This window comes from Dorea sp. MB18-49 (assembly GCF_023669465.1).
Lineage (GTDB): Bacteria > Bacillota > Clostridia > Lachnospirales > Lachnospiraceae > Dorea_A > Dorea_A longicatena.
Genome location: NZ_JAMOYX010000013.1, coordinates 1 through 56,872 on the forward strand (window position 1 = coordinate 1; position 56,872 = coordinate 56,872).

58 protein-coding genes, 2 tRNA genes, 1 rRNA gene and 4 pseudogenes are annotated in these 56,872 nt (G+C 39.5%); 16 read left to right on the plus strand and 49 right to left on the minus strand.

Features of this window, described 5'->3' with window-relative positions:
• Window positions 1–106: 106 nt before the first annotated feature.
• Window positions 107–667 (minus strand): nucleoside-diphosphate sugar epimerase/dehydratase, encoded by a 561-nt coding sequence (locus tag NCY30_RS05720; protein ID WP_250818541.1) that lies wholly within the window; start codon window positions 665–667, stop codon window positions 107–109.
• Between the two features lie 244 nt (window positions 668–911).
• On the opposite strand from NCY30_RS05720, the gene NCY30_RS05725 reads away from it, so the two are divergent.
• Window positions 912–1,145 (plus strand): hypothetical protein, encoded by a 234-nt coding sequence (locus NCY30_RS05725; RefSeq protein ID WP_250818542.1) that lies wholly within the window; start codon window positions 912–914, stop codon window positions 1,143–1,145.
• 76 nt (window positions 1,146–1,221) lie between these two features.
• Here the strand turns inward: NCY30_RS05725 and NCY30_RS05730 are convergent, their stop codons facing one another.
• Window positions 1,222–2,574 carry a sensor histidine kinase gene (locus NCY30_RS05730; RefSeq protein ID WP_250818543.1) on the minus strand — a complete coding sequence of 451 codons (1,353 nt, stop codon included), beginning with the start codon at window positions 2,572–2,574 and terminating at the stop codon, window positions 1,222–1,224.
• Window positions 2,571–3,245, minus strand: coding sequence for a response regulator transcription factor (locus tag NCY30_RS05735; protein ID WP_107001140.1), 675 nt, complete (start codon window positions 3,243–3,245; stop codon window positions 2,571–2,573). The genes NCY30_RS05730 and NCY30_RS05735 overlap by 4 nt, the downstream gene beginning before the upstream one ends.
• 157 nt (window positions 3,246–3,402) lie before the next feature.
• On the opposite strand from NCY30_RS05735, the gene NCY30_RS05740 reads away from it, so the two are divergent.
• Window positions 3,403–3,888 carry an entericidin EcnA/B family protein gene (locus tag NCY30_RS05740; RefSeq protein ID WP_250818544.1) on the plus strand — a complete coding sequence of 162 codons (486 nt, stop codon included), beginning with the start codon at window positions 3,403–3,405 and terminating at the stop codon, window positions 3,886–3,888.
• A 143-nt stretch (window positions 3,889–4,031) separates the two neighbouring features.
• Here NCY30_RS05740 and NCY30_RS05745 read toward each other — a convergent pair whose 3' ends face one another.
• The 17 genes and pseudogenes from NCY30_RS05745 to NCY30_RS05825 form a co-directional block, all read right to left on the minus strand.
• Window positions 4,032–4,715 (minus strand): DUF5714 domain-containing protein, encoded by a 684-nt coding sequence (locus NCY30_RS05745; RefSeq protein ID WP_055057108.1) that lies wholly within the window; start codon window positions 4,713–4,715, stop codon window positions 4,032–4,034.
• Between the two features lie 3 nt (window positions 4,716–4,718).
• Window positions 4,719–4,988, minus strand: coding sequence for an ArsR/SmtB family transcription factor (locus tag NCY30_RS05750; RefSeq protein ID WP_055182615.1), 270 nt, complete (start codon window positions 4,986–4,988; stop codon window positions 4,719–4,721).
• A gap of 163 nt (window positions 4,989–5,151) precedes the next feature.
• Entirely contained in the window at window positions 5,152–5,250 is a 99-nt protein-coding gene (locus NCY30_RS15325; RefSeq protein ID WP_306799764.1) for a helix-turn-helix domain-containing protein, read from the minus strand.
• A gap of 29 nt (window positions 5,251–5,279) precedes the next feature.
• Window positions 5,280–6,788 carry a hypothetical protein gene (locus NCY30_RS05760; protein WP_250818545.1) on the minus strand — a complete coding sequence of 503 codons (1,509 nt, stop codon included), beginning with the start codon at window positions 6,786–6,788 and terminating at the stop codon, window positions 5,280–5,282.
• 206 nt (window positions 6,789–6,994) lie between these two features.
• Window positions 6,995–8,248 (minus strand): ATP-binding protein, encoded by a 1,254-nt coding sequence (locus tag NCY30_RS05765; RefSeq protein ID WP_055057105.1) that lies wholly within the window; start codon window positions 8,246–8,248, stop codon window positions 6,995–6,997.
• 329 nt (window positions 8,249–8,577) lie between these two features.
• Window positions 8,578–9,207, minus strand: a complete 630-nt coding sequence (locus NCY30_RS05770) for a YczE/YyaS/YitT family protein (RefSeq protein WP_005608570.1) — start codon at window positions 9,205–9,207, stop codon at window positions 8,578–8,580.
• A 28-nt stretch (window positions 9,208–9,235) separates the two neighbouring features.
• Window positions 9,236–9,319: pseudogene (locus NCY30_RS15330) on the minus strand (GNAT family N-acetyltransferase); the annotation flags it as partial.
• A gap of 165 nt (window positions 9,320–9,484) precedes the next feature.
• Complete coding sequence (locus NCY30_RS05775; RefSeq protein WP_250818546.1) at window positions 9,485–10,825, minus strand: MATE family efflux transporter; 1,341 nt, start codon at window positions 10,823–10,825, stop codon at window positions 9,485–9,487.
• Between the two features lie 426 nt (window positions 10,826–11,251).
• Window positions 11,252–11,563: a DUF4230 domain-containing protein gene (locus NCY30_RS05785; protein ID WP_250818547.1), complete on the minus strand. Its 312-nt coding sequence runs from the start codon at window positions 11,561–11,563 to the stop codon at window positions 11,252–11,254.
• A 6-nt stretch (window positions 11,564–11,569) separates the two neighbouring features.
• Window positions 11,570–11,824, minus strand: coding sequence for a hypothetical protein (locus NCY30_RS05790; protein WP_250818548.1), 255 nt, complete (start codon window positions 11,822–11,824; stop codon window positions 11,570–11,572).
• An 81-nt stretch (window positions 11,825–11,905) separates the two neighbouring features.
• A complete protein-coding gene (locus NCY30_RS05795; RefSeq protein WP_055182195.1) occupies window positions 11,906–12,517 on the minus strand; it encodes an SAM-dependent methyltransferase in 612 nt (203 codons plus the stop codon).
• A 42-nt stretch (window positions 12,518–12,559) separates the two neighbouring features.
• On the minus strand, window positions 12,560–13,021 hold the full coding sequence (locus tag NCY30_RS05800; protein ID WP_006427164.1) for a YaiI/YqxD family protein: 462 nt from the start codon (window positions 13,019–13,021) through the stop codon (window positions 12,560–12,562).
• A 122-nt stretch (window positions 13,022–13,143) separates the two neighbouring features.
• A complete protein-coding gene (locus tag NCY30_RS05805) occupies window positions 13,144–14,016 on the minus strand; it encodes a YitT family protein (RefSeq protein WP_173787437.1) in 873 nt (290 codons plus the stop codon).
• 71 nt (window positions 14,017–14,087) lie between these two features.
• Window positions 14,088–14,285 (minus strand): hypothetical protein, encoded by a 198-nt coding sequence (locus tag NCY30_RS05810; protein ID WP_006427161.1) that lies wholly within the window; start codon window positions 14,283–14,285, stop codon window positions 14,088–14,090.
• A pseudogene (locus NCY30_RS05815) lies at window positions 14,272–14,478 on the minus strand (GNAT family N-acetyltransferase); the annotation flags it as partial. The gene NCY30_RS05810 and the pseudogene NCY30_RS05815, both read right to left, overlap by 14 nt.
• Window positions 14,471–14,674, minus strand: a complete 204-nt coding sequence (locus NCY30_RS05820) for a hypothetical protein (protein ID WP_006427157.1) — start codon at window positions 14,672–14,674, stop codon at window positions 14,471–14,473. The pseudogene NCY30_RS05815 and the gene NCY30_RS05820, both read right to left, overlap by 8 nt.
• Window positions 14,675–14,885: 211 nt before the next feature.
• The gene (locus NCY30_RS05825) at window positions 14,886–15,884 is read right to left on the minus strand and encodes a hypothetical protein (protein ID WP_250818549.1); all 999 of its coding nucleotides are present in this window, start codon (window positions 15,882–15,884) and stop codon (window positions 14,886–14,888) included.
• Between the two features lie 227 nt (window positions 15,885–16,111).
• Here NCY30_RS05825 and NCY30_RS15335 point away from each other — a divergent pair.
• Both NCY30_RS15335 and NCY30_RS05835 read left to right on the plus strand, forming a co-directional pair.
• Window positions 16,112–16,210, plus strand: a pseudogene (locus NCY30_RS15335) (glucosamine-6-phosphate deaminase); the annotation flags it as partial.
• A gap of 247 nt (window positions 16,211–16,457) precedes the next feature.
• The gene (locus NCY30_RS05835) at window positions 16,458–16,685 is read left to right on the plus strand and encodes an ImmA/IrrE family metallo-endopeptidase (RefSeq protein WP_242853941.1); all 228 of its coding nucleotides are present in this window, start codon (window positions 16,458–16,460) and stop codon (window positions 16,683–16,685) included.
• Window positions 16,686–16,862: 177 nt separating this feature from the next.
• Here the strand turns inward: NCY30_RS05835 and NCY30_RS05840 are convergent, their stop codons facing one another.
• From NCY30_RS05840 to NCY30_RS05935, 20 genes and pseudogenes are all read right to left on the minus strand, one after another.
• Entirely contained in the window at window positions 16,863–17,435 is a 573-nt protein-coding gene (locus NCY30_RS05840) for a CDP-alcohol phosphatidyltransferase family protein (protein WP_006427153.1), read from the minus strand.
• Window positions 17,425–18,489: an FUSC family protein gene (locus NCY30_RS05845; RefSeq protein WP_005360242.1), complete on the minus strand. Its 1,065-nt coding sequence runs from the start codon at window positions 18,487–18,489 to the stop codon at window positions 17,425–17,427. Before NCY30_RS05845 ends, NCY30_RS05840 begins: the two co-directional genes overlap by 11 nt.
• A gap of 31 nt (window positions 18,490–18,520) precedes the next feature.
• On the minus strand, window positions 18,521–19,564 hold the full coding sequence (locus NCY30_RS05850) for a HAMP domain-containing sensor histidine kinase (protein ID WP_055215087.1): 1,044 nt from the start codon (window positions 19,562–19,564) through the stop codon (window positions 18,521–18,523).
• On the minus strand, window positions 19,564–20,274 hold the full coding sequence (locus NCY30_RS05855) for a response regulator transcription factor (protein WP_250818550.1): 711 nt from the start codon (window positions 20,272–20,274) through the stop codon (window positions 19,564–19,566). The genes NCY30_RS05850 and NCY30_RS05855 overlap by 1 nt, the downstream gene beginning before the upstream one ends.
• Complete coding sequence (locus tag NCY30_RS05860; protein ID WP_173793220.1) at window positions 20,253–21,686, minus strand: phospholipase D family protein; 1,434 nt, start codon at window positions 21,684–21,686, stop codon at window positions 20,253–20,255. The genes NCY30_RS05855 and NCY30_RS05860 overlap by 22 nt, the downstream gene beginning before the upstream one ends.
• Window positions 21,687–21,928: 242 nt before the next feature.
• Window positions 21,929–23,488 (minus strand): cardiolipin synthase, encoded by a 1,560-nt coding sequence (gene cls, locus NCY30_RS05865; RefSeq protein WP_055166960.1) that lies wholly within the window; start codon window positions 23,486–23,488, stop codon window positions 21,929–21,931.
• 35 nt (window positions 23,489–23,523) lie between these two features.
• Window positions 23,524–24,204: a GTP pyrophosphokinase gene (locus NCY30_RS05870; protein ID WP_005360232.1), complete on the minus strand. Its 681-nt coding sequence runs from the start codon at window positions 24,202–24,204 to the stop codon at window positions 23,524–23,526.
• Between the two features lie 38 nt (window positions 24,205–24,242).
• A complete protein-coding gene (gene bsh / locus NCY30_RS05875) occupies window positions 24,243–25,220 on the minus strand; it encodes a choloylglycine hydrolase (protein ID WP_005347230.1) in 978 nt (325 codons plus the stop codon).
• Window positions 25,221–25,354: 134 nt separating this feature from the next.
• Window positions 25,355–25,759: a hypothetical protein gene (locus tag NCY30_RS05880; RefSeq protein WP_139009185.1), complete on the minus strand. Its 405-nt coding sequence runs from the start codon at window positions 25,757–25,759 to the stop codon at window positions 25,355–25,357.
• 7 nt (window positions 25,760–25,766) lie between these two features.
• Window positions 25,767–26,063, minus strand: coding sequence for a hypothetical protein (locus NCY30_RS05885; protein WP_005334864.1), 297 nt, complete (start codon window positions 26,061–26,063; stop codon window positions 25,767–25,769).
• Window positions 26,064–26,072: 9 nt separating this feature from the next.
• A complete protein-coding gene (locus tag NCY30_RS05890; protein WP_055215080.1) occupies window positions 26,073–27,071 on the minus strand; it encodes a DUF6017 domain-containing protein in 999 nt (332 codons plus the stop codon).
• Between the two features lie 78 nt (window positions 27,072–27,149).
• The gene (locus NCY30_RS05895) at window positions 27,150–28,055 is read right to left on the minus strand and encodes a ParB/RepB/Spo0J family partition protein (protein ID WP_250818551.1); all 906 of its coding nucleotides are present in this window, start codon (window positions 28,053–28,055) and stop codon (window positions 27,150–27,152) included.
• Entirely contained in the window at window positions 28,045–28,830 is a 786-nt protein-coding gene (locus NCY30_RS05900) for a ParA family protein (protein WP_173784859.1), read from the minus strand. Before NCY30_RS05900 ends, NCY30_RS05895 begins: the two co-directional genes overlap by 11 nt.
• A gap of 14 nt (window positions 28,831–28,844) precedes the next feature.
• Window positions 28,845–29,810: a ParB/RepB/Spo0J family partition protein gene (locus NCY30_RS05905; protein ID WP_006427144.1), complete on the minus strand. Its 966-nt coding sequence runs from the start codon at window positions 29,808–29,810 to the stop codon at window positions 28,845–28,847.
• A gap of 326 nt (window positions 29,811–30,136) precedes the next feature.
• Window positions 30,137–30,210 (minus strand) — tRNA-Arg (locus NCY30_RS05910).
• 437 nt (window positions 30,211–30,647) lie between these two features.
• Window positions 30,648–31,523: a DUF3881 family protein gene (locus NCY30_RS05915; protein WP_161170415.1), complete on the minus strand. Its 876-nt coding sequence runs from the start codon at window positions 31,521–31,523 to the stop codon at window positions 30,648–30,650.
• Window positions 31,524–31,543: 20 nt separating this feature from the next.
• Window positions 31,544–32,833 (minus strand): serine--tRNA ligase, encoded by a 1,290-nt coding sequence (gene serS, locus NCY30_RS05920; RefSeq protein WP_006427141.1) that lies wholly within the window; start codon window positions 32,831–32,833, stop codon window positions 31,544–31,546.
• 236 nt (window positions 32,834–33,069) lie between these two features.
• Window positions 33,070–33,588, minus strand: a pseudogene (locus tag NCY30_RS05925) (DUF4446 family protein); the annotation flags it as partial.
• A 6-nt stretch (window positions 33,589–33,594) separates the two neighbouring features.
• Window positions 33,595–34,509: a ParB/RepB/Spo0J family partition protein gene (locus NCY30_RS05930; RefSeq protein WP_006427139.1), complete on the minus strand. Its 915-nt coding sequence runs from the start codon at window positions 34,507–34,509 to the stop codon at window positions 33,595–33,597.
• A 28-nt stretch (window positions 34,510–34,537) separates the two neighbouring features.
• On the minus strand, window positions 34,538–35,299 hold the full coding sequence (locus tag NCY30_RS05935; RefSeq protein WP_006427138.1) for a ParA family protein: 762 nt from the start codon (window positions 35,297–35,299) through the stop codon (window positions 34,538–34,540).
• 347 nt (window positions 35,300–35,646) lie between these two features.
• Here NCY30_RS05935 and NCY30_RS05940 point away from each other — a divergent pair, with 347 nt between their 5' ends.
• Window positions 35,647–36,519, plus strand: a complete 873-nt coding sequence (locus tag NCY30_RS05940) for an alpha/beta fold hydrolase (RefSeq protein WP_055182186.1) — start codon at window positions 35,647–35,649, stop codon at window positions 36,517–36,519.
• A 488-nt stretch (window positions 36,520–37,007) separates the two neighbouring features.
• Here the strand turns inward: NCY30_RS05940 and rsmG are convergent, their stop codons facing one another.
• The 8 genes from rsmG to rpmH form a co-directional block, all read right to left on the minus strand.
• Window positions 37,008–37,721 (minus strand): 16S rRNA (guanine(527)-N(7))-methyltransferase RsmG, encoded by a 714-nt coding sequence (rsmG, locus tag NCY30_RS05945; RefSeq protein ID WP_022416194.1) that lies wholly within the window; start codon window positions 37,719–37,721, stop codon window positions 37,008–37,010.
• 240 nt (window positions 37,722–37,961) lie between these two features.
• Entirely contained in the window at window positions 37,962–39,872 is a 1,911-nt protein-coding gene (mnmG, locus tag NCY30_RS05950) for a tRNA uridine-5-carboxymethylaminomethyl(34) synthesis enzyme MnmG (protein WP_250818552.1), read from the minus strand.
• Window positions 39,838–41,220 carry a tRNA uridine-5-carboxymethylaminomethyl(34) synthesis GTPase MnmE gene (gene mnmE, locus NCY30_RS05955; protein ID WP_022416192.1) on the minus strand — a complete coding sequence of 461 codons (1,383 nt, stop codon included), beginning with the start codon at window positions 41,218–41,220 and terminating at the stop codon, window positions 39,838–39,840. Before mnmE ends, mnmG begins: the two co-directional genes overlap by 35 nt.
• 66 nt (window positions 41,221–41,286) lie before the next feature.
• Window positions 41,287–42,123 (minus strand): RNA-binding cell elongation regulator Jag/EloR, encoded by an 837-nt coding sequence (jag, locus tag NCY30_RS05960; RefSeq protein ID WP_022416191.1) that lies wholly within the window; start codon window positions 42,121–42,123, stop codon window positions 41,287–41,289.
• An 11-nt stretch (window positions 42,124–42,134) separates the two neighbouring features.
• Entirely contained in the window at window positions 42,135–43,211 is a 1,077-nt protein-coding gene (yidC, locus tag NCY30_RS05965) for a YidC/Oxa1 family membrane protein insertase (RefSeq protein WP_243857029.1), read from the minus strand.
• Window positions 43,212–43,243: 32 nt separating this feature from the next.
• A complete protein-coding gene (gene yidD, locus NCY30_RS05970) occupies window positions 43,244–43,456 on the minus strand; it encodes a membrane protein insertion efficiency factor YidD (protein ID WP_250818553.1) in 213 nt (70 codons plus the stop codon).
• Window positions 43,457–43,462: 6 nt separating this feature from the next.
• Window positions 43,463–43,804 carry a ribonuclease P protein component gene (rnpA, locus tag NCY30_RS05975; RefSeq protein WP_006427129.1) on the minus strand — a complete coding sequence of 114 codons (342 nt, stop codon included), beginning with the start codon at window positions 43,802–43,804 and terminating at the stop codon, window positions 43,463–43,465.
• A gap of 53 nt (window positions 43,805–43,857) precedes the next feature.
• The gene (gene rpmH, locus NCY30_RS05980) at window positions 43,858–43,992 is read right to left on the minus strand and encodes a 50S ribosomal protein L34 (RefSeq protein WP_021859823.1); all 135 of its coding nucleotides are present in this window, start codon (window positions 43,990–43,992) and stop codon (window positions 43,858–43,860) included.
• A 396-nt stretch (window positions 43,993–44,388) separates the two neighbouring features.
• Between rpmH and dnaA the strand changes: the two genes are divergently transcribed.
• The 6 genes from dnaA to gyrA all read left to right on the plus strand — a co-directional run bounded on the left by dnaA (window position 44,389) and on the right by gyrA (window position 53,244).
• The gene (gene dnaA / locus NCY30_RS05985; protein ID WP_055304320.1) at window positions 44,389–45,774 is read left to right on the plus strand and encodes a chromosomal replication initiator protein DnaA; all 1,386 of its coding nucleotides are present in this window, start codon (window positions 44,389–44,391) and stop codon (window positions 45,772–45,774) included.
• 304 nt (window positions 45,775–46,078) lie between these two features.
• Window positions 46,079–47,188, plus strand: a complete 1,110-nt coding sequence (dnaN, locus tag NCY30_RS05990; RefSeq protein WP_055194955.1) for a DNA polymerase III subunit beta — start codon at window positions 46,079–46,081, stop codon at window positions 47,186–47,188.
• A 254-nt stretch (window positions 47,189–47,442) separates the two neighbouring features.
• On the plus strand, window positions 47,443–47,652 hold the full coding sequence (locus NCY30_RS05995; protein WP_022416187.1) for an RNA-binding S4 domain-containing protein: 210 nt from the start codon (window positions 47,443–47,445) through the stop codon (window positions 47,650–47,652).
• Complete coding sequence (gene recF / locus NCY30_RS06000) at window positions 47,642–48,733, plus strand: DNA replication/repair protein RecF (RefSeq protein WP_022416186.1); 1,092 nt, start codon at window positions 47,642–47,644, stop codon at window positions 48,731–48,733. The genes NCY30_RS05995 and recF overlap by 11 nt, the downstream gene beginning before the upstream one ends.
• Before the next feature lie 11 nt (window positions 48,734–48,744).
• A complete protein-coding gene (gene gyrB, locus NCY30_RS06005; protein WP_055215063.1) occupies window positions 48,745–50,676 on the plus strand; it encodes a DNA topoisomerase (ATP-hydrolyzing) subunit B in 1,932 nt (643 codons plus the stop codon).
• A 54-nt stretch (window positions 50,677–50,730) separates the two neighbouring features.
• Window positions 50,731–53,244 carry a DNA gyrase subunit A gene (gene gyrA, locus NCY30_RS06010; protein ID WP_006427120.1) on the plus strand — a complete coding sequence of 838 codons (2,514 nt, stop codon included), beginning with the start codon at window positions 50,731–50,733 and terminating at the stop codon, window positions 53,242–53,244.
• Window positions 53,245–53,303: 59 nt separating this feature from the next.
• Here gyrA and NCY30_RS06015 read toward each other — a convergent pair whose 3' ends face one another.
• Window positions 53,304–53,765 (minus strand): C-GCAxxG-C-C family (seleno)protein, encoded by a 462-nt coding sequence (locus NCY30_RS06015; RefSeq protein ID WP_022416185.1) that lies wholly within the window; start codon window positions 53,763–53,765, stop codon window positions 53,304–53,306.
• Between the two features lie 124 nt (window positions 53,766–53,889).
• Between NCY30_RS06015 and NCY30_RS06020 the strand changes: the two genes are divergently transcribed.
• From NCY30_RS06020 to NCY30_RS06040, 5 genes are all read left to right on the plus strand, one after another.
• Window positions 53,890–54,732 carry a fumarate hydratase gene (locus NCY30_RS06020; protein WP_022416184.1) on the plus strand — a complete coding sequence of 281 codons (843 nt, stop codon included), beginning with the start codon at window positions 53,890–53,892 and terminating at the stop codon, window positions 54,730–54,732.
• A gap of 5 nt (window positions 54,733–54,737) precedes the next feature.
• Complete coding sequence (locus NCY30_RS06025) at window positions 54,738–55,289, plus strand: Fe-S-containing hydro-lyase (RefSeq protein ID WP_006427117.1); 552 nt, start codon at window positions 54,738–54,740, stop codon at window positions 55,287–55,289.
• A complete protein-coding gene (locus NCY30_RS06030) occupies window positions 55,286–55,996 on the plus strand; it encodes a lysophospholipid acyltransferase family protein (RefSeq protein ID WP_022416183.1) in 711 nt (236 codons plus the stop codon). Before NCY30_RS06025 ends, NCY30_RS06030 begins: the two co-directional genes overlap by 4 nt.
• 120 nt (window positions 55,997–56,116) lie before the next feature.
• Window positions 56,117–56,204: transfer RNA gene (locus NCY30_RS06035), tRNA-Ser, on the plus strand.
• Window positions 56,205–56,644: 440 nt separating this feature from the next.
• A 16S ribosomal RNA gene (locus tag NCY30_RS06040) occupies window positions 56,645–56,872 on the plus strand; the annotation flags it as partial.

Consider the following 56,872-nt stretch of genomic DNA (forward strand, 5'->3'; position numbering starts at 1 on the left):
TCTCCTGCAAGGTAGCGTTCGACTATTTTTACTTTTTCTACTGGTTCTATCTTACTCTTTCTGAACATGAAAATACCCCCATATAGGACTTTTATATTTCATTGTCCTATATGAGGGTAGCATACCAGACAACCTTCTGATCCAGATATTTACTGTTCTGGATCTCTGTGATCAGACTTCTTCCGGCCTCTCCTCCGCCGATGATCATGACTTTCTTTCTCTTTGACCATGGGAATGTACGGTTCTGTCTGCGCAGACGTATCAGTCGGTAAGATACTCTTGTTGCCCCGATCAGGATCATCAGATAAATTGTATCCAGTACATACCAGCTTCTTGGCATAACGCTCCATGTAAATAAGATGATGACAATCTTCGCTACGGCCGCCGCAAGACAGGCTGCGATCAGACTGAATACTTCTTCAATCCCTGCGTACTCCCATAAACTACTGTAGATACGGAAAAGTGAAAATATAATTAATGTTATGACTATGGTGAATGGTCCGTATTTATAGATTACTTTTAAGAATTCTTTCGGAATCTGGCTGAAATCGAACTCAAAACGTGTCAGTAATGCCAGAATTGATGCTGCGATAATACATATGATATCAAGTACGATAAGACATATTCTTCTTATCAGTAATTGATAATTTATTTCCTTTTTTTTCATACCCATTTCCCTTTTGTTAATTATTCTTAATTACTAATTATAACATACTTTTTCGGCTCATAAAATGCCAATTACTACAATTTGCCTCTTCTCATCTAATTTTCTTCTAATTCTGAAATGTTACAACAACGTCTTTCCCGTCTGCCACATTTTTAAACATACTCTTGATTACTTTCTTTGCATTCTTGTCGGATACATTGCAGACTTTATTTGTTATGTAGCGAATGATGTAGTGCAGATTCAGATGAATCTGCCACTGCGTATCCTTGCACTGCTGCTTGCTCAGCTGATGGCATCTATGGGAGTGGCATTATATATGGTCGCAGATATGGGAATCGCTCCATATGACAGTGTCGCAATTATAATCGAGAAACTGACACATCAGAAAATTCCATTCCATAAAGCAAGGATTACAATTTTCCAATTCTTGCAAGGCTCATATCCAGAACGGATACGGGCCTTTCTTTTTCACCAGTAGCTTCATCCAAACCTTCACATTGAATAATGAACCCTTCTCTTTGGAAAAAAGAAATTGGATATACAGCGATAGCCCCTTATATTTTCGGAAATCGGAAAATAAAACTCGTTCCGATACCTTCGATACTTTCGACGTGAATGGTTCCATTGTGGAGATTTACAATCCAACGCACCATAGAAAGGCCGAGTCCGGTACCGCCATTTTCTCTGGAACGGCTTTTGTCTATGCGATAGAAACGCTCCCAGATTCTGTCCAGGTGTTCCTCACTTATTCCAATACCATCATCTTTCACTTCACCGACAATCTGATCATTTTCGACCTTCAGGATAACATGGATATGTCCATTTATTTTTCCGTAATTGATGGCATTAGTTATTAAATTCATCATCATACGCAAAATCAATGTCTGGTCGCCATTCATAAATAAGTCGTCCTGCTTTTGCAGGGTAATCTCAATATTTTTTTCCTGTGCTTTTGTCTGCAGTTCTTCTATTACAAGTTCGCTTAATAATCCAAAATCCAGTTTTTCCATCAGATGCTGCTCGCCCTGTTCGTTTCTGGCGATCATTAACATTTCGTTTGTCAGCTTTGACATTCGTTTTGCCTGCCTTAAGATGACTGCAATCTCTTCCTTATTTTCCGCAGATAAGTTTTCATTTTCCAATAAGTACTCACACTGGGAAATGATAACAGCAACGGGAGTCCGCAGTTCATGGGATACGTCTGATGTGAATTGACGTTCCTTCTCAAACGAAAATTCCAAGCGCTCGAACATTTCGTTAAATTTCTCCGACAATTCGTATAATTCATCTTTTGCTTTTGGCAGAGACAATCGTTTGGAAAGATCTTTTCCATTGCTGATGTTTTCAACTTCATCGCAGATAAGATCCACCTGTCTCAATGCCCGCTTGATCATAAAATATCCGATGGCTCCAATCAGAATAATGAGTAATGGGAATACAATCAACAGCATTTTCTCGGATGTCTGCATGAAAAGTTCTATAGAATGTACGGAGGTAATTCCTCGTACCCACATTTCCTCATCATCACCGTAAGTGTAAACGCTGTCATATATCATCCATTTTCGATTTGATCCGGTTATCATTCGCGGTGTATTCGACTTGAGGATAGTTTCTTCTGGAAATTGGGTTGGAATCGTTCCATAAAGTAAGCGTCCGTTTTTGTCATAAATACAAAACATAATACCGTCATCGTAAAATTCGGTATCGCCGTCAAGATAAAAGGAATCATCCTGAAAATTAATATTTGAAGAGAAACCAGTCACTGCGGCACTGATTTCTTCTTCTGTCGCAGAAATTCCAACCTTATCCACAAAAAGAAGGACGAGAACTAAAATAGTCCCAAGAACTACGGCAATGATTCCGGTGTACCATAGCGTAATTTTTTTCTTGATCGTCAGCTGTTTCATTCGTTTTCCCTCATTACATATCCGACACCGCGAACAGTGTGGATGAGTTTTTGTTCATATTGTGCATCGATTTTTTTTCGCAAATAACGAATGTATACGTCGATCACATTGGAACCGCCTTCAAAATCAAAGTCCCACGCATTCTGTTCAATCTGCTGTCTTGTCATTACGATATTTTTGTTGCGCATAAGACATTCCAGAACCATAAATTCTTTTGCAGAAAGATCAATTTCATTTCCGGCTCTTGTAACCTTTCTTGTGTCACGATCCAGAATAAGATCTGCTATTTTTAGTTGATTGGATGTAAATTGTGGCTTTCTACGCATCATGACACGGATTCTTGCAAGCAGTTCTTCAAATGCAAATGGTTTGATCAGGTAATCATCGGCACCAAGATCCAGTCCTTTGACACGGTCCTCAATGCTGTCTTTTGCTGTCAGTAACAGAACCGGTGTATCATCTTCTCGTTGCCTTAATTCTCTTAAGATTTCATATCCATCCTTTCCCGGCAACATGATATCAAGAATAATACCATCGTAGGAAGTCATATCGATATAATCCATCGCTTCCAGACCATCCCCACAGGCATCTACACTGTAATGTTCCTTGACAAGCCTTTTTTTGACAATGTTTCTTAAATCATTTTCGTCTTCTACAATCAGTAATCTCATAATGTAATTATTATAATACCAATCATTTTCGTGTGCTAGAGTCCTTTTTTTCATTTTTTGAAATTACTATTTGTTTTAATCTTTTTTTAATCTTCCCCCTATATGATACATATAACAGCAAAAACAAAACACCCAAGAGCCGAAAGGAGAACATGTTATGAAAAAAATATTAGTAGTTTTATTATCTCTCACATTAATATTTGCTTTTACAGGATGCACTTCATCCAATAATGGAGCAGCAGAAGATGTAGAAATTAAGACACAGGAAGTTGTAACATCAAATACAGATGACGATGATGATAACATCAGTAACACAGAAAACGCAGTAGAGAATGTGAACGAAAAGGATTATGATTTCTCTTCTTATGAAAACGATGTCCGTAATATAACAAAAAGTGTAAACAATGCAAAAATATCTACAAATGCATCTGAGAATCACGAACAATTCTACGCTTTGAAAAAACAGGTAGACGCAGTCGATGACGAACTGGATAAGCTTGACGATGAATTTGAGTATGCTTACCAAATGAAAGAGATTAGCTTCGAGACATACAAAGCGAGAGAACGCGCGATTGAAAAACTGGAAGATGAACTGGAATTAGCAGAAGAAGCACTGGAAAATAAATACGGCATTGATGATTAATTCCATCTGGACTACAAGAATGTGGCAGAACTTTCTTAATTTCTAAAATCGGGTAGGAGGTAGATAATTATTTTATCTACCTGCATACCTCTGCAATCTGACTACGGCATGAATTATGAACACAGATAAATGCGACTTTTTTCTTATTCATGAAACGGACACCTCTCCTTAATACATTGGTTGTTCTTATCAGAATGAATACACTTTATAACAGGCTTTTCCATTTGTATATTGAAATTCTCTGCCACATAGTCAATTGCTGAGATTATGGCTATATAGGAATCTCTTTTACAACATCTTGGTCCACCAATGCTCCCGATTGCGTCAAGTGCCTTAGAAGTCATTTTATTAGCCAGACCCCAAGGTTCATTTTTAAGTGGAGTCGCTCCTGAGATTATTGATATAAACATTCCTGTACTAATTCCGGCGCCACAAGCACCCCAGAATCCACATACACCGCCTGGAACAGCTTTTCCTCTATTCATCATTTCAAGCAGAGCTTCCGGCAAATCAATCTCACCACCTGCATTTTTATATGCGGTAAGAAGCGCTGAACCAACCATAACATGATGCTCTGGTCCATGCATATGACAGAATGGCTGCGCCATCATTCTTCTTATAATTTCTATCGGATTCTTAGATGTTTCACTAAGACATATGTCTATAATTACACCCATTCCTTTTGTATGACATTCATTACATACATAATGACCCTGCTCACATCTAGTTTTGCTTAATTCCTTTTTATGGCATAACACACACTCCATCATTTCATCTTTTTCAAGATATATAAGTGGTGCTTTACATATAATACATTCTTCTTTCATTTCCTACCTTCCCAAAGCTTCAACAAATGAACTTGCCTCTCTTATTACTTTTTTGTTCAGAGAATAATAATGCCACTTGCCTTCCTTACGATCATTTACAATCCCACAGTCAACCAATATTTTCATGTGATGTGATAAAGTAGGCTGCGTGATATTGAATTTATCCAGAATCTTACATCCGCATTTTTCTCCGTCTGACAGCATCCGAACAATCTCCAGTCTATTTGTATCCGATAATGCTTTACATATTAGTATCATATCCTTTGCTTCCATTTTCGCTACCTCACATAGGCAATCATCTATATATCAAATTACCCTACGCATAGATGCTTGTCAATGTGTATTTATTCAATAAAGTTACCCGGCAATCATCATAGATACAAATCGAAGCCCCAACCTCCGAAAGACTGAGGCTCCTAACATCAGTTAATTACTCTTACAGTTGCCGAACGGACACATTCATTTTTTCTGCAAGCATTTCTTGTGTAAACCCATTTGCACTTCGCAGTTGTTTTATTTTTTCTCCCATTGTCATATAATGCACCTACTTCCCCAGAATTTATTTTACCACGTATTCTTCTGTTCATCTGTCACCTGCATCGTATCCGTATTTACCAGATAAAAATCTACCAATTCGGTCTCGTAATTACCGTCTGGATATACTTTTTCTAACACCAGTTCTTCGCAAGAATTACCATCCGCATCCGTCTTCGCTCCGTTGTCATACAGACAATATCTTACATTTACCGTATTACCATCTTTTGTTTCCTGCGTTTCACTGACAATACCATAGACTTCTCCTTTTGCATTCGCAGTGTAACTGAAGGCCATATTTTGAAGTGCATTATTCTCCTGAAGATAATTATAGACCGCCAGCATCGCATTCTGAATCGTCAGACCATCATGCTGTCCTTCTGCCTCATAATCTTCTACCACATCTCCGTTCTGAGTATCTTCTGTCACTGGGAAATCCTCTGTATCAGCATCCGATGATTCTTCGTTATCTTCTTCAGCATCCATTATATCCGAAGAATCCGAAGACCACCACAGACCATCCATACTCTGCATAACAAATAGATTATTGGTTCGATATCTCCGCTCGCCGCCATAATCCTCCTGCACGGTTATATACGTATATTTGCTGTCATGACCAGTCACCGTCTCCTCTCCATCCATTCCGAACACTACACTCAGACCACTCATTCCAATAATCAAAAGTGTAAATATCGCAGCAGCTCCAAAAATGATTATTAATGCCACTCTGTTTTTACCAGGCTGTATGGATAATGCCTGGCAATTGTGTCTGTACAAGCTTACGATTCCCCAGATTAAAAGAATCGCCAGACTGATTGTAATAACAGCAATCGATATTTCTGCGAAACGATATCTCACTTCATATCCCATATCACGGTTTATACCATACCACAATCCGTAAAAGAAGGTACTATATGCAAGAATCAAAGTAATGATACTGATCCGTACCGGATGCTCTTTCTTATCCGGCACTGCCTTTTTCAGTGCTTCTGCCATCTGCACTGTATCTCTCTGCTCTATCCACTCAGCAAGCTCAGTTTCTGTCGGATATACACATTTAGTATCCGGAATCCCTGCATAACGCATCTGGCTCTCTTGAAGCCCTTCTGTATCTCCTGCCACTACTGCTGTAACCACTTTCAGGTAATAATACACCTTCAACTGTGCCGGATTAAATTTATCTATACAAATATCTTCCAGCTCCTGTGTAGCCCGTTCATAATTGTCAAGAAGTATACTCATCCTTGCCATAACCAAAAGCATCTGATTCGCCACAGCAGGGTAACGTTGATATTGTTTCTCATATAAATACTGTGCATACTCATGTCGTTCTTCCGGTGTTAACCGGTAGGACTTCTTTCTACTCTGTGCCAGCATCGCGATTCGCATACCATAAGCCAATTCTAAAATCGCAATCAGCTGGCAGATAAATGCACCAAATCCCCAGATATCTGTTATACGATCCACATAGGTTACCAACACAATGCCTAGCATTGCCGGAATCACGATCAACCATTTTGCCCAATCTGATTTTCTCACACTAACACTCTCCTGAATAGTTTTTCTGAATATAGTATATTACCGCACACACCAATCAACCATAATCTGCGGAACAGTCTCGTTTGTACGGATAAAAAAATAAACTGAGCCACGGCTGTTCCAACATGAAATCAGCCGTGGCCTTATTTATATCATTTCACTCTTTTTTGAAATAGAACAACACCACAGCAACAACTCAAATCGACTTAAAATTCCAGACTATTCGCATTCAGCAAGAAATACTTCATTCCCATGATGACAAAACCTTCATCATTTCTCCAAGGCTTTTTGCTGCCATTTACAATGACGATCTTCTTGAAAGAGTCCGGGATATTACGCAGAGAATTGAACTCCTGCGTCTGTTTTTCTTCCGAAGTCATGTCATATGCAACCTGGATATAGTATCTCTGGTTTCCTTGATTCACCACAAAGTCAACCTCCAACTGCTTGCGAACACGTTTGCCCTCTTTATCCTTATCGAAGATATCCACGACACCCACATCAACATTGTAGCCACGGATCAGCAGCTCGTTATAAACAATGTTCTCCATGATATGAGTAGGCTCCTGCTGTCTGAAATTCAGACGTGCATTTCTCAGTCCCAGATCAGTAAAGTAGTATTTCAGATTTGCACCGATATACTTTCTGCCCTTAATATCGTATCGGCTTGCCTTGGAAATCAAAAAGGCATCTGTTAAATGGTCGATATGCTTGGAGATGGTTTTATTAGCATAAGTCATCTGGCGCTCACTGGCAAAGGTATTGGCAATCTTTGAAGGGTTGGTCGGTGCGCCGATTGCAGATGCAAGCAGATCAACCAGAATCCCAATCTCATCCACGTTCTGAATCTTATTTCTTTCAATAACATCCTTCAGATAGACATTTGCAAAGATATTCTTCAGATAGTCCGCTTTCTGTCGTTCGCTCTGGAAACTTACAATCTGCGGCAATCCTCCGTAGATCATGTAGTCATCCCAGGCATCATCATAATCACCGTCATAGACAGAATAAAACTCTGCAAAGGAGAGAGGGTAGATTCTAATCTCATCACCTCTGCCACGGAATTCGGTCACAATGTCGCTGGACAGGAACTTGGAATTACTTCCGGTGACATACACATCAATATTGCTCATGCGGAGCAGGCTGTTCAGCACTTCCTCAAATCGTGGCATGAACTGCACTTCATCCAAAAGGAGATAATACTTCCCGTCGTCTTTCATGGCATCCTTGATGTACTTGAAGCATACCTTGGGATCTCTTAATTCCTCGTTCTCAATACCATCCAATGCAATTTCAATAATATGATCAACATCAACGCCGTTCTCCAGTAAGTATCTCTTAAAGATGGTAAACAGCAAAAAGGATTTGCCACATCTACGAATGCCGGTAATCACCTTTATCATTCCATTATCTTTTCGCTCGATCAGCTGCTGTAGGTAAGCGTCTCTTTTAATCTCCATCATTGCACTCCCCATTTCCGTGCATCTGCACACTTTTTAGTAATGAGATTCTATCACAGAACGACCTGAATTTCAATATGTATTCCTATTTTATGTGCATCTACACACTTTTATGTAATGTTGATAAATATATTTTCAGATTTTTTTGATTGCAGTGTCTATAATCGACTACTCCAATCGTTATTATAAGTAGACAACAAAAAGAAGATGGTTCCGATGTTTCATTAAATATGTTCGTTAGTCTTTTACGCAAAGGATTCTATCTCCTCTGCGCCCTAATGCTTTTCGGATTCAGTTCAACAAACTTGAAGTTGTAGGTTTCTTTACTATTATATCTTTAAAATTCGTTTTGCTTTCGCATTAACAAATTGGATAATCGGGCCTGAAATGATAACTGTAATGATTGTGCATATGCCAAACTTCCCGCCAAGCAAAACACCTATTATCACAACCAGAATATCTAATGCTATTCGAACAATTTTAACTTGCCAGTTGTTCTTTTCTGCCAAGGCAAAAGTAACTGCTTCATAAGAGCCACGACCAAGTGAGGCAGACGCATATAGTCCGGTCCCGACAGCAAACAAAATAACACCCAGCAACATGATAAAGAAGTTGAACCATCGATATGTACTGTAGACATGGCAGGTGGCAAATACATCCACACAGGTGCTGTATACAATTTGATATAGCACCGTCCCAATATGGATTTGACTTTTATCGTAAATTAATGCAAACAAAATCATCCCCACTGCTACAACAAAAGATGCCATACCGATGCTCAAGTGAAACGTTTCAGCGATACCCTGCCATAGCACTGCGAGCGTGGCGCCACCAAATCCTGCATACAGTGCAAGTGTAATGCCATAGGCTGCAACAATGGAACCTATCACAATAATTATCAATTTCTTTAATAAGTCCCGCAATAGCAATGATTCCCTTTTGTGCTTATCAAACATCATAATTCCTCTATTCTACAAATTCCAATTTCTATTTTTGTTTCCATAGCATGGTGTATTCTTTTTCACCAGTAGCTTCATCCAAACCTTCACATTGAACAATGAACCCTTCATCTGAATTTAAAGCTTCACTTATTGATTCATTTGAAGCTTTATTTGTATTATTATTCCGATACTTATTTCTTATATCGTTACGAATTGTTTTTCCACTAAAATTACACTATTTTTTCACTAACCAAGTAATTCTATTGCTCCAACGGCTGTTTTGTCAAATTATATATCAAATTGAATCCACCTTATCAATCGGCCATAATTTTCTGAGTGCCGCATAAGAAATCAAAAAGTTTGCGAGCCATCCAGCCGGTACACCAAGCCAGACAAATGCAATACCAAAACGAGGGGCACAGATTAAGGCAACTGACAATCTTATTGCAAGATTTACCATATTTGCAATAAGAAATGGCCGCATGATTCCAAGCCCACGAAGGACTCCATCTGTTGCCATCTTGATACCCATGAAAATGAAAAAGTAGCCTAGCCATCTCATATAATCCCCTGATACCTGATAAGCTAAAGCAGTTCCGTCTTTTCCTAAGAATAACGAAGAAATTTGCGTATGCAATGTCTCAATAACTATAAAAGCAAGAACTGCAAAACATAAATCTAACATCAGTGCAGCATGATATCCTTTTTTGATACGTTCGTTTTTCTTTGCACCAAGATTTTGGGAAACATACGGTGAAACTGCATTTCCAATAGATATAAATATCAGTGAAAATACATTCTCTACTCTCATCGTTGCCGAATAACCCGCTAGTGCCTGTGTACCAAATGGATTTACAACCGCCTGTACAATCATCATCCCAATTGACACTGTAGACTGCTGAAGAACCGAAGGTACAGCAATTCGAAGCATTGAACGTAACTCCTTCCCGTCAAACCAGCTAAAGTGACTTTTATATCTGCGCATCCGACTAAAGAAAATCAAAAGTGAAAATACTGCAGAAATTCCTTGTGCAATAAGAGTCGCAAGAGCTGCACCAAACACACCAAGACCAAGTCCAGCCACCATCCAAAGGTCCATAAATATATTTAAAACCGAAGAAAATAATAAAAGACCTAACGGAATCTTTGATTCGCCGATTGAAGTGAACATCGTTGAAAGGATATTGTACATAAACAGAAACGGAAATCCCACAAAATAAACTCGAAGGTACAGTACCGCTTCATCCAATATATCAGCAGGTGTCTGTAATAAACTCATCATTGGATGGGAAAAGCAAAATCCAAACAGACCCAGAAGTATACTTAGAATCAGAAAACTAATTAATGATGTCGACACAATCGTTTTCATTTTGCTATAATCCCGGGCACCAAAATAACGGCTTACAAGAACCCCTGCACCTACACCTGCACCCAATGCTACACAAATGAATACATTCGTAAGTGCGGCACAGGCACCAACTGCAGCAAGTGCAGATGAGCCAACAAACTGACCAACAATAATAGAATCAGCCATATTATATATTTGTTGAAAAAAACTGCCTAGAATCATAGGCATTGCAAAAACAGTCAGCGCTTTAAGAGGCACATCTGTAATTAAATATTCATCTTTTGACATTGTCTTATTCTCCTTCTATAGAGATTTATTTTATATCTTCAAAACACAAAATGCAAATGCCAATGGGAAAAGTACTTCCAAAACCATCCGAAAATTAGGTACGTTAGAAGAACAGGGCTTCATGCCGGTATATGAACGTCAGGAAATCACTGATGATCTCCATGAAACCTGCGGATTCATAACGGACTATCAATTCATAACAAAACGGAAAATGAAAGGAATTCAGAAAGAAAGTAAGCGGAGATAAAACATTACTATATTTCGTGTATGCAGATAAAAGTGCCACACCCCTTGTATTTACAGGGATTGTGGCACTTTTTTAACCAACCAACTGTCAAAGATGAGAGTATAAAGCATATCTTGTATAAAAACAAGTTGAAAGATCTTTTATGCATTTTATTCTCTTATATCACTAAAATTCTGTGATTACTTAAATTCTACAACAACCTTTCTTTCACCGGCCACATTTTCAAACATGCCCTTGATCACTTTCTTTGCATTCTCATCTGCATTATCAAGGAAACCATATTCATCGGATTCGGCCTTTTTCTTTGCCTTTTCTTCCGCTTCTGCGACAACTTCTATCACAGCTTCTTTATCAATACTCATGATTGCAAAATTCGTGTCATAGATTTTCAGATCACTGGATTTGATCTTGATTGAATCTTCGTTGATCGTACAATGTGGGATAGTGATTCTGATCTCATCATCTGTTTCTTTAATCTTCGCCTTTTTCACATCCAGTCAAGCAGTAACCGTTGTCTTATACTGCACCAGGAATTTGTTCTTGTTGATCAGCGGGATATTACCCTTTTTGCTTTTGAATACATCTGAGATGATCATCTTCTGGGTAGTCAGTTCCGCCGCATCTTCAAGCGTGGTTTCCAGTGGAATACTTTCTTCTTTTGGGCTGGTAATATACTTGTATGCGGATATCGAGCCGACACTGATTACGACGGCAAGAATTACCGCAACGATTACTTTCCATTTGGTCTTCATAGGATTCGCCTCTCTTCTTTTGTATTGCCTTATATCTTGTGTTACTTTATATCATATCACATTATCTTTTCTTCCGGATATCTATTCCATATAATCCAGTTCGAATATTGCAATCTTCTCTCTTGGATCTTCTCCCGGGAACAGATCCATACATACGATCTCATCTGTGAACATCAGCTCCTCCACCGTCATCAGATACGATATATACTCATCTGACGGATAATAGAAGAATAACTGAATCCGTCTCGGCTCTGCATAATAAGATTCTAATATCCTTGCCATCACTTTTCTTAATATCTCCACCGAAAACGGATTAAAAAAGTACATACAGTCTGCCGTCTCCGGTACTGCAAATTCTTCCGCATTCGCAAGTTCTATCTCCACTCTTCCGGACGATACCGCATCTTTTTTATTCTCTGCTGCTTTCTCATAGATTCGCTCATCATATTCGATTCCGATAGACTTACATCTTGTCTGATATGACAGGAAGAAGTCTACTCTTCCTTTTCCACAGCCATAATCAAGCAGTATATTCCCCTTACGGATATATCCTGCATTTGCCAGCCTTTCCAGCACAGAATAAGGCGTCGGTTCGTAAGGGTAGCGATACTGGTCTGCATGAGTGTCATCTCGTCCCATCGTCCGAATATTCAAAAGCTTGTCCCATCTTGATTCGTTCTTATCTTCTTTCATCTTTTTTTATCGCCTTCTGCTCTTTCACTTCTTTTATTTTTATCACGCTTCATCCTCCGTTTTCAACCGCTTTTCCACAAGTCTGGTAAATGATTCTGCAAATCTTCTGTCATCTTCGTCTGTCCTTTTTGACGGACCTTTCAGATGATGCTTCTTCTTCGCATTTCTCGCTTTCTTCGCGAGATGTCTTTCCATCAGCATACGATCAATATTCTCATTCGTATACCATTTGCCATTCTGATGGATTCCATATGCTCCCTTTCCAAGAATCATCGCTGCGACACCATAATCCTGTGTTACCACGATATCACCTTTATGGCAGAGACTGACCAGCTTAAAGTCCACAGCATCTGCTCCGGCTCCTACCGTCACTACCTCACTGTAATCCGAATATAACACATGATTCGTATCACACAGAAGAGTTACCGGAATCTCATATTCTTTTGCGATCTGTTCAACGATGGCTACCACCGGACAGGCATCGGCATCCACATATATCTTCATAATACTTTTCCTCAAATACTTGTTAACAGAAAAACGCCACACATGTGACGTTTTTCCCTATTTATCTATTATCTACAGAACCTTCCATTGGCATCTTCTTGGCAATTATCTATCATTACGAACTAGAATGATCTCACCTTCGGTCTGTAGCGCATATCAGATACTGTATACACCGTTACAAATGCTTCCGGATCTTTCTGGACAATATAGTTCATGAGTTTCTGATATTCACTCTTATCTACAATCGTAATAATCTCTCTGTACTTCTGCATATTATAAGCACCCATCGCTTCATAGAATGTCGCTCCACTGTGCAGCTCATGTAAAATAAACTGTCGTACCTCTTCTTCGTATTTTGTAATAATGCAGACTCGTCTTTTTACATTCTGTCCAAAGATGAAATGATCCAGCACAATACCATTAAAATATGTGCCAAGCACACTTAACACTACCGCTTTTTTATCAAAGATCAAAGCAGACGAAAGTGCCACACACATTCCTGAAATTGACATAGCTTTGCCCAGTTCGATGTGAAGATACTTGTTCATGATCTTCGCTACGATATCCAGTCCACCGGATGACGCATTCATGTTGAATAAAATGCTAAGACCAATACTTACCACCAGAATATAACATAACACATCCAGCTCACTGCTGTTCGTCAGTGATTCAAAATCCGGAAATACATGTTCAAATACCGCCAGATACACTGGCAGCAAGATACTCGTATATACCGTCTTCGCCCCAAATTCTTTCCCGCAAGTTACAAATCCGATCAGCAATAAGACCACATTCAGGATCATCGTAACCGTTGACACATGCAATGGTACATAATGTGCGATAATAATCGCCAGTGCAGATATACTGCTGATCGAAGTCTGACTCGGAATCAGGAAGAAATACACTGCCGCGGCGATAATCCCCACTGCTATCGTCATGACGGCGGTTTCTTTTAACGTGTCTGATGTGAAACCTTTTTTCTTTTGTTTGTTCATTTTTTATTCCCCACTTTTGTAAATAGTTTTATCAATATTTATATTATATCTCTAATGTATCCTCGTAATAATTATTCTTTTTTCATCATATACATTTTTTTCCTTCCTGCTCCAGTCCGTATGACAGTCCCCTCATCAACCAGCTTTTTAAGTGCTGATTCTACTGAAGAACTTCCAAGGCTAGGGCAGGCAACCAATGCATCATGTTTTGAAAACTTTCCAAGCGTGTTTTCCGAATATGTCTTTACAATATCATATATATTCATCATTTAGTCCTACAAATCCTTGTATCATTTTATCTGCTTCAAACACATAAACTTCGGATTGTGACAGCATTTCTTTTACTAATTCATAATTACTTTTCCAATATTGATTGGAAATAAAATAATGTGCTTTCAGATTTGTCTTTAACCATATGTCAGCGACTCTATCGATATCTCCGTTCAGCAACTTTCTAATCATAACAAATATTCTCCACAACTACATCCTTTATGCTTTTCTCTTTTTTCCATTCTATCACAAGCTCACCATTAATTATCAATTTTTTGATATTTTTTCTTTTCCCCCACTGTAAAACAGCCTCTGAGCGTTTCGTTATATAGAGGGATACAAATAAGGGCAAGATCCACCCATGTTTAACAGTAATGTCGTTTGCCATCCTGTTCTCCTATGGGATTTATCTTGATGGGGATTTCCCCATACCCTCTCAATAACAGACGTTTCACTTGTCTGTTGGTTCCACCTAAAGGTGTTCACAGCACTATTTCTAATATCGGAAGGGACAGCCGATATTGAAATACGTGAACTCCCGGCGGGAGGAATAGTCTCAGCGGAAGGAGGAGTATGAGAACAAAAACAAAAATATCTTCTTAGTGCAGCTTATCTCGCCAAGAAACTGAACTACAAACTACTATTCCATCTTCATAAGAAGAGATTCCATCATGTGAAAACTGTTCTGGATACTCTATATCACTAAGTTTCTCGTTTACATAATTATTAAAATTACGATATCTATTCTGTTCATTAAATTGTCCTGATTTCATCGAATTATATATTTCTTCAAGAATACAATATTTTTCATCTTCATACACCCAACAATAGTATTTTTGATTTTTTACAGACTCACATTGATATACCTGATTTAATGAATCCACATACGAAATAAATGCTTGATAATACATAAAGCATTCTTTATCAAAATTAATTTCTAAGTTAACTTCTCCCTTTCCTTCTGGATCCACATCATGTATATTCCATACTTTATCTATACCAGAGTATGCGTCAAAACATGAACAAATTACATGTTTGCTATCTTTTTGTGGGTAATACATCTGGTTTGTTGATGTATCCTTAATTGAACCCACATTATTTAATTGTACTTTTGCATGCTCGATTGTCTTTTTCCTAACATTCTTATTACAAGTCCCCTTACTTTCAAATAAAAATACTTTTTTTTGCCCATCAACTCCGATCCAATCTGGTGCCATTTTTCCATTCACCAACGTTCCTTTAAAACTCTTATCTGTAAAATGATATAATTTGTTAATGTTATATATTTCATTTGCAATAATTCTTGTTGCTAACATACCCATGGCAAAAGAAATTACATTTTTATATGAAGTTTCCGCAAATTCATACTCATCTGAAATTACATAAAACCCTTTTTCCTTTTTTACTGCCATTCTACACATTGATGAATAAAATTTTCTTGCATCTCGAGAAATCAGTTTTTTTCCGTAAAATCCATTTAAAATAGCATATTTACTAAAATCTCCTCTTGAAACGTTAAATGATCTATGTTTGGTTGCATTAGGATTTTTTGAATAATCATTCTCTGAATCAAAATATTCATAATTCACACTTTCCATCTATTTTCCTTCTCCTTATCAGATGTAAATTTTTTTGATATCATTTTATTAACTTATCATTTTTCTTCATTCTATCACAGCATCTATTCTTCCGCCATCAGTCTTTCAAACCAGCTATCCAATAGCAATGATAAATTGGCCTACATCTGGCAATTCTTGCAGCATTTCGTCCAGAGTTTTCTGTTTCACATATTTCTGCACATACACCCAACAGGCAAGTACTCTATGGAGCAATCACTCCGGAAGTACCGGCTTCCATCCTTCAGTTACATAATGATGTAACAATCGTTGCTGATGAAGCTGCACTGAGTGAGATTGATAAATAATATCTACTGGACACCGGACATTGCAGTGTAACTTATGAAACGCATTTAGCTTTTGTTAAAAAAGGGAAGCTGTGATACACATCCATATACCACAACTTCCCTATATTTTCATCTTCATTTAATTTTAATCAATTGTCCATTTAAGCAGCTGTTCTTTCACCTTTTCAAATATCTGCATTACAACTACTAACACAATTACCATAAAGATAAATCCAACCCAGGTATGCAAGATGATACACTCTACAATATGACGGATAATACAGAATACCAGGCCAATCTGTTTGCTGCCGATCTGCTGATTGAAGATGAGGAAATCGAAGATATGGTTCAGAACGAGGACCTGGATTATTTCGGACTCTGCAGTTCATTGAATGCGACTCCGGAACTAATGAGCTTTAAATTATACAGCCTGACAAAACGAGGCCAGGCTTATCATATGCCGATGGAGATTCAGAGCAATTTCCTGGCGAAATAAAGTAAATAAAGATCCTGTTCTATATATCATAGTATGAACAGGATCTTTTTATAATGATTTATTTTCTATCTAAAATTTTATTAAACCGACTAAAGACTCCATAGTTTGTGTGTTTGACTTACTGTTTATATCTATCTTCTCCTAAATATTTTTCTAGTCATTGCAATATAAAATTGCTTATACAGTCTCTCCCTTAAGAGTCCTGGTATTCTGGATAATATACAGAGCGACCGATATGACCATCATTATAGCGCACAAACCAATCAACAGATCTGATACCATAGGTGTAATGTGGAACCATATAATATGCACCGCTGCAGTTCCATATAATAAAAAGGTTACTATCTTTCCATGCCAGTCTGCACCGTGTACTTTTCCTGTCTTTCGTATCACAAGACATCCACTGACTGCCATATACAGCTCCTTACCTGCCATTATTACGATTAAAAGAAGCATATGCGGAAACCGAGTAAACAGACAGATTAACATCGCTGCCTGTGTCAGCTTATCGGCCACCGGATCAAGTATTTTTCCCAAATTACTAATCATATGGAATCTTCTTGCGATATATCCATCAGCAAGATCCGTAAGACCAGACAGCAATAAGATTTCTCCAGCTAACAGAGGATTTTTCTTTACACAATAGCTCCATATAATTACCGGAATCAGGCAAAGCCGAAAAAAAGAAAGAAGATTAGGAACCGTAATAATTCTATTCAAATTTTCTTCCTGATTCACTTCACTCTGCATGTACGGTCGCCTCACTTTCCTTTTTTTTTGACATAAACCAATAAAATATAACACAAAATGCTAATGCAAACACAACACCAAAAACATTTTGAATCACTCTAAGACTAACCGCTCCTTGTAGCCCATAAGTCTCTGCAGCAATGGCTAAAGCACCAAATGTGTTAAATACTGCCTGCCAGCCATATTGTGCTGAAAGTCCTACACCGATTCCACCAAGAATTCCTATATATGCATAGATTGACGAAGGAAGCAGAAAATATAATACTGTAAAACATATAACACCTGCAATATTTCCGACAATCCTTTTACGGACTCTGTAGTGCATATCTTCCATAAATGGCAAAATCGCGGACATGGCCGCAATACCAGCCCACATTGCACGTGGCATATTACAAAGTTCTGCAATGCAAAGGACAATCGGTACGCATAAAATCTGACATATCTGCCATTTTGTTCTGGAAGAAGTGATATCAAATTCTTGTATCAGATCTTTCAGATTTCTTTTATAAGTTCTGTTTTTATGATTTCGATAAAATACGAAGCAGGTAAGTGCTGCACCTAAAGCCATTCCGACTAATCGCATCTGATAGCTTTTTCCCGTAACATCATAACCATATAGCAGCAGATACCCAAGAACCAATGTAGATTGATTAAACATGAATGGATTATGGCATCCGAACAGAATCAACACAGCCAGTGCCGCAATATTTAACAGCATTCCCAATACCGGTGAAAACTGATTTGCTAAATGCGGACATACAGTCATAATTACAAAGAACAAAGCCAAAAGCATCGTAGATTGTCCGGTGTGGATCCCCAGATCCGCATTCCGAAATACCATAAGGCATAATAAAACTACTACACCCACAATACTATTCTCATTTCCAAATAAGATACTGAAAATAGTAACAAATAAAAAACAAAATGCCATTGTAACAGCTATCTTTACCAAATATACCAGTATATGATATGATTTTTCTTTCACTGTTTCACTCTTTTTCAACAGATTTTTAGAACCTGCCTGATTTAACTGCAATTCCTGATAAAATGTCATGTAATTCCTCCTCTATCTGTTTTTCTTAAACTTATATGGCCTCATCTTTCTGTATTGGAAGCTCTACAACAAATCTGCATCCACCATATTCACGGTTTTCTGCTTTGATTGTTCCTCCGGCACTATCTACAATCCGTTTTACAAGTGCAAGACCTAGGCCATTTCCTTCTGCTTTATGAGATCCATCTACCTGATAGAACTTGTCAAATATTCTGGATTTTACATCATCCTCTATTCCTGGTCCTTCATCTTCCAGAATGAACTTAACAGAATCCTGTTCTTGTTTCAGAAACATCGTAATTGTCCCCTTTGAAGGGCTGAACTTAATCGCATTATCCAAAAGATTTATCCAGATATGCATAAAAAGTCCTTCATTCCCAGTATATTTAACTTCCTCCAATTCTACCTGAAAACCAATTTCTTTTTCTGTCCATTTTGTTTCCAATGAAAGAAATGCCTGGCGGATTTGTTCATCCAGACGATATTCTGTTTTTTTCATTGGTATATTCTGATTCTCTAACTTGGATAACAGCAAAATATTACCAACCAATCCGGAAAGTCTTTGGGTGTTAAATAAGATTTTTTCTACATATTCCTCTTGATCCGGAGACAGTTCTTCTCCCTGAAGCAGCATTGTATATCCTTCAATGGCATTAATCGGGGTCTTAAACTCATGAGAAACATTAGATACAAAATCCATCTGCAGCACCTCTGTTGCACGAAGTTCTTTTGTCATAACATTAAAACTTTGATAAGATTCTCCAACTTCTGCTATACGGCTGTTCGTTTCCAAATGCTGTTCAAAATCTCCCTGAGAAACTTCCTTCATTGCTTTACTAAGTCTGGTAATTGGTTCCAGTAACTTTGCATTGATAAAGGAAGTGATCAGCCCTGCAATCAATGTATTGAAAATCAAAAGCCAGCCAAGCACAGGTATGCTGCCCGGCAGATTAAAAAAATGATTCAAAAAAGCAAATAATAAAGCAGATATGACTGTTGAAAATACAAGTGCCAGCCAGATTGCACCAGTCAGACAGGATCGGATCCGCAATCCTTTTTCTTTCTTTTGTTCCATTATTTTTTCACCACCTTGTATCCAATTCCACGCATTGTTACGATTTCAAAATCAGGGTTATCTTTAAAACGCTCTCTGATTCTTCCTATATGTACCTCTATCGTATGTGGGTCTGCCTCCGTCTCGTATCCCCATACTTCATCCATCAACTGTTGTTTTGTAAATGTTCTGCCTGGCGAAGCTGCAAGCTTATATAAAAGCAGGAATTCTTTTTTAGGCAAAACAAGACTTTCCTTATCAGTTGTAACCGTCATTGCATCATAATCAAACTCTGTTGAACCGATCACAATTTTGTGTTCATTCAGTATCTGTGCACGGCGAAGCAGTGCTCCGACTCTTAAAACCATTTCATTCACATTTACCGGTTTTACCATATAATCGTCACTTCCCGAAAGAAATCCCTGGCGCATATCATCAAAGGAACCTTTCGCAGTGATCATAAGCACTGGTATCTGATATCCTACTGAACGAAGTTCTGACACCAGTTCATAGCCATCCATAACCGGCATCATAATATCAGAAATGATCAGATCAATATATTCCTTATCCAATACTTCTAATGCCTGTGCTCCATCCGATGCACTTTTGACTTGATATCCATTCTTCTCAAGCACTTTTTGGAATAGCTGGCTTAATTCTTTATCATCTTCTACAATCAATATTTGAAACACGTTTTCCTTCCTCCTTATTAAAACAGATACCTTGCCCATCCAAGCAGATGCTGTACCAAAAATATTTTTCTCTGACGTTTCTTTGTTAATTCGATTGGCTCTACATGATATGGATCATTATAAATTCCGCCTTCTAATATCTGGCGGGACACTTTTTCATATTCCATCATGCCCTCTTCCAACTGTTTATTAATATCTTTACTGCGAATTACAAGCATCAGTTCCGTATCCAGATATGCACTTCTCATGTCCATATTAAAGGAACCGATTACAGACAGATCATCGTCAATCAGAATACTTTTTCCGTGGTATGAATAACCGCCTTCATATTCCCAGATATTAATTCCTGTACTTAAGATTCTATTTCTGTTTTTCGCATAATCGGCAGCCCCAAATGGATTCCCATTATTCGCAACTGAATTTGTCATGATAGAAAAATCTGAAACGTTCTCTGCAATTTCCTCCCATGTATTATACATCATATCATTACAGATAATATATGGCGTGTGGATCTTCACACGATTTTTTGCATTTTTCATCAATTCTCCCAACTGATACCACACTACTGGTTCTTTGGAACCTGTGTGAATAGGATTTGACACTAATGTAATCTTTTCTGTCTCAAAAGTTTCGTCCGTATAATTGGTCTCGCAGATTCTTTCCTTATTCTCTTCAAAATATTTCTGATAGCTGTTCTGCAGCTCTAAAACTGCGTTCTTTACAGATTTTCTATTTGCCAGTTTTTTATTGTTATGAAAATAACCACAGTCTTCCTGATTCCATATGGTTTCAAAATACTCTGACAACTGGTTAACTGAATTTCCTTTCTCAGGTTCATCGCAAACCACTAACACGTCTCTGTCATAGTTCTTATGTCCCGGAAAATCACCCAGGAAATAATTGTATGTATTTCTTCCCCCAAGAATATATCTCTTTCCATCTGCAATCAAATATTTATCATGCATTCTACCCATCATTTTCCACGGTTTCAACGGATTGGCCTTATTATACAGTTTAATTTCAACATTCTCATGGGAAGATAATCCATAGAAATACGGATTTCCTTCCATATCAATCCAGCTCTCCATTCCATCTACTAACAGACGAATATGTACACCTCTGTCTGCCGCATCATGCAATGCTCCTAAAATCAATTTTCCACTTTCATCGGATTGAAATGCAAAAGTAGAAAGAATAATTTCCTTTTTTGCATTCTTGATCAAACGCACTCTTTGTAAAAGCGCTTCTGGATTCTTTTCTATGATTACTGCCCGTTCTGTATTTTCACTGCATTCGTTCCATGACCCATTTTTTGTTTCTTTTTTGGTTGTATTGGACACTTCCGGCTGCTTTTTATATGCAACGCAGATTCCGAGCAATTCATAAAAAGCCACACATAAAAAAATTACCAGTATAACAAGAAGGATTTTACATATTTTATGCTTTTTCATTGTACATCACCTGATTCCTTTTTATTTCATACTTATACAATACAAAGTCAATCTCAATTTAACCTCAACAAAATTTATTTTTATTCTAATATATGAAGGAGCTTTTCTTACTCCGTTGTATTAATCACTATCCATGCAAAATCTTCTTTGTACAACAGACTGTTAGATATAGCAAAAACGGCCTTTCAAAAACAGTTAACTTCTAAATCAACTGTTTTTTGAAAGGTCGTTTCATCAGATTCTTATAGCAATCCAGCAAATAATCTCATAAATAATTGTCCCAGTCGCAAATATGCACTTCGTCCGGTTTGATATTGGTCTGTCACATCACGACATTCTCCCATCGTTCTTATCAGATCATTTTTTATTTCCACAACTGCCTGACAATCTGCCATAAAACAGCCGTTTTCAAAATGGTGATATAAACTTCGATAATCCAGATTAATTGTTCCACAAGTTGCCATACAGTCATCTGCCACACTCATTTTTGCATGACAGAAACCAGGAGTCCACTCATAAACACGAACACCATGTTTAACTAATCCATGATAAAAAGAACGAGTTATATTATAAATGAATTTTTTATCAGGGATACCAGGTGTGATAATTCTTACGTCTACCCCTCGCTTAGCAGCCAGACATAACGCATGCGTCATTTCATCTGTTATGATTAGATATGGAGTCATAAACCAACAATATTTTTCAGCTTTATTTATCATACTGATATAAACTTCTTCTCCTACTTGCTCATTATCCATAGGGCTGTCTGCATAAGGTTGAACAAACCCAGTTTGCTGTGCCGCATAATCATAGTGGAAAAGGTATTTACTAAAATCAGAATCATTAGCATCCTTATCACTTACTGCATTCCACATTTCCAAAAATGTCACCGTAAGCGACTGAACAGCATCTCCTTCTAAACGAATACCTGTATCTTTCCACTGTCCATACGGGTGTGTGTAATTAAAATATTCGTTTGCTAGATTATATCCACCTGTAAATCCGACTTTTCCATCAATAACTGTTATTTTTCTATGATCACGATTGTTCAAAAACAGATTTAAACCTGGCATAAACGGATTGAATACACGGCAATGAATTCCTATTGCTTCCATCTTTTTCACAAAATCTGTGTTAATAAAGCCTATAGAACCCATATCATCGTAGAATACTCTAACTTCCACACCTGCTTTTACTCGCTCTTCCAGAACATCTTGAATCTTATGCCATGCTTCAGCGTCTTCTATCGCATGATATTCCATAAAGATAAACTTCTGTGCTTTCTCCAAATCCTTAAGCTGTGCCTCTAATCCTTTCACTGCTTCATCAAAATACACAATATCCGTATTCTGATAGATTGGATACTGCGAATTTCTTTGTATGTAACTTGCTATATTTCCTGCTTTCGGAATTGTTTCTTTTATTTTGCTCAAACACTCCTGACTGTCCGGAAGCATTGGTAACAATTTGCTATCAATTTCTGCATATCGCTCACGCATTTTATGTGTGCCACCATTCAAACCAATCAACAAATACAGGCCTACACCCATAATTGGGAAAATTAGAATTAAGATGACCCAAGGCATTTTCATAGAGGATGTCTTATTTGATGCGTACAATCCCAAAACCAAGATCCCACTCAAAATCCTTGTAAATAAATTTATGATTTCTGCATATTCATTCAAGCGTGTTACGATAGTAATAATAAAAATCACTTCCAGAAGAATGCAGATTATGGAAAAACACAGCCGTTTTACCCCATTTTTTGTTTTTGCTTTGCCCTCTAAAGTATCTTGTTTCATATATATTCCACCTTCCTACTTGCTCAGTTTTCTTCCTAAATTTCGTGGAACATACCAATTTTGTCTTTTATTCTCTGCATTTCATTATCTGCTTCAATGATAGCTCTTGCAGAATGAAGTAATTCTTCACTTATCTCATCATAGCCAGGCATTTCTTCAATTCCTTTTTTATAGCGAAGTTGATGTTCCAATGTTGCCCAGAAATCCATACCATTGGTTCGAATCTGTAATTCTACACGCATAGGTGTTTTACCCTTAGCAAAAAATACTGGTATTTCAACAATCATATGATAGCTTCGATAACCATTCGATTTTGGATTTTTTATATAATCTTTTATTTCAATAACTTTAATATCATCCTGTTGGGTAATCAAATCTGATATCATATAAATATCGTCAATAAACGCACAAACTATTCGAACGCCTGCTACATCATTGAGATATGTCTGTATATTTTCTGTTGTAAATTCATATCCCATCTTCTGTAGTTTATCGTAAATACTATTGGGCTGCTTAATTCTTGTTTTTATAAAAGAAATAGGATTTCGATTGTTCTCAACTGAAAATTCATCATCCAAAACCTCAAGTTTAGTTTGTATCTCCCGAATAGCACAACGATACATCATCATTAAATTATAAAATTTTGTAGCATTATTTAAAAACTGTAGTGATTCCGGACTGTTCATCCTGAGTTTTTTTACTTCATCTTTTGTCATGGAACTTTCCTTTCTACCTCATCCCTGAGTTCAAAACATTATTTATTTTGATAGTTGATTCGTTCTCCTTGAATTACTGGATAACAAATCATTTTATCACTATCCAGATTTTCTACATGCATATCTACTGCACTGATCTGATGGTTTTCATAAGTATTGTAATAATAAATACCTTTTGTAACATTACAACACGACGTATACAATGTGATTTCATATTTTCCATCCGCTACTTCGCAACATCCTCGTTGCTGATCCACAGATCCGAGAATGTGGAAGAATTGGCTAACGCTTTCTTCCTCTGATTCACCTGAAATTGCATTTACCTTTGTAAAAGCTACACGTACAAAGCGTGAGGAAGATGAGAGATCTCCCGGAAGACCTAATCCTCCCATACCTCTACTATATGCATCAAGAGCCAAATTTTCGCAGAAAGTATTTCTGGGCTGTTTAGGAGATAAATACATATAATTATTTAGTTGAAACATCTGCTGTGGAAATGGCGGATTATTCGTAAGCACTCCTACTGGATTGTCATAAATATGCAAACCATCTGACATAGATTCTACCGTAATTGACTCATTCTCATCAGAAATGATCCAGTGTAATTGTGCTAATGGTAATTGCTCGCTGAAAGGAGTATTAACAATATTAATTCGTTCAAGAAGCTCGCGAACTTCAACTAAAGAAGAACACTGACTTAAAATCCACGGAATAAATTCAAACTGTGCAATATTTTCCACATCTGGCTTAATCGCGGCATAAACAGCATTTCCGACAAAATTCAGTCCTGCCATTGCCACTCCTTTTTCATTCATAGCATCATAATACAAAGGATAATCCTCAGCAACATGAGCCATTCCAATAATTGCATAATGATTTTTCATATCGCCAACATGGCGAAAATTAAACGCATAATTACGTGGTGTAATTACTATCTGATCACCATAAGAGAATTCATAATCGAGGGTTCGTCCAAAGTAAAAATCTTTTGTTTTATAAGTTGCTGCTGTACACATGATTGTTTATCCTCCTAAATAGATTGAAATATGTCAATGAGCTTTTTCTTGAACAATATTATAGCACAATTCTTTTATTTTGTTCCAACTTCATACATGATCATAACATGTAAACTTTAAACTATTTTCCTAGATTATTTCTCCATCAGTTTTGCAAACCAGATATCCATAGCTAGGATGAATTGACCTACGTCTGGCAATTCTTGCAGCATTTCGTTTAGGGTTTTGTGCTTCACATATTTCTGCACATACACCCAACAGGCAACGCTACTGGCTTCTGATACAATGTCAGCTATGGTTTTGCGCATAAGCTCTTCAAATTCAGCAATTTCTTTTTTTGGAACAACATCATACAGTGTTGGTGCCTGATGACTTAATTTTACGCCATTTTCATTTGCATCTTTAAGCAGATTCTTAACTTTTTCTCTTGAGTTCTCCGGTACTTTCATGTACTCCCAGATAAATGCTACCACATCGGACGGTGTGTCTTTTTTTAGTGGTGGTAACTGAATATAATCCTTGTTTTCGCTCATTTTCATATTCTCCTCACGATATAATAAAATCAATAATACGTTCTCTTGTCATGTCCAGTACAGTATCTACAAACACTCCTGCAAACAGGATCAGATACAGAATTACACTCAGCGAAAATAGAAATGCAACCTGTACCCAGTCATGATAACAGTATGCAGTCGCTATAATCAATAAAGTGAATATAAATCCAAGGATCCCTCTGACAACCGCATAAGTCTGTACTGTCATTTTTACTGCCAAGCCGATCACAAAAAGGATCAGCCATACCGGCAGTAATAATATCTTTCCAGCAAGTTTTAAAATAAACATGTGCACCTCCTATCTTACCAGTCCTGGCATATCATGGTTCACCTCTGCCTGATAATACCCGTTCATCGTTGACGGTGCATTAAACAGGGCTGCTAATAAATATTTCTTGATGTTCTTCACCTTTGTGGTGTTACCACTCATACAGTGTAAGACATACTCGATATGTGAATAGGTCAGCATCAGAAATTTTTTCTTCACCAGTGATGCCGGATACCAGTTGCTGGCAATCAAGATCTTGTCATTTTTACACATCACAGTCTCTACGATCAGGTTCACGATTTCATCTACCTGCCGCATATCGTCATGATGGGTTACTTCCAGTGATTCATAATCAATGGTCTCTTTGACAAGGTTTTCATAAGCCTGATAATCCTCAGAGCGGTTATCGCCATCGGATCGATTCTCATCTGCAGATACGATTTGATTAGATTTATTATCATTCATTTCAGTATCACTAAGATTAGTATTATTAGGGTTTGAAATGTAAACTTCTTGAAGTTTGTTTTCGGGACCTCTAGAAGTTTGATTTTTGGACTTCATGAAGTTTGAATTGTAAACTTCTGTAGATTCCTCATTTTCCACAGAAGTTTGTTTTTTAAACTTCTGTGATTCCTCTCCAAATTTTTTCTCATCTGTTTTCTCAGGCATAAAGGTTTTCACGTAGATAACGTTCACCTTTCCAAATCCCTGTCTGCGTTTCTCAATCAGACCAATTCCTGTTTCGTCATCCAGTTCTCTCATGGATTTAATGGCTTTATTTCTGCCACAGTTCAGTAATTCCATGATATCTTCGATGGAAAAGTAGATATATGCTCTGTTTTTGTCGTCAAACCACTGATTCTTGATGGAAAGAGACATTCGATCCAACATCAGTCCATATAAAATTTTAGCATCGCTCGATAAATCTTTAAAATAACTGTCTGTAAATAATGCTTTTGGTATGCGGTAGAAGCTGAACTGATCAGCTTCGGTACCGTAAAAATAATTAAATGTCATTTTTTTCTCCATAATTTCCTCCTTTCATTTTCTGCTAAGAAGTCCTCTTTTTAAACTTCTTTGACATTGTTTTCTTAGCTTTTTCTCTCCTTAACAGGACTGTTCCTGCATCCACTTTTCTAATAATGATTCAATCACCTGCTCCATATCTTTGGCTGTATAATCATCCGGAAAATACTTTGTCAGTTTCTTTTCTGAGAAAGTAAGAGACCGGGATACTTTCTTTGCTATCACACAGTTATTGAAAATTGATAACATCTGAATCTGATTGATTGGCCCATCATTCAGCTGATTTCTGAGTGCTGCAATCTGCTTTGGCTTAATAAATCCAGTGTCACTAATATATTCGTAAATCCATTCTTGTACTTCCTTATCGATGTAGGAGATATCAATAGCAACTGTAAATTGGAGCTTTTTCTTATCTACCAGATCTAAAAGTTCTGGTATTAATTCCGTGAGACGAATATATCTTTGAACCTGTCGTCCACTTTCTCCATTATCCTTTCCAATGAGATCTGCCGTCTCATAATTCCCGACATTTTGTCGGGGATTTTCTTTTGTCGGACGACCTGCTGTTCTTCTCATAGCATCCATTTTCATCTTATATGCAAATGCTTTCTCACTCGGTAACAGTTCCTCTCGCTGAATGTTAGCGTCCACCATCGCAATCACGGCATCATCATCCGATAATTCTCTTACGATTGCCGGAATAGTCGTAAGTCCTGCAAGCTGTGCTGCATGCATTCTTCTATGACCGGATACCATTTCATATTCTTCATTATCATCCATTCGAAGCAGTACCGGTGTCAGTACTCCATTGATCCTTACACTTTCAACCAGATCCTGCATCTTTTCATCATCCAGCACCTTGAACGGATGCTTTTTAAACGGATGGATCTTACTGATTTCTATCTCCATTGCAGATTCTTCATTTACCACACCCAGCAGTTCATCAATGCTTGCCAGTTTAATCTTTTCGCCACTTCTATTTTTCATTTTTCAAAACCTCCTGTGTTAAGTTCTTATATGCTTCGGCAACTTTTCCTTTCGGGCAGTGCATGTAGATGCTTTTTCCCTCTGCACTGGTCTCAGCAGCTTTTACAGACATCGGGATCACATTTTCAAATACCTCGATCTGACTTCCGTAGGTTGTATGTACTCTCGATGCAATATCCCTTGCGTAATTGGTTCTGAAATCTACCATGGTCAGGAGAATGCCCTCAATCGCCAGTTTCCGGTTCAGTCTTTTCTTTACTGTAAGAATGGTCTTGATCAGCTGCTGAAGTCCTTTCACCGGCAGATATGCGGCTTGCACAGGTATCAACACAGAATCGGAAGAGACCAGTGCATTGATTGTCATCATACCAAGGCTCGGCATACAGTCGATCAGGATATAATCGCATCGGCATCGTATCGCATCGATATATTCTTTCATGATCATTTCTCTGCTCATAACATTTCCCATCGTTACTTCCAGTGCGGAAAGCTCAATATTTGCCGGGAGAAGATCTACATTTTCCTGGTGATGTAAAATCCCATCTTCCAGAGAGATTTCTTCTTCGTTGATGACATCCATCATGATCGTTGCCAATGTGATGCGAAGATCATCCGGTTCCTCATATCCAAGACTTGCGGTTAAACTTCCCTGTGGATCCGCGTCGATCAGCAACACTTTCTTACCTTCTCTTGCCAGTCCAATGCCTACATTTACAGTTGTGGTGGTCTTTCCGACGCCACCTTTCTGGTTTACTACGGATATAACTTTACACATGATTTCTTCCTCCTTTAACTTTCCCATGATTCTTTTTTCCATAATTTCAACAGTGCCAGTATTTCCCGTTTCATCATTGCCGGTGTATAAGAATTTGGAAAATACTTGTGCAACTGCTCGTTTGTGAATGCCACTCTTGTGATCTCACCCTTTTTCACTTCACACATGATTTCTTCCATCTTTTCCAGTGACAACTGTTTTTCTTTACTCAGTTGCCGGATCCTCTGGGCCTGTGAGAGTGATGGGATTGCCTGTGCATACTCCATTGCTACAAGCAGTTCTCTTTGTTCTTTTTCACTTAATGCAGCTATCTCTACAGCCGGACAAAAAGAAATAATCTCATCATCCAGTTTCTGCAACATTTCCGGTATCAGTTTTGTCAGTGAGATATAACGCTGCACTTGTTTTGGGCTATCACCACAATCTTCACTGATGATTTCTATTGCCCGCTTTCTTGGTGTTTTGTGGTCAACTTGGCTCTTTTTTCGACCACTTTTTCTTTTTAATACGTCATTCTTCAGTTTGTAAGCAAAAGCTTTTTCACTGTAGCTGATCCGTTCTCTGTGAAGATTGGAATCTACCATGCTCAAGATGGAATCATCTTCACTTAATACCCGGATGATTACCGGTACTTTACGGTATCCCAGTTTCTCCGCAGCATGTTTTCTTCTGTGACCGGATATGATCTCATAGTATCCATCCGGTACTGGTCTGACGATTAACGGATTTAAAATTCCATACTTCTCAATGCTTTCCTGCAAAAGAAACATTTCCTTATCATCTTTTACCTGAAACGGGTGCTCTTTGAACGGACGAAGACGCTCAATCTCAATTTCTATGATTCTTTCTTCGTTTTCTTCTGATTGTCTGTTTGGTTCAGTCATCTTGACTCCTTTCCTCCAGGATTCAGGAAATAAAAAATGCCTGCCTGGAACTTTTATAGATAGTAAAGTTCCAAACAGACATTGCTGTTTGACCATTAGCTGTAGCTAATAGAATTGAATACTGTTTCAGCTAATGCATGTTTGCAGGTTTGGGAGAGATTGTTTCTTTTCCCGCCTTTTCTCTGATTTACATCCCCGAATAAGGGGTGACAACAGAGCGGAACCCAAATGTTAGCTGAACTTCCTAAAACCCATGTTTGCAAACCGGTAATTTTGATTAGCTGTCAGCTAACAAAAATCAGATTGCGTTAGCTGGAAATTGATCATTTTGAATGGAATTTTGTGTCACGAACGTGATTTGAAAATAACAAAAGCGTTCGTTGTCAGCTAATCCAGCTAACATTTTCGAACGCTTTGAAGCCCGTCGCCAAGAGGATTTGAACCTCCGACCCCTCGCTTAGGAGGCGAGTGCTCTATCCAGCTGAGCTATGACGACACATGCCGCAAACCCTTGATTTTACTGGGGTTCTGGGATTTTTCCCTTCGGCCATATATAAGATTATCAACTCTTTTTTGAGTTGTCAATCTACAGATTTTTTTGAGTTGGTAACATTAGAACGTTCCCCAATTTGGGGAATGCTTTGTTGTCACCTTTGGCATTTTTCAGAATAGATTCGAACTGAAAGTTGTTTTTCATTTTTTCCCTTTGGGGAATGCCTCGGCTTTCTCTTAGGAGGGGCTTGTTATATCCATTTAACTAAGGGAGCCTGACTAACTCGTACTTTATTATTTTACCTATTAATCCTGTAAAAGTCAATACAGGGATGGTTTTCCCCATCCCTGTATCTTTCAAAAATATTTATCCACATTTTTCTTTATTTATCCACATACAAAGGGTCTGCCATCGGAAGCTTCTTCCGAATGCATGGCAGATTAAAAGTTGATTCTTCCCTGCAGCCACACATTTCCTTTGAATCTGCGTCCGACTGCCGGTTCACCCATGACCTCTCTTTTTGGTACACATACATCGAACAGAAGGCCGTTCACATCCAGTTTCATGATGCAGATATCTTCTCTCGTTATCTCATTTCTGGTAGGACGATATTCCAGGATTTCTCCCATGATCGAATACCGGTCACATTCGATTCCGTACGGCATAATGTACGTATCAACGATCGTAAATACATCTTCCGATATCAATCTTCTTGATACTTTGGAATATGTATCGATGTCATCCAGAGTAAGACTTTCAATCGCCTGTGGATCGCCAGATTTTGCTGCGCTTAACAGCAGCATACGATTGTGTACATCTTCCTGCTGTTCCCGCTCCTGTTCTTTACTTTTCAGCACCGGAAGCAGAATGGTTCCCTCATTGCAAAGACCGGACAATGTCACGGAAGAATACTTGATACTTCTTCCACCAAGCTGCCTTTCCCTCAGATATTCCATCATATTCTGAAGATAAAATACCAGATTAATGCCTACTTTTGTATCTTCACAGATGCCCACATATGCTTCCCGGTCTATCCTTCGTTCCACACTGACATCCGCATAGGATGTCACACCGGATCCTTTGAAATATGGTGTATAATAACGGTACTCAAACTGTTCATCGATGTCCATATCTCCGCACACCTTGATCCCGATTCCTTCTCCATATTCTTTTTCAAACTCACAAAGATCCGTTGTTTCATCCTGTGTAACGAGCTGATGTTGTGTATAGGATTCTTCCACATCTTTTAAAATCTGTGTTAACTGTTTTTTGTCTCTGATATTTCCAAATCCAATGGATTTCATATATTGATGCATACGCTTATCCTTATAATTGCTTATTTTTTAGGTACAAGCTTCTCTGTTCCACCCATGTATGGCTGTAATGCCTTAGGGATCTTAACTGATCCGTCTTCCTGAAGGTTGTTTTCCAGGAATGCGATCAACATTCTCGGTGGAGCTACTACTGTATTGTTCAGTGTGTGTGCGAAGTATTTTGTTCCGTCTTCACCTTTGACACGGATACCAAGTCTTCTTGCCTGTGCGTCACCAAGGTTAGAGCAGCTTCCTACTTCGAAGTATTTCTTCTGTCTTGGAGACCATGCTTCTACGTCACAAGATTTTACCTTCAAATCTGCCAGGTCACCTGAGCAGCACTCTAATGTACGTACCGGAATATCCAGTGAGCGGAACAGATCTACTGTGTTCTGCCATAATTTATCATACCAGATCTTGCTTTCTTCCGGTTTACATACAACGATCATTTCCTGTTTCTCGAACTGGTGGATTCTGTATACTCCACGCTCCTCAATACCGTGAGCTCCTTTTTCCTTACGGAAACATGGTGAATAGCTTGTAAGTGTCTGTGGAAGCTGTTTTTCTTCTAACATTGTGTCGATGAATTTACCAATCATAGAGTGCTCACTTGTTCCGATCAGGTACAGATCTTCTCCTTCGATCTTATACATCATGGAATCCATCTCTGCGAAACTCATAACACCTGTTACAACATTGCTTCTGATCATGAAAGGTGGTACACAGTAAGTAAATCCACGGTTGATCATGAAATCTCTTGCATATGCAAGTACAGAAGAATGAATTCTTGCGATATCACCCATCAGATAATAGAATCCATTTCCCGCTACTCTTCCGGCGCTCTCAAGATCGATTCCGTCAAATGCTTCCATGATCTCTGTATGGTATGGAATCTCGAAATCAGGAACAAAAGGCTCACCGAATTTTTCAATTTCTACATTCTGACTGTCATCTTTTCCGATTGGTACAGAAGGATCGATGATGTTCGGAATGATCATCATATTCTGTTTCAGTTTCTCTTCTACTTCTTTTTCTTCTTTGGAAAGTTCTTCGATCCTTGCAGCACTCTCAGCTACTTTTCTCTTTAATTCTTCCGCTTCTTCTTTCTTTCCCTGTGCCATACATGCACCGATCTGTTTAGAGATTTTGTTCTTTTCTGCACGGAGTGCTTCTACTTCTCCCTTAATATCTCTATTCTTCTGATCCAGTTCTATTACCTCATCTACTAAAGGTAATTTCTCATCCTGAAATTTGTTCTTAATGTTCTGCTTTACAACATCCGGATTATTTCTTACAAATTTGATATCTAACATTTTTCTAAATTCCTCCTGATTATATATATGTTATATTATCTCTCATTTCTTGTTTTTTCAGGTCTTGCCATATCTGGACGCACATTACTGGTTCTTGCATTTAAGATCTTACCATTGTTTGCTTTTCCAGATGTCTGTTTTGTATTTCTCGCATTCGCGCTTTTCTGATTTCCATTCTTTGCCGGACCAGACTTAACAGACTTAAGACTTCCTGTTGCAGATGCAACTGCTTTATCCACCTCTTCTTCATAACCATCTTCGAAGATTGCTTTATCCAGTGCTTCTGCTTCTTCCTCTGCAAGCTCTACATAACTTTCACCTTTTACGATCTCTTTCACATAAGTATAGCAGCCTTCTCTGCTGTGCATCGCATTGATGATCCAACCAGTATTATTATTGTCCAGCATTGCAAGTGCGAAACTGAGTTTACCACCCATTTCATTAAATGCATCATACTTTACAATTCCAAGTTTCTGGTAAGATTTTTCCATCTTCTTGTTAAGTTTCTGAATGTCTGTACGATTCTGTTTTGTATATTTCAGAATGGCCTCTACATCCGAGAATCCCGACATCATACTTTCTTCCAGAGTTTTTCCATCTTTACCACGCATAAACGTCGTATAGCTGCTTTTCAATCGATTATACTTCATTGTTACATTTACATACAGAACGAATAATATAACAATCAGTATCAGCAAAAATATAAATATTAATGCCGGATCGATACCAAGTGCTTTCAGTATTTTGCTATCCATATTCAATTACTCTCCTCTTTTAATGCTCATCATCATATCGAACAGATGTTCTAATTCGTCATCTGAATAATATTCTATCTCTATCTTACCTTTTCCCTTTCCTTTTGATGCTATACTTACCTTTGTTCCAAATACACTCTTCATTTTCTCTTCCAGATCCTGGTAAATAAATGAATTGGCCACCGGTTTCTTTTCTTTCGGCTTCTTTGGATTTTTTATTTCTTTGACCAATTTCTCAGTTTCTCTTACACTGAGTTTTTCGTCAAATATCTTATTTGCCAGTGTGTACTGAAGCTCAGGATCGTCAATGGCCAGCAATGCTCTTGCATGTCCCGTTGAAATCATGTCGTCAATGATCATCTGTTGAACTTTATCACTAAGTTTCAGCAAACGCATAGAGTTCGTTACGGCTGTTCTGCTCTTCGATACTCTCTCTGCGACTTCATCTTGTTTCAGATTGAATTCCTCCAGAAGTCTCTTGTATGCAATTGCTTCTTCAATCGGATTCAAGTTTTCTCTCTGAATGTTCTCAATCAAACCTATCTCAAGAATTTCCTGATCTGTATATTCCTTTTCAATCACAGGAACCTCTTTTACTCCGGCAAGTTTTGCAGCTCTCCATCTTCTTTCGCCCGCAATGATCTCATAGTAATCTTTTCTTTTTCGAACAAGCAATGGCTGTAACACACCAAATTGCTTAATCGAATCCGAAAGTTCAAGGAGAGCATCTTCATCAAAATTCTTTCTCGGCTGGTCTCTGTTTGGCTCAACCTCATTAATTTTCATTACCTGTACACCGGATTTAGCTGCTGCATCTTCTTTTGATTCCACAGTTTTTTCCGATGTAACAGACTTCATGCTCTTATTATCAGGAATCAGACTGTCCAGTCCTTTCCCCAATCCTTTTTTCTTTATTGGCATTCGTTTCCTCCTACATTACATCTTTCATTTACTCTCTATTCATAACTTCATCCGCCAGTCTCTGATATGCGCTTGCTCCTGTAGACTTTGGATCATACAGATTAATCGGCATACCATAACTTGGTGCTTCAGCCAATCGGATATTTCTAGGAATAATCGTCTTATAGATGTTCTGTTGCAGGTTTTCCTTTACATTTTCCACTACCTGGAGTGAAAGATTGGTTCGTGCATCATACATAGTAAATACAACTCCTTCAATCTCCAGAACAGGATTCAGCCTTTCTTTTACAAGCTCCACTGTATGTATTAACTGACTCAACCCTTCAAGTGCGTAATACTCACACTGAATCGGAACCAGTACAGAATCTGCTGTTGTCATTGCATTGATCGTCAGCATACTTAACGATGGCGGACAATCAATAATGATATAATCATAATCATCTTTGATCGGCTGAACTGCATTTCTTATAATAAATTCTTTATCATCCACACCGATCAGTTCAATTTCAGCAGCCGAGAGGTCAATGCTTGTCGGTATCACATCCAGATTTTCAATTGCTTCCTTTTGCAGAACTTCATCTACACCAGCCTGACCAATCATAAGATCATAGATATTCTTTTCAACTTCATCTTTGTCTATTCCTAATCCACTCGTCATATTGCCCTGCGGATCCATATCAATAGCAAGAACCTTTTGTCCTTTTTCAGCAAGACATGCCGACAGATTAATAGCTGTCGTTGTTTTTCCAACGCCACCTTTTTGGTTCGCAACGGCTATAACTCGTCCCATTTAATTATCACCTTCCCTTATTTCACATGATTCTAGTATATCACTTTTCAGAATACTTATCCAGAAAATGTTTCACGTGAAACATAGATTTTCCCTTTTCCATAAATATAAAACCGTTCTATATATTATTTTCGTTATCTTTGTGTGACATACGATTTTTGTGAATGTTTCACGTGAAACATTTGTTTTTACCACTTGCTTTATTATTCGTGTCCCTTCTTTTCATATATTCCAAGTAAAATGTCCTATTTCCTTCACTTTGTTCATTTTATGCTCATTTTGTAAAGGCAATCTTCCAATTCATAAGTAAATATAGTATAATTAGGAAAAGAAAGTGAGGTATCAGCATGAACTGGAAAAAGACATTATTATTCATCTCAACAGCAATTGGAACGACAACCTTAGCATTCCATGTAATAAATAAATTCATATTCAACGCCTCCGATGAACATTCAGAAGAAGATGAATCCAATTACTATAATTGGAAATTTGGAAATATATATTATAAAAAAGAAGGAACTGGTTCTCCGGTTCTTCTTATTCATGATCTGAATCATTACAGTTCTTCTATGGAATGGGATAAAGTAATCGGTACTCTTTCCAAAGAACACACAGTATATACGATAGACCTTCTCGGATGCGGCAAATCCGACAAGCCCGCAATTACATATACCTGCTATCTGTATGTTCAACTGCTTACTGATTTTATTCGTGATATTATAGGTGAAAAGACAGATATCGTAGCTACCGGGGCTTCAGCCTCCTTTGTAACAGCTGCCTGTCAGAATATAGCCGACCAGATTGACCATATTATTCTGGTTTGTCCGGAAAGCACACATGCACTTGCAAAAGCTCCAAATCACAAATCAAAACTACTTGCAAAGATAATAAATATCCCTATATATGGAACATTTATTTATAATGTTGGCGCACGCAACACCGCTCTTTCCGACTCAGCAGAGTGTAAATATCTCTACGCCAGCATTTTAGGACATTACACAACTGTAAATGTTGCCCACTGTCTCGAAGGACTTACAACCTCAATTGCAGTAATCACAGGTAAAAACGCACCAGAAACATCACAAAAAGCCACCGAATACTGCCACATACTTCCATCTATCGAACACCTCGAAGTCCCAGGCAGCGGATTACTTCCACAACGCGAAAATGCCACTGCATTCCTGGAACAAATAGATTTATTATTAAGCGACAATTGCTAATTCAAGGATTTGCGCTGATATAGTATAAGCTAATTACTATTTCAAAGACTATCATTAACATTTACAAACAAGCTCAGTTATTATTATGCATTCCATCCACCAGTAACCTACACACGTACAAAGGGAGAATGTTTCACGTGAAACATTCTCCCTTTTACCAATTTTTCTCCCTCTGCTTCCAACACCTATCCTCATATCCACACCACCCCTACACTCTCATTATTTAATCATTGCCGCCCGCGAAAACCAGATGGAATAAAAATGAGATAGGGATTCCTGTGCATATGAGGTCATGGTTGGAAATTCTTAAGTAAATAAATTGGCCGTTAGTCATCAAAAATCCATTGTCTGAGCGAACGCGAGTTTTGGATTTTTGATGGCTGCTTTTAGGCCAATTTATTTGCTTTAGAATTTCCCCATAACCGAATCAGCACAGGAATCCCTATCTCATTTTCATTCCATCCCGGGGTAAGCCATTTCCCCAACGATTAAACAATCGGCTCCCTTGAAGGCATCCCTGCCTTTCTCGGATACTTCTTAGCCGTATTCTTCACTTTGTGGATCTTTACAAAGGATCTTCCGATATCCGTTCCCGGCAATTCGAATTTCACTACATCTTCTATCTCTCCTCCAAGCACCTTCACCGCTTTTTTCGATCCTTTTACCTCTTCATCAATCTCACCTGATTTATAAGGTATAAACATACCGCCTACTTTTACATAAGGAAGGCAATATTCACTCAATGTCGCCAGATTTGCAACTGCTCTGGATACACACAGATCATACTTCTCTCTATATGCTGCATCTTTGGCATAATCTTCTGCTCTTCCATGAATTGTGTGGATATCTTCCAGCCCCAGCTCTTCAATCACCGTATTGAGGAACTTAATCCGCTTATTCAGTGAATCCAGTAATGTTACTTTCAGATGTGGGAATGCAATTTTCAGCGGTAATCCAGGAAAACCAGCTCCTGTACCCACATCGATCACTGTATCCACATGATTCATATTCATTACTTTTACAATCGACAAGCTATCTACATAATGCTTCTCTACAACTTCTTCATATTCTGTGATTCCGGTCAGGTTCATCACCTTATTCCACTCTTCAAGAAGCTTATGATAGGTATCAAACTGCTCTTTCTGCTCGTCTGTGATCTCTATCCCTATCTTTTCCAGGCTTTTTTTCAAAATCTGGTCCATATTTTTCTCCTTTTTTCTCTCTAAAATTAATAAGTATATAAAATGTATGATTTTTCGTCTTATTCATTTTATATACTTATCATTATATTTACTGTGTAATTATATTTTTAGCGTATGTTAATATTAATACATTTATTTTTGTGTTAGGTGTTTTTCTTACTGATATACTTCATTATATTACAGCTACTCATCCCGCTTTTCTTACTTTTTCATCACATTTATTAATTTATCTATGATTTCTTATCTGTGATTTCCGCTCAGATACACAAGCAATACTGATATATCTGCCGGAGATACACCAGAGATACGCGATGCCTGCCCGATTGACACCGGTCTGTACTCTTTCAGCTTCTGAACTGCCTCAATACGAAGGCTGTTCACTGCATCATAGTCCATATCTTCCGGAATTTTCTTATTCTCCATCTTCTTGAACTGCTCTACCTGGCGTTTCTGACGTTGGATATAACCGTCATATTTCATAGAAATATCCACCTGCTCGATCACTTCTGCTGCCAGATCTTTCGGAAGTTCCGGTCTCGTCACATCAATATCCGTAACAGCTTCGTAAGATAATTCCGGTCTCCTTATCAGTTCTGCCAGACTGCTTCCTGAATTCAAAGGTGTACTTTCATAAGATTCCAGAAGTTCCTGTACCTTTTCACTGGTTCCGACATAGGCATTCTTTAATCTTTCGATCTCAGACTCGATCAGTCTTTCTTTCTCTTTCAGACGGTCATAACGCTCCTGTGAGATCAAACCGACTTCATAGCCTTTTTCCGTCAGACGCTGGTCCGCATTATCCTGTCTAAGGAGCAGACGATATTCTGCTCTCGAAGTCATCATACGGTACGGTTCATGGCTTTCCTTTGTAACCAGATCATCGATCAGAACGCCGATATAAGCCTCTGAGCGGTCTAACACTAAGGATTCCTTGCCCTGCAGCTTTCTGGCGGCATTTATGCCCGCTATAAGGCCCTGTGCGGCAGCTTCTTCATAGCCCGAGCTTCCGTTGAACTGACCGGCACTGAATAAGCCGCTGATATTGCGGAATTCCAGTGATGGTTTTAACTGTCTCGCATCGATACAGTCATACTCGATCGCATACGCATTCCGCACGATCTTCACATGCTCCAGTCCCGGAACACTGCGGTACATTGCATACTGTACGTCTTCAGGCAGCGAACTTGACATTCCTCCGATGTACATCTCATCCGTCTCCAACCCTTCCGGTTCCAGGAATACCTGATGACGTTTTTTGTCCGCAAATTTTACCACTTTATCTTCGATAGACGGACAATATCTCGGTCCCGTACCCTCGATCATGCCGGAATATAACGGCGATCTGTCCAGATTGGCACGGATGATCTCATGTGTCGTCTCATTTGTATAAGTCAGCCAGCAGGATGCCTGGTCGATCTGCACATCGTCCGGATTCGTGGTAAATGAAAATGGTACCACTCTTTCATCTCCGAACTGTTCTTCCATCTTGCTGAAATCAACTGTTTTCCGGTCTACTCTGGCAGGTGTTCCTGTCTTAAAACGGTACATTTTAATGCCCAGTTCTTTCAGACAGTCAGTCAGATGATTGGCCGCCTGCAGTCCGTTCGGGCCTGTATACTGACTCACATCACCATAAATGCATCGTGCTTTCAGGTAAGTTCCGCTACAGATGATAACCGCCTTACAGTGATATGTTGCACCGGAAAATGTCTGCACTCCCGTGATCTTTCCATCTTCCACAAGGAGATTGGCAACCTCTCCCTGTTTGATCTCCAGGTTCTCCTGAGCCTCCAGTACGCGGCGCATCGTTCTGCTGTACACTGCTTTGTCCGCCTGTGCACGGAGCGAATGTACCGCAGGACCCTTGGATTTATTTAACATTTTTGACTGGATAAATGTACGGTCGATGACCTTTCCCATCTCTCCGCCAAGGGCATCCAGCTCTCTTACCAGATGTCCTTTCGAGCTTCCACCGATATTCGGATTACACGGCATCATCGCAATGCTGTCCACACTTACGGTAAATACCAGTGTCTGAAAGCCCAGTCTCGCCGTCGCCAGTGCTGCCTCACAACCTGCGTGGCCGGCACCGATGACTACGACATCATATTTATCTTTATTTTCCCATACAGAATTTGCTGAATATCTCATTAACCAAATCTTCTCCTATCGTTTCGCCGGTGATATTACCGAGAGCTTCATACGCATCCATAAGGTCGATCGAATAGAAATCCTCCGGCATATCCGCGGCAATGCTGTCATTCACACGTTCCAGTGCAGCATATGCATCCTGAAGCGCTGTTTTCTGTCTCACATTTGTAATATAGATTTCATCATTAAATGTCAGTTCTCCCTGGAAGAACATCTCCTTTAACGTATCTTCCAGCTCTTCGATTCCCTGTACATTCTTTGCAGAGATCTCGATCACCGGAAATTCTTCCGGCAGTTCTTCCTGTTCTTTTGTCACCTGCATATCCAGATCGGATTTATTTAACAGGATGATCGCACGTTTGCCTTTGATCAGATGCAGGATCTCTGCATCATTTTCATCCAGTGGTCTGGATGCATCGATCACATACAGGATCAGGTCTGCCTTATCCGCATATTCTTTCGCACGATCAACACCGATCTTCTCCACCACATCTTCCGTATCACGGATACCGGCAGTATCCATAATATTTAAGGAAATGCCCTTCAGATTCAGGTGTTCTTCCAGTACATCTCTTGTCGTACCGGCAATATCAGTAACGATTGCCCGGTCTTCTCCGAGAAGTACATTTAACAGAGAGGATTTTCCCGCATTCGGTTTTCCGAGGATGACTGTGCGTACGCCCTCTTTTATAATCCTACCATCATCACAGCTATCTAGCAATCTTTTCATTGCTTCCATGATCTCATCGACGACTTTTTTCAGTGTTTCTCCATAGCCGTCAACACTGATATGCTCCGGATCGTCCAGTGCAGTCTCGATAAATGCAGTATGATACAGGATCTTTTCGCGCATTTCGCTGATCTTATCTTTGATATTTCCTTTTAACTGGCTTACCGAACTCTGCAGTGCATATTCGTTCTGCGATGCGATCAGATCACCAACTGCTTCTGCCTGCGAAAGATCCAGTCTTCCGTTCAGGAATGCACGCTTAGTGTACTCTCCCGGCTCTGCCGGGCGTGCACCGTTTTTGATCAGGAGTTCGAGAATTCGTTTTACCACATAGACACCGCCGTGACAGTTGATCTCTACCGTGTCTTCACCGGTATAGCTGTGCGGCCCGCGCATCAGCATGACCAGGACCTCGTCAATTACCTGTTCTCCATCAACAATATATCCATAATGAATGGTATGTGACTTCTGATCACATAGTTTTTTCTCTTTTTTCCCCTTATATACCCGGTCTGCGATCTGAAATGCTTCCGGTCCGCTCATTCGTACAATTCCTATTCCCGAATTACTCATTGCCGTAGATATTGCGGCAATCGTGGAGTTATATAATTGTTCCATAATTTCCTCCAATATACATTTGAGTGAAAAAAAGACAGGGGCCGCTTAAAGACCCCTGTCTCTTAATTATCGATTATTTCTGTTTCTTACCAGTGTTACCACAACTCTTCTGTACGGCTCTTCACCTTCACTGTGTGTGGATACTGCCGGGTCAGACTGCAGCGCAGAGTGAATGATTCTTCTCTCGTATGGATTCATTGGCTCAAGAGAAACTGTCTTTCTTGTTCTCTTTACTTTGCTTGCAATGTTCTTTGCAAGATTTTCCAGTGTTTCTTTTCTTCTTCTTCTGTAATCCTCTGTATCGAGTTTCACTCTTACATAGCCATCCTGCATCTTGTTGGCAACACGATTTGTAAGATACTGCAGAGAATCAAGTGTCTGTCCGCGTTTTCCGATCAGGATACCCATGTTGCTTCCTTCCATATTGATGGAAAGTGCTCCTTCTTCATCTACAACAGATGTAACTTTTACATCATCCATGCCCATTGCATTCATCACATCGTAAATGAACTTTTCACATGTCTCGATCGTCTGTGGTTCAACTTTTGCAAGTTCTACTTCTTTCTTTGGCTCAGATTTTACTTCCGGTTTTTCTTCTCTTACATTTTTCTTTGTATGAGAATGCTCTTTTGCCGGCTTCTTCTCTGTCTTCTTCTCTGGTTTTACTTCTTCTTTTACCGGTGTTTCAACTTTACTTTCTTCCACTGTCTCTTCAACCGGTTTTTCTTCTCGTTTTCTGCGGGCTTTGATTACTGCCTGCTTTCTTCCGATTCCAAGGAAACCTTCGCTTCCTTTTTCAACAACAATATAATCTAAGCGATCACTTGTTACACCTAACTGAACTAACGCTTCGGTGATCGCATCGTCCAATGTCTTTGCCGATACAGTAATGTAATCCTCCATGACAGCGCCCCCTAATCATTTTCGTTAAATTTCTTCACCATGTTTGCTTTTGATGCGAGACTTCCTTTCTTCGCATTTTCAGCTTTCTTGTGTGCGTTTTCTACCTTGGCTTCTCTTTCTTTTTCACTCAGGTTCGATGTACTCTGTCTCTTCTTCTGGTTCTGATTGTTCATATTCTTGGTATTCATCTGAGCCATTGCTGCGATACGTTCATTCTTCTCGCCACGTTTTACACGTTTTTCCTCAGCCTTTTCCTTATTCTGCTCCAGAATCTCTTCTACAGAAATCTTGCTTAAGTGCTTATTGATAAATACCTGCTGAACACAACGTACTACCGCACTGACGATCCAGTACAGACCGATACCTGTCGGAAGTGAGAATACCATAAATACCGAAAACAGTGGCATTGTGATATTCATCGTGTTCATTGTAGACGCCATCGGGTTATCTTTGTCCAGCTGCTGGCCTGAAATAGCCTGTGAAAGCTTGATACTTCCATACTGTGTCAGACCTGATAATACCGGAAGTAAAATCGCAGTAATAATGATCACGATTGCCGGGAAACCATAGTTTCCGCTGTTCTTGATCATCTGCATAGGTGAGATAGTCAGATCCGGAAGTGTCAGGAATACATTTACAGCCTTTGGAGCTGTCTTGATCTCCGGAACATATTTCTGGATATTATAGATAACCGGGTACAAAGCAAATAACAGCGGCATCTGAATCAGTAACGGAAGGCATCCTGCTGACATCGATGTACCATATTTATCGTACACCTGCTGAATCTCTTCCTGCTGTTTCATCATGGACGCCTGGTCTTTCTTATTTTTATACTTCTTCTGTATAGCCTGAATCTCCGGATTCATAACAGAAGACATCTTGGATGTTCTCTGCTGCTTAATCGTAAGTGGAAGTAATAATGTATACACAAAAATCGTATACAGAATAATCGACAGACCTACCAGCCCGCTATCGCTTGGCAGACATTTGTCCAGGAAATTATAGATAAAGTTCATTACCTTACCCAGAATCCAGCAAAGCTGTCCGACAATCGGCCAGTTAGCGGCAGTCAGTAAACTTGGTACCATAATTTTTTCCTCCATATGTAGTTGTAATCTTTTTAAGGAACAGGGTCGTAACCTCCTCTGGTAAACGGATTACAACGCAGAATTCTCCACACCGCCAGTCGTCCTCCTTTTAATACGCCGTATTTCTCAATTGCCTCTTTCGCATACTGAGAACAGGTCGGATAAAATTTACAGGTGGAACCACCCTTTATCGGAGACAGATATCTCTGATAAAATCTGATACCAGTGAGCAGAATCTTCTTCATAATACGTTACCCCTCATCTATAATCTTATGAAGATGACCCAGATGGAGCATTGCGCCGACAATATCTTTATAATCTTTTCCTTTGGCGCCTATTCTTGCTATAACAATTATATCTAATCCACATCTGAATCGTTCTTCTTGCAGTCTATAGCTTTCTCGGATTAATCTTGTTAATCTGTGCCGTACTATACTGTTTCCTACTTTTTTGCTTACAGATATTCCTAATCGATTCTGACTTGTCCCATTTTCCAGTACATACATGACCAGATATTTGTTGGCGTAAGATTTCCCTTTTCTATATATATATTGGAAATCTTTGTTCTTTTTCAGTGATTCGGAATACTTCATTGTCTTATTCTCCTAATTTTTCTGAGTAGAAGAAAAGGCCACATATATGCGGCCTACGCTGATAATTTCTTTCTTCCTTTTGCTCTTCTTGCAGCAAGTACTTTTCTTCCACCTGCTGTGCTCATTCTAGATCTGAAGCCATGTACTTTAGCTCTCTGTCTCTTCTTTGGCTGGAATGTCATCTTCATGGATATCCACCTCCTTATTTTATTCCAAGGGGCTTGCCCCCTAATTTTCATAAGACATCAGCCTTGATTATATAAAAAAAACCGCTCTACGTCAAGCTATTCCTTAAATTTTAAAAATATATTTATCCACATTTTGTGGAAAACTTTGTGGATTTTTGTGGATAACGTGTGGAAATCATATATTTTTTTAGATTTTTTCCCCATTTCATGCGCATTTTACAAGTGTTGATAATTGGGATTGAGTTTTCCACATATTTCAAATCTACATCAAGAGAAACTGCCAGTTGCCAAAGCATAGCGATAAAAGATTGCCTAAAGCAACTTTTTGATGTACAATGTAGAAGAGTGGGTTTATAGGTGAAAATCCGCGAATCAGACAGATTAGGAGTAAATATGATGAATACAGTAAAGGAAAAATGGCCTGAAATTATCGAACATCTCAGGGTCGAACATGAGTTGTCCAATGTATCGTTCAATACGTGGATCCAACCATTGAAAGTTTACGATGTCGTAGACAATACCGTATTTATATTAGTAAATATGAATGCGAGTGTAGAATATATTGAAAAAAAATATCAGCTTCCATTAAAAGTATGTATTGCGGAGATTACTGGAACTGAATATGAAGTTGTCTTCATTTCCGAGGATGATGACAGACTGAACGAGATTCAGAATATGGCCATTGAAGCAAATCAGAAGAAAAAAAGCAAAAGTGCTGCGGAAAAAGCCGGGCTTAATCCGAAGTATACTTTTGATACCTTCGTTGTCGGCGGTAACAATAATTTCGCCCATGCAGCTTCCCTTGCTGTAGCCGAATCTCCGGGAGAAGTATACAATCCCCTCTTCTTATATGGAGGTGTTGGACTTGGAAAGACTCATTTGATGCACTCAATTGCACATTTTATTCTGGACAAGAATCCAAAGAAAAAAGTCCTCTATGTAACCAGCGAGACATTTACCAATGAGCTGATCGAAGCTCTCAAAAACGGAAAAACCGCCGGAAACGAGTCCGCAATGTCGAAATTCCGCGATAAATACCGTAATAATGACGTACTTTTGATCGATGATATCCAATTCATTATCGGAAAAGAAAGTACACAGGAAGAATTCTTCCACACATTTAACCATCTGCATACATCCGGAAAGCAGATCATCATATCGTCTGATAAGCCGCCGAAAGATATTGAAACTTTGGAGGCCAGACTTCGTACGCGCTTTGAGTGGGGTCTGATTGCTGATATTTCATCACCTAATTATGAAACCCGTATGGCGATATTACAGAAGAAGATCGAGCTGGATCATCTGGAAAAATACAATATTCCGAATGATGTACTCGAATATATCGCAACGAACGTTAAGACAAATATCCGAGAACTTGAAGGGTCTCTTAATAAACTGATTGCTCTTTATAAACTGAACAACACCGGTTCTATCGATATTGCCCTTGCAGCAGAGGCCTTAAAAGATATCATTTCTTCGGATAATCGCAGAGAAGTTACACCGGAACTGATTTTGGACATCGTTTCCGAACATTTTGGTGTATCTATTTCTGATCTGAAAGGGAATAAACGTAACGCCGAGATCGTATTTCCGCGCCAGATTGCCATGTATCTGATCCGAAATATGACAGAAACTTCATTAAAAGCAGTCGGTGTCATTCTTGGGGGCAAGGATCACTCTACCATCAAGCATGGGATTGAGAAAATCGAGAACGAATTAAAGGCGGATGAGACTCTTTCTAACACTATTAATATTATAAAGAAGAAAATCAATCCGGCTTAGCCTTATTTTGCCATTTTGGCCTGTGAATAACTATGGGGAAAATCTGCGTCTGACATGTGGATAACTATGGGACAGCCTTGGGAAAACCCCAGGGATTTTACACCTGTCTTTAGAAACGAAAAAGTTTTCAACAGTCGTTCCACATAAAATCCAGTCGAATTCCACAAAGTTTTCAAAGCCAAAATTCCTTGCAAACACTGGGCTAGAGGCACTTTTCCTCTTTTCCACATCCCCTAATACGGCTGAGGCGGAAACTATTTTATTTATTTATCTATCACACACGTGCGAAAGGAGTTATACACATATGAAAATTACCTGCAGTAAATCCAATCTGGTCAAAGGTGTCAGTATTGTTTCCAAAGCAGTTCCATCTAAAACAACAATGCCAATCCTTGAATGTATTCTTATTGATGCAACAACAGATATTATCAAATTAACAGCGAATGATATGGAACTTGGTATCCAGACAGAAATTTCCGGAGACATTATTGATCGCGGAATGATCGCTATCGATGCAAAGATTTTTTCAGAGATCGTTAGAAAACTTCCGGATAATGAAGTAACGATCGAAACTTTAGATAATCTTCAGACAGTCATCACATGTGAAAAAGCAAAATTTGATATTGCCGGTAAACCTGGCGATGAATTTGCTTACTTACCAATTATTGAGAAAGAAGATTCTATAGAAGTCTCTCAATTCACATTGAAAGAAGTCATCCGTCAGACAATTTTCTCTATTTCTGACAGTGAAAGTAATAAACTTATGACTGGAGAATTGTTCGACATCAGTGATAATATTCTGAAAGTTGTTTCGCTGGACGGACACAGAATTTCCATTCGAAAAGTGCCATTGAAAAAAAGCGTAGCTGACAGAAAGCTTGTTGTACCTGGAAAGACACTGATCGAGATCAGTAAGATCCTTTCGGGTGAGGCTGAAAATGTGGTATCGATTTCATATACAAAGAATCATATCGTGTTCGAATTTGATAACACGATCGTTGTATCACGTCTGATCGAAGGTGAATATTTCAGAATCGATCAGATGTTGTCAAATGATTATGAGACAAAAGTCAGAATTAATAAAAAAGAGCTGCTCAACTGTATCGACCGAGCAACACTTCTGGTAAAAGAAGGAGACAAGAAACCAATCATCATCAATATCGGTGACGAACTTATGGAATTAAAGATCAAATCCCAGATCGGATCCATGAATGAAGAGATTATGATCACAAAAGAGGGAAAAGATCTGCTGATCGGATTCAATCCGAAATTCCTGATCGATGCACTTCGTGTTATCGACGACGAAGAAGTAACAATTTATCTGATGAATGCGAAAGCACCTTGCTTCATCAAAGATGATGGAGAAAGCTATATCTACCTGATCCTTCCTGTTAACTTTAATGCTGCAGCATAAACGGGAATGGAATATCTGGAAGAAGATTAAAAGATAAAACAAAAACGCAGGAATACTTGCAAAAAGATTTAGCGATAAGTATAATGAAAAACAACTGAAAAACAGAAAAAATGTGCATAAAAATACAACAAAATGCATACAACAGAACGCTTTTTGATAGATGGATCAGATATAGCCTGGCTGATCTGATAAAATTTATCTATAAGTTATGCTTATAAGATATGGGAGAATCCCGGGAGAGGAATGCGAGACATATGGAGACAATTAGATTACGAGATGAATATATCAAGCTTGGACAGGCTTTGAAAGCTACAGGAATGGTGGAATCCGGAGTAGAAGCCAAAGAAGTGATCCAGGAAGGTCTTGTCATGGTAAATGGCGAGACAGATACACGCCGCGGACGTAAGTTATACGGCGGAGATGTTGTATTATTTGACGGAGAAGAGATCAGAATTGAAGGTTAATTCCCTGAAATTAAAGAATTTTAGAAATTATGATCTTCTGAATGTGGAGTTTGATGGTTCTACGAATATTTTTTACGGGAACAATGCCCAGGGGAAGACGAATATTCTGGAGGCTGTGTATCTGTCCGGAACGACCAAGTCCCACCGCGGGTCGAAGGACAGGGATATGATCCGTTTCGGCGAGGATGAATCACACATCGAAACCGTGGTGGAAAAGAACGGAATCAGTTATCAGATCGATATGCACCTGAAGAAGAACAGTCCGAAAGGGATTGCCATCAATAAGATGCCGATCCGGAAAGCAAGCGAACTTTTCGGAATTGTGAATCTTGTATTTTTCTCGCCGGAAGATCTGAACATTATCAAGAACGGGCCGGCAGAGAGAAGAAGATTCATAGATCTGGAGCTTTCGCAGCTTGATAAGGTGTACCTGAATAATCTGTCGAATTACAACCGGATCGTGAATCAGCGAAACCATCTGCTGAAAGAGCTCAGTTTCGGCGGAAAGAAAGATCTTTCGGATACACTGGAAATATGGGAGCTGCAGATGGTACAATATGGGGAAAGGCTGATTGCCAGAAGAAAAGAATTTGTCGAACAGATCAATGGGATCATTGCAAAGATTCACCAAAGACTGACCGGCGGTAAAGAAAGCCTGAAGATCATATACGAGCCAAGTACGGGAGATCTGCCATTTGAACAGGCACTGAACCGGTACCGGGAGAGAGATCTGCGGATGAAGAGTACAACGGTGGGGCCGCACAGGGACGACATCGGCTTTCTGATCGGTGATATGGACATCCGCAAATATGGTTCCCAGGGACAGCAGAGAACGGCTGCCCTGTCTTTGAAACTGTCGGAGATCGAGCTGGTCAAACTGGCAACACATGACACCCCGATACTTTTACTTGACGATGTATTGTCTGAACTTGATAAACACAGGCAAAACTATTTGTTAGACAGCATACATGATATACAGACTTTGATCACCTGTACGGGTGTTGAGGATTTTGTAAATCACCGCTTTTCAATAAACAAAGTGTTCCATGTCCAGAACGGGCAGGTAACGAAAGAAAACTAGGAGGACTGAGAATGGGTACAGAAAAAGTACAGCATGAATACGGCGCAGATGAAATTCAGATATTGGAAGGTCTTGAGGCAGTCCGCAAACGTCCTGGTATGTACATTGGAAGTACATCAGCCAGAGGCTTGCATCATCTTGTATACGAGATCGTCGATAATGCCGTAGACGAAGCTTTGGCGGGCTTCTGTGATACGATTTATGTAACAATCAATAAAGACAATTCGGTGACCGTTATCGATAATGGACGTGGAATTCCGGTTGGTATCAACCACAAAGCAGGACTTCCTGCGGTAGAAGTTGTATTTACCGTGCTGCATGCAGGAGGTAAATTCGGTGGTGGAGGATACAAGGTATCCGGTGGACTTCACGGTGTTGGAGCGTCTGTTGTAAATGCGCTTTCCAACTGGCTGGAAGTTGAGATCTACCACGAGGGTAAAGTATACCAGCAGCGTTACGAGCGCGGAAAAGTTATGGAGAAACTGACCGTGATCGGTGACTGTGAAGAAGGAAAGACCGGTACAAAAGTAACATTCCTGCCGGATGATACCATTTTTGAGACAACGATCTTTGATTTTAATGTTCTGAAACAGAGATTCCGCGAGATGGCATTCCTGACAAAAGGACTGAAAATCGTATTGAAGGACGACCGTGAGGAAGAGCCGAAAGAAAGAACATTCCACTACGAAGGCGGAATCAAAGAATTCGTTACTTACCTGAACCGCAGTGCGACACCGCTTTATGAGCAGATCATTTACTGTGAAGGTATGGTAAATAATGTGTCTGTCGAAGTGGCTATGCAGCACAACGATTCTTACAGTGACAATACGTATGGATTTGTCAATAACATTACGACTCCGGAAGGTGGAACACACGTTGTCGGATTCCGTAATGCGATCACAAAGACATTTAATGATTATGCAAGAAAGAACAAGCTTCTGCGTGACAATGAGCCGAACTTAAGCGGTGAAGATATCCGTGAGGGCCTGACCGCGATCATCAGCGTCAAGATCGAGGATCCACAGTTTGAAGGCCAGACCAAGCAGAAACTTGGTAACAGCGAGGCAAGAGGTGCGGTTGACAATGTAGTCAGCAAGCAGCTTGAGATCTTCCTTGAGCAGAATCCGGCCGTTGGTAAGATCATCGTAGAGAAATCTGTGATGTCCCAGCGCGCGAGAGAGGCTGCAAGAAAGGCAAGAGACCTGACACGTAGAAAATCAGCACTGGATAATATGGCACTTCCTGGAAAGCTTGCAGACTGTTCGGATAAGAATCCGGAGAACTGCGAGATCTACATCGTAGAGGGAGATTCCGCCGGCGGTTCTGCGAAGACAGCACGTGACCGTGCGACGCAGGCAATCCTTCCACTGCGTGGTAAGATCCTGAACGTAGAGAAGGCAAGACTGGATAAGATCTACGGCAATGCCGAGATCAAGGCGATGATCACTGCATTTGGTACAGGAATCCATGAAGATTTCGATATTTCCAAACTGCGTTATCACAAGATCATCATCATGACCGATGCCGACGTGGACGGTGCACATATCAGTACACTGCTTCTGACGTTCATTTACCGGTTCATGCCGGAGCTTATCAAGCAGGGGTATGTATATCTGGCACAGCCGCCGCTTTATAAGCTTGAGAAGAACAAGAAGGTATGGTATGCATACAGTGACGAAGAACTGAGTAATATCATCAATGAAGTCGGCCGTGACGGTAATAATAAGATCCAGCGTTACAAAGGTCTTGGAGAGATGGATGCAGAACAGCTCTGGGAGACAACCATGGATCCGGAACACCGTATTCTATTACGTGTAACGATGGATGATGAGACAACGAGCGAACTGGACTTGACATTTACGACACTGATGGGTGACAAAGTAGAGCCAAGACGTGAGTTCATCGTTGAGAATGCAAAATACGTTAAGAATCTGGATGTATAATATAAGCGTGTAGAAGAAAGGAGGAACAGGGATAATTAAATCTCTGAGAGATTGATGGAAGACAATATATTTGACAAAGTCCACGAAGTGGATCTGAAACAGACAATGGAAACCTCTTATATCGACTACGCGATGAGTGTTATTGCGTCCCGTGCCCTGCCGGATGTAAGAGATGGTTTGAAACCGGTACAGAGAAGAATCATGTACTCTATGATCGAGCTGAACAACGGTCCTGACAAGCCGCACAGAAAGTGTGCGCGTATCGTCGGTGATACGATGGGTAAATATCACCCGCACGGTGACAGCTCTATCTATGGTGCATTGGTTAATATGGCACAGGAATGGTCTACCAGATACCCGCTGGTAGACGGACATGGTAACTTTGGTTCTGTGGACGGTGACGGTGCTGCCGCCATGCGATACACAGAGGCAAGACTGAGTAAGATTTCCATGGAATTAACAGCGGATATTAATAAAAATACCGTTGATTTCATTCCGAACTTTGACGAGACGGAGAAAGAACCTACCGTTCTGCCGTCAAGATTCCCGAACCTTCTGGTCAACGGTACTTCCGGTATCGCTGTAGGTATGGCGACGAATATCCCGCCGCACAACCTGCGTGAAGTGATCAATGCAGTCGTACAGATCATTGATGACCAGATCGAGGATAAAGAAGAGACAACGATCGAAGAGATCTTAAAGATCATCAAAGGACCAGACTTCCCGACAGGTGGTATGATCCTCGGAACAAGAGGAATTGAAGAGGCATACAGAACCGGACGCGGCAAGATCCGTGTGCGTGCGGTCACAGATATCGAGACGATGCCGAATGGCAAGAGCCGTATCATCGTAAGTGAGCTGCCTTACATGGTTAACAAAGCAAGACTGATCGAGAAGATTGCAGAGCTGGTACGTGATAAGAAGATTGACGGAATCACAGATTTAAGTGACCAGTCAAGCCGTGAAGGAATGCGTGTAGTCATTGAGCTTCGAAGAGATGCCAATGCCAATGTTATTCTGAACCAGTTATACAAACATACACAGCTTCAGGACACATTCGGTGTGATCATGCTGGCTCTGGTCGGCAATGAGCCGAAGGTCATGAACCTGATGGAGATGCTGAACTACTACCTGAAACATCAGGAAGAAGTAGTGACACGCCGTACACAGTATGAGTTAAATAAAGCCGAAGAGCGTGCACATATTTTAAAGGGATTACTGATCGCATTAGATAACATCGATGAAGTGATCAAGATCATCAGAGGTTCCCAGACGGTCCAGATCGCAAAATCAGAATTGATGGAGCGTTTCGGACTGACAGACGTACAGTCACAGGCAATCGTAGACATGAGACTGCGTGCTCTGACAGGTCTGGAAAGAGAGAAACTCGAGGCAGAATATAAAGCACTGATGGAGCAGATTGAACATTTACGTGCGATCCTTGCTGACAGAAAGTTATTACTTGGCGTGATCAAAGAAGAGATTCTTGTGATCCGTGATAAATACGGTGATGAGAGAAGAACATCCATCGGATTTGATGAATTTGATATTTCCATGGAAGATCTGATCCCGAGAGAAGATGTGGTCATTACGATGACTAAGCTTGGATATATCAAGAGAATGTCTCATGATACATTCAAGGCCCAGAACCGTGGCGGTAAGGGAATCAAGGGAATGCAGAAGCTGGATGAGGATTACGTAGAAGAGCTCTTCATGACCAATACACATCATTACCTGATGTTCTTTACGAACACCGGACGTGTATACCGTATGAAAGCATACGAGATTCCGGAAGCAAGCAGAACATCCAGAGGAACTGCGATCGTGAACCTGCTGCAGTTAATGCCGGGCGAGAAGATCAGTGCGGTCATTCCGATTGAGAAATATAACGATGATGAGTATCTGCTGATGGCAACCAAGAAAGGTCTCATCAAGAAGACTCCGATTAAAGAATATGCAAATGTCAGAAAGACAGGACTTGCAGCAATTACTCTGCGTGAGGAAGATGAGCTGATCGAGGTAAAATACACAGACAGCGATCATGATGTGTTCATGGTTACAAAGTATGGACAGTGTATCCGTTTTAACGAAAGTGATGTACGTCCGACCGGAAGAACATCCATGGGTGTCCGTGGTATGAATCTGGTAGACCGCGACGAAGTGATCGGAATGCAGATCGACTCACAGGGAACAGAACTGCTGATCGTGTCAGAATACGGAATGGGCAAACGTACTTCCATCGATGAATTCACAGCCCAGAACCGCGGCGGTAAAGGTGTGAAGTGCTACAAGATCACAGAGAAGACCGGTAACGTTGTAGGTGTGAAAGCAGTAGATGAGGACAATGAGATCATGATCATCAACACGGAGGGAATCATCATCCGTATGAAGTGTGACGGAATCTCAGAACTCGGAAGAGTGACATCCGGAGTGAAGCTTATCAACCTGCCGGAAGGCGATAAAGTAGCTTGTATCGCAAAAGTACGTAGAGGCGATGAATCAGAAGATGATCTGGTAGAGCCGGAAGAAAGTACAGAAGATGCAGAGAACGTAGAGACAGAAGAATAAAGATATAAAACGAGGCGGAAGATTAAAAAATTTCCGCCTCGTTTTTTGAAAAAATATTTTTATTTTTCCGCCTCATCTGCAGCAAGTTCACGAAGAATGATCTCCGCAGTCTTCTTCACAGTAGCAGCTACAAAGTCTGTACACTGTGCTTTACGTTCCGGAGAATTCTTCTCTTTGCCTTTTGTCAGAACACGGCAGCATGTTGCACCACAGTATTCCTTGAAGAAATCGTGGATTTCGTTCGAAAGCTTGAAACAGCGGTTTACCTTGGAATCTCCCGGTGTCTTCCGTCCGAAAAAGTAGCCGATGCACATGGTTGCTCCGGCAAGCGCACCACAGATACATCCGCCTCCTCCAAGTCCCCATGGAAAACCGGAACTCATAGCGATCGCATCATCAGACATATCCAGTTCAAAATTCTTCTTGATCGCATAAATTACGGATTCTGAACAGGCGAAGCCCTGATTGAAGATATCCACAGCATCTTTTTGAAGTTTCTCTAAATCTACATTTGTTGTCATTTCAACCCCTCCTAAAAATGTATTAAATTCATTATAGCACAGCGAAAAGAACTTGTATATCATATGGGGAGAGGGTAAAATGAATATGAGACAGGGCATTTTTTATTTGGGACGGAGGATATAGATGAGAATAATTAATATAAATACGATCACACAGAATATAAAAGATATGTGCATAAAAGCAAATCATTTTCTGGCAGAGGATATGGATCAGGCGATGAAGCATGCATTGGATACAGAACAGTCTCCTCTTGGACGCCAGATTTTAGATCAGCTGCAGGATAATTTAAAGATTGCAGCCGAAGATATGATTCCAATCTGTCAGGATACAGGTATGGCAGTCGTATTTCTGAAAGTTGGTCAGGATGTACATTTTGAAGGAGGCAGCCTGGAAGATGCCGTGAACGAAGGTGTACGCCAGGGATATGTGGAAGGTTTCCTTAGAAAATCAGTTGTAGGAGATCCGATCATTCGCGAAAATACAAAAGATAACACACCGGCAGTCATACATTACAGTATTGTTCCGGGAGATAAAGTAGAGATAAAAGTTGCTCCGAAAGGATTCGGAAGTGAAAATATGAGCCGTGTATTTATGCTGAAACCGGCAGACGGAATTGAAGGTGTAAAGAATGCAATCCTTACAGCAGTCAGGGATGCAGGACCAAATGCCTGTCCGCCAATGGTAGTCGGAGTCGGTATAGGTGGAACATTTGAAAAATGTGCACTGATGGCAAAAGAAGCACTTACAAGAGAGGCAGGATCACACTCTGAGATCCCATGGGTTAAAAATCTGGAGGAAGAAATGCTGGATACAGTTAATAAACTTGGAATCGGCCCGGGCGGACTTGGCGGAACGACAACCGCATTAGCAGTTAATGTGAATACTTACCCGACGCATATTGCAGGACTTCCTGTAGCGGTCAATATCTGTTGTCATGTAAATCGCCATATTATCAGGGAGGTGTAAATACTATGGAAAAGCATATCACAGCACCTATTACAAAAGAAACAGCAAAATCTCTTCACGCAGGAGATTATGTATATGTCACCGGAACTATTTATACTGCCAGAGATGCAGCACATAAGCGGATGGACGAAGCATTGGACAGAGGCGAAGAATTACCAATTGATATCAAAAATCAGGCAATTTATTATATGGGACCATCTCCTGCAAGAGAGGGGCGTCCAATAGGATCTGCCGGACCGACAACCGCCAGCCGTATGGACAAATATGCACCACGTCTTCTTGATCTTGGACAGACAGCAATGATCGGAAAAGGAAAAAGAAGTCAGGCGGTAATCGATGCTGTTGTGCGCAATGGGTGTGTATATCTTGCGGCAATCGGAGGAGCTGGTGCCTTATTGTCCAAATGTATAAAATCATCAGAGGTTGTTGCATATGAAGATCTTGGAACGGAAGCTATCCGTAAACTTCAGGTAGAGAATCTTCCGGTTATCGTAGTAATTGACAGCGAAGGTAACAATCTGTATGAGACAGCAATCAGGGAGTACAAAAAGATATGAGAAGAATTCTTCTGATGGTTATAAGAAATATTTTGTTTGTGCCGGTTTATTGGTACAAATTATGTTATCATGCAAGACATGTTGAAAAGTATACAGAGGAAGAACACTATGAATTATTAAGATACATAGATCATCGTGCCAATACTTCGGGAAATATTAATATTAAAGTATATGGACAGGAGAACATCCCGGATGATAATGGATTCATGTTCTATCCAAATCATCAGGGACTTTATGATGTACTTGCGATTATGGAAGCGTGTCCAAGACCATTTTCGGTAGTTGCTAAAAAAGAAGTGGCTAATGTTCCATTTCTTAAACAGGTTTTTGCGTGTATGAAGGCTTACATGATTGACAGAGAGGATGTCCGTCAGTCTTTACAGGTAATTATTAATGTAAGCAATGATGTAAAAGCGGGAAAGAACTTTCTTATCTTTCCGGAAGGTACAAGATCTAAAAAGGGTAATCAGGTACAGGAATTCAAAGGCGGAAGTTTCAAAGCGGCAACCAGGGCAAAATGTCCGATCGTGCCAGTTGCGCTGGTTAATTGTTTTGTGCCATTTGATTCCAAGACAACAGAACAAGTGGATGTACAGGTGCATTTCTTAAAACCATTACTTTATGATGAATATAAAGATATGAAAACAACAGAAATAGCAGCCATAGTGAAAGAAAGAATACAATGTACGATTAACAGTAGTCTTTAGATCTTTAGAATAAAGAAAATAGGCATATATAATGTAAATATATGCCAGTAAAGAAAATATTAGAAAAATGCGAAAAAGTAATTGACATACGTAGAAAGGCTTGATATAATAACTTTCGCTGGAGAAATACTCAAGAGGCTGAAGAGGCGCCCCTGCTAAGGGTGTAGGTCGGGTAACCGGCGCGAGGGTTCAAATCCCTCTTTCTCCGTTAGGTCAGTGAGAACTGTCTGAAACGAGCTTTCAGATAGTTTTTTTACGGCCATATATGATACTGGGAAATGTATTTAAAAGGAAAAATAAAAAAGATGAAAAAACATCTTGACAGTCTATAAAATACATGGTATTATATACAAGCTTTCGCAAACAAATTATTTGAAAGATTTGTAAAAAGAAAGCGAAAAATAAATTAAAAAAGTTCTTGACAAACAGTTGAGAGTGTGATATACTAAACAAGCTGTTGAACAAGAAACAACAAAGAACCTTGATAATTAAACAATAGACAACAACCCTGAAAATTCTAAAGAGAATTATTCAGAACAGACATTTAATGTCGAACCTTAAAACAGTAAAGGGGATAAGAAAGCTAGTAGTTTTCTTGAACTGGAACGAACTTGATTTTAAGTCCGAGTCAAATCGGAATTAAAGATTTTTAACGAGAGTTTGATCCTGGCTCAGGATGAACGCTGGCGGCGTGCTTAACACATGCAAGTCGAGCGAAGCGCTTAAGTTTGATTCTTCGGATGAAGACTTTTGTGACTGAGCGGCGGACGGGTGAGTAACGCGTGGGTAACCTGCCTCATACAGGGGGATAACAGTTAGAAATGACTGCTAATACCGCATAAGACCACGGTACCGCATGGTACAGTGGTAAAAACT

Coding starts and splice junctions, on each gene's coding strand:
- NCY30_RS05720 (WP_250818541.1), bottom strand. CDS start 667: ATGAAAAAAAAGGAAATAAATTATCAATTACTGATAAGAAGAATATGT.
- NCY30_RS05725 (WP_250818542.1), top strand. CDS start 912: ATGAATCTGCCACTGCGTATCCTTGCACTGCTGCTTGCTCAGCTGATG.
- NCY30_RS05730 (WP_250818543.1), bottom strand. CDS start 2,574: ATGAAACAGCTGACGATCAAGAAAAAAATTACGCTATGGTACACCGGA.
- NCY30_RS05735 (WP_107001140.1), bottom strand. CDS start 3,245: ATGAGATTACTGATTGTAGAAGACGAAAATGATTTAAGAAACATTGTC.
- NCY30_RS05740 (WP_250818544.1), top strand. CDS start 3,403: ATGAAAAAAATATTAGTAGTTTTATTATCTCTCACATTAATATTTGCT.
- NCY30_RS05745 (WP_055057108.1), bottom strand. CDS start 4,715: ATGAAAGAAGAATGTATTATATGTAAAGCACCACTTATATATCTTGAA.
- NCY30_RS05750 (WP_055182615.1), bottom strand. CDS start 4,988: ATGGAAGCAAAGGATATGATACTAATATGTAAAGCATTATCGGATACA.
- NCY30_RS15325 (WP_306799764.1), bottom strand. CDS start 5,250: ATGACAATGGGAGAAAAAATAAAACAACTGCGAAGTGCAAATGGGTTT.
- NCY30_RS05765 (WP_055057105.1), bottom strand. CDS start 8,248: ATGGAGATTAAAAGAGACGCTTACCTACAGCAGCTGATCGAGCGAAAA.
- NCY30_RS05770 (WP_005608570.1), bottom strand. CDS start 9,207: ATGATGTTTGATAAGCACAAAAGGGAATCATTGCTATTGCGGGACTTA.
- NCY30_RS05775 (WP_250818546.1), bottom strand. CDS start 10,825: ATGTCAAAAGATGAATATTTAATTACAGATGTGCCTCTTAAAGCGCTG.
- NCY30_RS05790 (WP_250818548.1), bottom strand. CDS start 11,824: ATGAAGACCAAATGGAAAGTAATCGTTGCGGTAATTCTTGCCGTCGTA.
- NCY30_RS05795 (WP_055182195.1), bottom strand. CDS start 12,517: ATGAAAGAAGATAAGAACGAATCAAGATGGGACAAGCTTTTGAATATT.
- NCY30_RS05800 (WP_006427164.1), bottom strand. CDS start 13,021: ATGAAGATATATGTGGATGCCGATGCCTGTCCGGTGGTAGCCATCGTT.
- NCY30_RS05805 (WP_173787437.1), bottom strand. CDS start 14,016: ATGAACAAACAAAAGAAAAAAGGTTTCACATCAGACACGTTAAAAGAA.
- NCY30_RS05810 (WP_006427161.1), bottom strand. CDS start 14,285: ATGATGAATATATATGATATTGTAAAGACATATTCGGAAAACACGCTT.
- NCY30_RS05820 (WP_006427157.1), bottom strand. CDS start 14,674: ATGGCAAACGACATTACTGTTAAACATGGGTGGATCTTGCCCTTATTT.
- NCY30_RS05825 (WP_250818549.1), bottom strand. CDS start 15,884: ATGGAAAGTGTGAATTATGAATATTTTGATTCAGAGAATGATTATTCA.
- NCY30_RS05835 (WP_242853941.1), top strand. CDS start 16,458: ATGACGGATAATACAGAATACCAGGCCAATCTGTTTGCTGCCGATCTG.
- NCY30_RS05840 (WP_006427153.1), bottom strand. CDS start 17,435: ATGCAGAGTGAAGTGAATCAGGAAGAAAATTTGAATAGAATTATTACG.
- NCY30_RS05845 (WP_005360242.1), bottom strand. CDS start 18,489: ATGACATTTTATCAGGAATTGCAGTTAAATCAGGCAGGTTCTAAAAAT.
- NCY30_RS05850 (WP_055215087.1), bottom strand. CDS start 19,564: ATGGAACAAAAGAAAGAAAAAGGATTGCGGATCCGATCCTGTCTGACT.
- NCY30_RS05855 (WP_250818550.1), bottom strand. CDS start 20,274: ATGGGCAAGGTATCTGTTTTAATAAGGAGGAAGGAAAACGTGTTTCAA.
- NCY30_RS05860 (WP_173793220.1), bottom strand. CDS start 21,686: ATGAAAAAGCATAAAATATGTAAAATCCTTCTTGTTATACTGGTAATT.
- cls (WP_055166960.1), bottom strand. CDS start 23,488: ATGAAACAAGATACTTTAGAGGGCAAAGCAAAAACAAAAAATGGGGTA.
- NCY30_RS05870 (WP_005360232.1), bottom strand. CDS start 24,204: ATGACAAAAGATGAAGTAAAAAAACTCAGGATGAACAGTCCGGAATCA.
- bsh (WP_005347230.1), bottom strand. CDS start 25,220: ATGTGTACAGCAGCAACTTATAAAACAAAAGATTTTTACTTTGGACGA.
- NCY30_RS05880 (WP_139009185.1), bottom strand. CDS start 25,759: ATGAAAATGAGCGAAAACAAGGATTATATTCAGTTACCACCACTAAAA.
- NCY30_RS05885 (WP_005334864.1), bottom strand. CDS start 26,063: ATGTTTATTTTAAAACTTGCTGGAAAGATATTATTACTGCCGGTATGG.
- NCY30_RS05890 (WP_055215080.1), bottom strand. CDS start 27,071: ATGGAGAAAAAAATGACATTTAATTATTTTTACGGTACCGAAGCTGAT.
- NCY30_RS05895 (WP_250818551.1), bottom strand. CDS start 28,055: ATGAAAAATAGAAGTGGCGAAAAGATTAAACTGGCAAGCATTGATGAA.
- NCY30_RS05900 (WP_173784859.1), bottom strand. CDS start 28,830: ATGTGTAAAGTTATATCCGTAGTAAACCAGAAAGGTGGCGTCGGAAAG.
- NCY30_RS05905 (WP_006427144.1), bottom strand. CDS start 29,810: ATGGTCAAACAGCAATGTCTGTTTGGAACTTTACTATCTATAAAAGTT.
- NCY30_RS05915 (WP_161170415.1), bottom strand. CDS start 31,523: ATGCATCAATATATGAAATCCATTGGATTTGGAAATATCAGAGACAAA.
- serS (WP_006427141.1), bottom strand. CDS start 32,833: ATGTTAGATATCAAATTTGTAAGAAATAATCCGGATGTTGTAAAGCAG.
- NCY30_RS05930 (WP_006427139.1), bottom strand. CDS start 34,509: ATGCCAATAAAGAAAAAAGGATTGGGGAAAGGACTGGACAGTCTGATT.
- NCY30_RS05935 (WP_006427138.1), bottom strand. CDS start 35,299: ATGGGACGAGTTATAGCCGTTGCGAACCAAAAAGGTGGCGTTGGAAAA.
- NCY30_RS05940 (WP_055182186.1), top strand. CDS start 35,647: ATGAACTGGAAAAAGACATTATTATTCATCTCAACAGCAATTGGAACG.
- rsmG (WP_022416194.1), bottom strand. CDS start 37,721: ATGGACCAGATTTTGAAAAAAAGCCTGGAAAAGATAGGGATAGAGATC.
- mnmG (WP_250818552.1), bottom strand. CDS start 39,872: ATGAGATATTCAGCAAATTCTGTATGGGAAAATAAAGATAAATATGAT.
- mnmE (WP_022416192.1), bottom strand. CDS start 41,220: ATGGAACAATTATATAACTCCACGATTGCCGCAATATCTACGGCAATG.
- jag (WP_022416191.1), bottom strand. CDS start 42,123: ATGGAGGATTACATTACTGTATCGGCAAAGACATTGGACGATGCGATC.
- yidC (WP_243857029.1), bottom strand. CDS start 43,211: ATGGTACCAAGTTTACTGACTGCCGCTAACTGGCCGATTGTCGGACAG.
- yidD (WP_250818553.1), bottom strand. CDS start 43,456: ATGAAGAAGATTCTGCTCACTGGTATCAGATTTTATCAGAGATATCTG.
- rnpA (WP_006427129.1), bottom strand. CDS start 43,804: ATGAAGTATTCCGAATCACTGAAAAAGAACAAAGATTTCCAATATATA.
- rpmH (WP_021859823.1), bottom strand. CDS start 43,992: ATGAAGATGACATTCCAGCCAAAGAAGAGACAGAGAGCTAAAGTACAT.
- dnaA (WP_055304320.1), top strand. CDS start 44,389: ATGAATACAGTAAAGGAAAAATGGCCTGAAATTATCGAACATCTCAGG.
- dnaN (WP_055194955.1), top strand. CDS start 46,079: ATGAAAATTACCTGCAGTAAATCCAATCTGGTCAAAGGTGTCAGTATT.
- NCY30_RS05995 (WP_022416187.1), top strand. CDS start 47,443: ATGGAGACAATTAGATTACGAGATGAATATATCAAGCTTGGACAGGCT.
- gyrB (WP_055215063.1), top strand. CDS start 48,745: ATGGGTACAGAAAAAGTACAGCATGAATACGGCGCAGATGAAATTCAG.
- gyrA (WP_006427120.1), top strand. CDS start 50,731: ATGGAAGACAATATATTTGACAAAGTCCACGAAGTGGATCTGAAACAG.
- NCY30_RS06015 (WP_022416185.1), bottom strand. CDS start 53,765: ATGACAACAAATGTAGATTTAGAGAAACTTCAAAAAGATGCTGTGGAT.
- NCY30_RS06020 (WP_022416184.1), top strand. CDS start 53,890: ATGAGAATAATTAATATAAATACGATCACACAGAATATAAAAGATATG.
- NCY30_RS06025 (WP_006427117.1), top strand. CDS start 54,738: ATGGAAAAGCATATCACAGCACCTATTACAAAAGAAACAGCAAAATCT.
- NCY30_RS06030 (WP_022416183.1), top strand. CDS start 55,286: ATGAGAAGAATTCTTCTGATGGTTATAAGAAATATTTTGTTTGTGCCG.